Annotated in this window: 39 protein-coding genes and 4 pseudogenes (1 of these 43 cut by a window edge); 32 read left to right on the forward strand and 11 right to left on the reverse strand. The window is 44.8% G+C overall.

Annotated features, from left to right (window positions below; genetic code table 11):
• On the reverse strand, window positions 1-508 hold the 5' portion of the coding sequence (locus AACU94_RS23780) for a fimbrial protein (RefSeq protein ID WP_135488369.1). The gene continues 110 nt to the left of window position 1, outside the view; the window shows 508 of its 618 coding nt (coding positions 1-508); its start codon is at window positions 506-508; its stop codon lies off the left edge, out of view.
• Between the two features lie 1,099 nt (window positions 509-1,607).
• Here AACU94_RS23780 and AACU94_RS23785 point away from each other — a divergent pair.
• The 3 genes from AACU94_RS23785 to AACU94_RS23795 all read left to right on the forward strand — a co-directional run bounded on the left by AACU94_RS23785 (window position 1,608) and on the right by AACU94_RS23795 (window position 3,808).
• Window positions 1,608-1,979 carry a winged helix-turn-helix domain-containing protein gene (locus AACU94_RS23785; protein ID WP_135488370.1) on the forward strand — a complete coding sequence of 124 codons (372 nt, stop codon included), beginning with the start codon at window positions 1,608-1,610 and terminating at the stop codon, window positions 1,977-1,979.
• Between the two features lie 639 nt (window positions 1,980-2,618).
• Window positions 2,619-3,062: a hypothetical protein gene (locus AACU94_RS23790; RefSeq protein ID WP_135488371.1), complete on the forward strand. Its 444-nt coding sequence runs from the start codon at window positions 2,619-2,621 to the stop codon at window positions 3,060-3,062.
• Between the two features lie 518 nt (window positions 3,063-3,580).
• Window positions 3,581-3,808 carry a hypothetical protein gene (locus AACU94_RS23795; RefSeq protein ID WP_135488372.1) on the forward strand — a complete coding sequence of 76 codons (228 nt, stop codon included), beginning with the start codon at window positions 3,581-3,583 and terminating at the stop codon, window positions 3,806-3,808.
• A 551-nt stretch (window positions 3,809-4,359) separates the two neighbouring features.
• Here AACU94_RS23795 and AACU94_RS23800 read toward each other — a convergent pair.
• Window positions 4,360-5,571 (reverse strand): conjugal transfer protein TraF, encoded by a 1,212-nt coding sequence (locus AACU94_RS23800; protein ID WP_135488373.1) that lies wholly within the window; start codon window positions 5,569-5,571, stop codon window positions 4,360-4,362.
• A 1,026-nt stretch (window positions 5,572-6,597) separates the two neighbouring features.
• On the opposite strand from AACU94_RS23800, the gene AACU94_RS23805 reads away from it, so the two are divergent.
• Window positions 6,598-6,954, forward strand: coding sequence for a C40 family peptidase (locus tag AACU94_RS23805; RefSeq protein WP_167856165.1), 357 nt, complete (start codon window positions 6,598-6,600; stop codon window positions 6,952-6,954).
• Between the two features lie 99 nt (window positions 6,955-7,053).
• On the opposite strand, the gene AACU94_RS23810 is transcribed toward AACU94_RS23805, so the two are convergent.
• Entirely contained in the window at window positions 7,054-7,575 is a 522-nt protein-coding gene (locus tag AACU94_RS23810) for a bactofilin family protein (protein ID WP_167856166.1), read from the reverse strand.
• Between the two features lie 693 nt (window positions 7,576-8,268).
• Here AACU94_RS23810 and AACU94_RS23815 point away from each other — a divergent pair.
• Complete coding sequence (locus tag AACU94_RS23815) at window positions 8,269-9,309, forward strand: IS481 family transposase (RefSeq protein WP_135488376.1); 1,041 nt, start codon at window positions 8,269-8,271, stop codon at window positions 9,307-9,309.
• Between the two features lie 137 nt (window positions 9,310-9,446).
• On the opposite strand, the gene AACU94_RS23820 is transcribed toward AACU94_RS23815, so the two are convergent.
• A complete protein-coding gene (locus AACU94_RS23820; protein WP_135488377.1) occupies window positions 9,447-10,886 on the reverse strand; it encodes a hypothetical protein in 1,440 nt (479 codons plus the stop codon).
• A 2,314-nt stretch (window positions 10,887-13,200) separates the two neighbouring features.
• On the reverse strand, window positions 13,201-14,172 hold the full coding sequence (locus tag AACU94_RS23825; RefSeq protein WP_130224619.1) for a RepB family plasmid replication initiator protein: 972 nt from the start codon (window positions 14,170-14,172) through the stop codon (window positions 13,201-13,203).
• Between the two features lie 772 nt (window positions 14,173-14,944).
• Between AACU94_RS23825 and AACU94_RS23830 the strand changes: the two are divergent.
• Window positions 14,945-16,049, forward strand: a pseudogene (locus AACU94_RS23830) (IS3 family transposase).
• A gap of 160 nt (window positions 16,050-16,209) precedes the next feature.
• Here the strand turns inward: AACU94_RS23830 and AACU94_RS24835 are convergent.
• Window positions 16,210-17,326 (reverse strand): annotated as a pseudogene (locus tag AACU94_RS24835) (IS91 family transposase).
• Window positions 17,304-17,513 (reverse strand): hypothetical protein, encoded by a 210-nt coding sequence (locus tag AACU94_RS23850; RefSeq protein ID WP_240726354.1) that lies wholly within the window; start codon window positions 17,511-17,513, stop codon window positions 17,304-17,306. The pseudogene AACU94_RS24835 and the gene AACU94_RS23850 overlap by 23 nt, the downstream one beginning before the upstream one ends.
• Before the next feature lie 608 nt (window positions 17,514-18,121).
• Between AACU94_RS23850 and AACU94_RS23855 the strand changes: the two genes are divergently transcribed.
• Together AACU94_RS23855 and AACU94_RS23860 are read left to right on the forward strand one after the other, a co-directional pair.
• On the forward strand, window positions 18,122-19,417 hold the full coding sequence (locus AACU94_RS23855; protein ID WP_135488378.1) for a FliC/FljB family flagellin: 1,296 nt from the start codon (window positions 18,122-18,124) through the stop codon (window positions 19,415-19,417).
• A gap of 292 nt (window positions 19,418-19,709) precedes the next feature.
• On the forward strand, window positions 19,710-21,212 hold the full coding sequence (locus AACU94_RS23860; RefSeq protein ID WP_276606028.1) for a FliC/FljB family flagellin: 1,503 nt from the start codon (window positions 19,710-19,712) through the stop codon (window positions 21,210-21,212).
• Between the two features lie 240 nt (window positions 21,213-21,452).
• Here the strand turns inward: AACU94_RS23860 and AACU94_RS23865 are convergent.
• Window positions 21,453-22,665: pseudogene (locus AACU94_RS23865) on the reverse strand (IS91 family transposase).
• A gap of 786 nt (window positions 22,666-23,451) precedes the next feature.
• Between AACU94_RS23865 and AACU94_RS23870 the strand changes: the two are divergent.
• From AACU94_RS23870 to flhC, 3 genes are all read left to right on the forward strand, one after another.
• The gene (locus AACU94_RS23870; RefSeq protein WP_135487820.1) at window positions 23,452-24,084 is read left to right on the forward strand and encodes a LuxR C-terminal-related transcriptional regulator; all 633 of its coding nucleotides are present in this window, start codon (window positions 23,452-23,454) and stop codon (window positions 24,082-24,084) included.
• A gap of 1,144 nt (window positions 24,085-25,228) precedes the next feature.
• Window positions 25,229-25,576: a flagellar transcriptional regulator FlhD gene (flhD, locus tag AACU94_RS23875; protein ID WP_130209555.1), complete on the forward strand. Its 348-nt coding sequence runs from the start codon at window positions 25,229-25,231 to the stop codon at window positions 25,574-25,576.
• 10 nt (window positions 25,577-25,586) lie between these two features.
• Entirely contained in the window at window positions 25,587-26,138 is a 552-nt protein-coding gene (flhC, locus tag AACU94_RS23880) for a flagellar transcriptional regulator FlhC (RefSeq protein WP_135487821.1), read from the forward strand.
• A gap of 122 nt (window positions 26,139-26,260) precedes the next feature.
• On the opposite strand, the gene AACU94_RS23885 is transcribed toward flhC, so the two are convergent.
• From AACU94_RS23885 to flgA, 3 genes are all read right to left on the reverse strand, one after another.
• Entirely contained in the window at window positions 26,261-26,707 is a 447-nt protein-coding gene (locus AACU94_RS23885) for a flagella synthesis protein FlgN (protein WP_130224462.1), read from the reverse strand.
• Between the two features lie 15 nt (window positions 26,708-26,722).
• Window positions 26,723-27,016 (reverse strand): flagellar biosynthesis anti-sigma factor FlgM, encoded by a 294-nt coding sequence (gene flgM, locus AACU94_RS23890; protein ID WP_130224460.1) that lies wholly within the window; start codon window positions 27,014-27,016, stop codon window positions 26,723-26,725.
• Window positions 27,017-27,084: 68 nt separating this feature from the next.
• Window positions 27,085-27,783, reverse strand: coding sequence for a flagellar basal body P-ring formation chaperone FlgA (gene flgA / locus AACU94_RS23895; protein WP_135487822.1), 699 nt, complete (start codon window positions 27,781-27,783; stop codon window positions 27,085-27,087).
• A gap of 277 nt (window positions 27,784-28,060) precedes the next feature.
• Between flgA and flgB the strand changes: the two genes are divergently transcribed.
• The 21 genes and pseudogenes from flgB to cadA all read left to right on the forward strand — a co-directional run.
• On the forward strand, window positions 28,061-28,474 hold the full coding sequence (gene flgB / locus AACU94_RS23900; RefSeq protein WP_135487842.1) for a flagellar basal body rod protein FlgB: 414 nt from the start codon (window positions 28,061-28,063) through the stop codon (window positions 28,472-28,474).
• 8 nt (window positions 28,475-28,482) lie between these two features.
• A complete protein-coding gene (gene flgC / locus AACU94_RS23905; protein ID WP_130209545.1) occupies window positions 28,483-28,887 on the forward strand; it encodes a flagellar basal body rod protein FlgC in 405 nt (134 codons plus the stop codon).
• A 10-nt stretch (window positions 28,888-28,897) separates the two neighbouring features.
• Window positions 28,898-29,611, forward strand: a complete 714-nt coding sequence (locus AACU94_RS23910; protein WP_135487823.1) for a flagellar hook assembly protein FlgD — start codon at window positions 28,898-28,900, stop codon at window positions 29,609-29,611.
• A gap of 44 nt (window positions 29,612-29,655) precedes the next feature.
• Window positions 29,656-30,864, forward strand: coding sequence for a flagellar hook protein FlgE (flgE, locus tag AACU94_RS23915; RefSeq protein ID WP_135488380.1), 1,209 nt, complete (start codon window positions 29,656-29,658; stop codon window positions 30,862-30,864).
• An 11-nt stretch (window positions 30,865-30,875) separates the two neighbouring features.
• Window positions 30,876-31,613: a flagellar basal body rod protein FlgF gene (locus tag AACU94_RS23920; RefSeq protein WP_130209539.1), complete on the forward strand. Its 738-nt coding sequence runs from the start codon at window positions 30,876-30,878 to the stop codon at window positions 31,611-31,613.
• 23 nt (window positions 31,614-31,636) lie between these two features.
• Window positions 31,637-32,419 (forward strand): flagellar basal-body rod protein FlgG, encoded by a 783-nt coding sequence (gene flgG, locus AACU94_RS23925; RefSeq protein WP_130209537.1) that lies wholly within the window; start codon window positions 31,637-31,639, stop codon window positions 32,417-32,419.
• A 56-nt stretch (window positions 32,420-32,475) separates the two neighbouring features.
• Window positions 32,476-33,189 carry a flagellar basal body L-ring protein FlgH gene (locus tag AACU94_RS23930; protein ID WP_135488381.1) on the forward strand — a complete coding sequence of 238 codons (714 nt, stop codon included), beginning with the start codon at window positions 32,476-32,478 and terminating at the stop codon, window positions 33,187-33,189.
• Between the two features lie 65 nt (window positions 33,190-33,254).
• The gene (locus AACU94_RS23935; protein ID WP_276606029.1) at window positions 33,255-34,319 is read left to right on the forward strand and encodes a flagellar basal body P-ring protein FlgI; all 1,065 of its coding nucleotides are present in this window, start codon (window positions 33,255-33,257) and stop codon (window positions 34,317-34,319) included.
• Window positions 34,319-35,269: a flagellar assembly peptidoglycan hydrolase FlgJ gene (flgJ, locus tag AACU94_RS23940; protein ID WP_240726356.1), complete on the forward strand. Its 951-nt coding sequence runs from the start codon at window positions 34,319-34,321 to the stop codon at window positions 35,267-35,269. Before AACU94_RS23935 ends, flgJ begins: the two co-directional genes overlap by 1 nt.
• Before the next feature lie 98 nt (window positions 35,270-35,367).
• Window positions 35,368-37,002 (forward strand): flagellar hook-associated protein FlgK, encoded by a 1,635-nt coding sequence (flgK, locus tag AACU94_RS23945; protein WP_135488383.1) that lies wholly within the window; start codon window positions 35,368-35,370, stop codon window positions 37,000-37,002.
• A 36-nt stretch (window positions 37,003-37,038) separates the two neighbouring features.
• Window positions 37,039-37,974 (forward strand): flagellar hook-associated protein FlgL, encoded by a 936-nt coding sequence (flgL, locus tag AACU94_RS23950; RefSeq protein ID WP_135487829.1) that lies wholly within the window; start codon window positions 37,039-37,041, stop codon window positions 37,972-37,974.
• Between the two features lie 97 nt (window positions 37,975-38,071).
• Complete coding sequence (locus AACU94_RS23955) at window positions 38,072-39,724, forward strand: methyl-accepting chemotaxis protein (protein ID WP_135487830.1); 1,653 nt, start codon at window positions 38,072-38,074, stop codon at window positions 39,722-39,724.
• A gap of 175 nt (window positions 39,725-39,899) precedes the next feature.
• Window positions 39,900-40,637 carry an RNA polymerase sigma factor FliA gene (locus tag AACU94_RS23960; RefSeq protein WP_135487831.1) on the forward strand — a complete coding sequence of 246 codons (738 nt, stop codon included), beginning with the start codon at window positions 39,900-39,902 and terminating at the stop codon, window positions 40,635-40,637.
• Between the two features lie 237 nt (window positions 40,638-40,874).
• The gene (gene motA, locus AACU94_RS23965) at window positions 40,875-41,768 is read left to right on the forward strand and encodes a flagellar motor stator protein MotA (protein WP_130224440.1); all 894 of its coding nucleotides are present in this window, start codon (window positions 40,875-40,877) and stop codon (window positions 41,766-41,768) included.
• Complete coding sequence (gene motB, locus AACU94_RS23970; protein WP_135488384.1) at window positions 41,765-42,724, forward strand: flagellar motor protein MotB; 960 nt, start codon at window positions 41,765-41,767, stop codon at window positions 42,722-42,724. Before motA ends, motB begins: the two co-directional genes overlap by 4 nt.
• Window position 42,725: 1 nt before the next feature.
• Complete coding sequence (cheA, locus tag AACU94_RS23975) at window positions 42,726-44,744, forward strand: chemotaxis protein CheA (protein ID WP_135488385.1); 2,019 nt, start codon at window positions 42,726-42,728, stop codon at window positions 44,742-44,744.
• A 10-nt stretch (window positions 44,745-44,754) separates the two neighbouring features.
• On the forward strand, window positions 44,755-45,264 hold the full coding sequence (locus AACU94_RS23980; RefSeq protein ID WP_135487834.1) for a chemotaxis protein CheW: 510 nt from the start codon (window positions 44,755-44,757) through the stop codon (window positions 45,262-45,264).
• 44 nt (window positions 45,265-45,308) lie between these two features.
• A complete protein-coding gene (locus AACU94_RS23985) occupies window positions 45,309-46,829 on the forward strand; it encodes a methyl-accepting chemotaxis protein (protein WP_135487835.1) in 1,521 nt (506 codons plus the stop codon).
• A gap of 334 nt (window positions 46,830-47,163) precedes the next feature.
• Window positions 47,164-48,693 (forward strand): lysine decarboxylation/transport transcriptional activator CadC, encoded by a 1,530-nt coding sequence (gene cadC / locus AACU94_RS23990; protein WP_135487836.1) that lies wholly within the window; start codon window positions 47,164-47,166, stop codon window positions 48,691-48,693.
• Window positions 48,694-49,055: 362 nt separating this feature from the next.
• Complete coding sequence (gene cadB, locus AACU94_RS23995; RefSeq protein ID WP_135487837.1) at window positions 49,056-50,387, forward strand: cadaverine/lysine antiporter; 1,332 nt, start codon at window positions 49,056-49,058, stop codon at window positions 50,385-50,387.
• Between the two features lie 77 nt (window positions 50,388-50,464).
• Window positions 50,465-51,720: pseudogene (gene cadA / locus AACU94_RS24000) on the forward strand (lysine decarboxylase CadA); the annotation flags it as partial.

Here is a 51,720-nt window from a genome sequence, read left to right on the forward strand (position 1 = left end):
TTGTACTTACTTTTGTTCCTGCAGGGACATCTGCTAACTGAATATAATCATTGTTTTTAATTTCTGCAGCAGTTGGTGTTTTTGTAGCAAAGTCATACACATTGCCTCTAAGAACGACACCTACATCATTCTTCCCTGTGTTACTCCATAATGTTGTTTCACCGGGAATAGCCATTCCTGGACTAAATAAAACTTCTGCATAAACACCGCCTGCACTATTGGTTGCCCCCGTAGGACTACCAGACTCGGCACAATTAGAGGCACTCAAGGAAAAAGATTTTGCGCCAACATCCGTTTTCGCGGTTGCAAAATCTTTTGCAGAGAAAGTGCCTAATATTATGTTCTCATCTGATACATTTATATCACATGTTGTTTCCGAAATTTCTGCATAAACGTCAATATGCGCTGGCTTGCCGATTGCAACAGCATTATTCCACACACCCATAGTAGCTATAGCCATCAGAATATTAACTGAATACCAATATTTCACAATAATTACCTTACTCATTATTCACAACGATATCTAAATTCTCCTGCCATTCCAGAATCCAGTTACAAAACTAAACTCATTTTCAGGAAAATATATCGTTCACAAGCAAAAAATCTTGTAATTGAGTATATACAGCTCTGTAAATCAGAAATAGTATCGGAAACAAGATAAAAAAAAGAAAAAAAGAAGATATATATCAAAACAATAATTGTGTCTTTTATCTAAATTCCTGGAATAAAATTATTCACTAAAAAAAACAAAATACTGTACCTGTACTCATTGGAGCTATTTGATTTTATCATTTCTGCGGATCATGCTACGCAACATGAAGTTTTCATCATCCATCAACGATAAGTCGAGCCTGGAACACCTGAACATCAGGAGGTGTGTCCAATGTGCTAGCGATTGTATTGACGACTTCTGAACGATGAAGCTCCATTATGATTGCCCAGGCTCAGCGCCAGATCAAACCACCGCTGATTGGTCACCTTATCCACGAGTTGATGAATTCCGGCTGTAAATGGTGGTTCTGCCGTAGATTCGGTTATGGCGAGGGACGAACTCTGAAGCATCCAGAACAGCGGGTCATTTGTTGGTATGCACCATCAATGTGTTTCGTATCCCTGCTTTATCAATGAGGTAAAAAAGATCTGACTGACATTATCAATATCAGACCATGTCTTATCACTGTACAGTCTTCACCTGAATCCGATACGGTGAATATGGAAATTAATGAATGGGCATACTTGCAACAATCTGCATTTTGCCAGTGTGCAAGAATTCAGGGATTCGATGTCGTTTTTTACCCCCTTTCTGGAAATAGCGATGCTGATAGCATCCAGAATTATTGCTAATTTTAAAATAGTGAAAAAATTACCTTAGGTTCTTTGTGTATACTTCATTTCGTCAAGTAACTTTTATCTTGCTTATTAAACTTTTGATTTACATAAGTGCCTGCCAAAATTCACAAAAAAATCACCAGGGACATAAAAATAATTATGACAGTATCAGAATTCTGTTATCAGGTGGTTATTAATTATTTTGTTTTAACCAGTTTCACGTATTGATAATAGATTAATGTTTATATGGTAATACATATTTGGCAAGGAGATATAATATGAACACTGAATTGAATTTTGATGATGAAACCGGTGTACTTATGTTTGGTAAAAAGTCGACCCGATTAAGCCCAAAAGAAGCGGCATTGTTTTCGTCGCTGATGCACAAGCAGCAGTCAGATAGTATTCTACCACGAAATGAACTTGCTCAATCTGTTTGGGGAGAACGATGGGAGGTAATCAGTAATAATAACATTCAACAGCTTATTCTTCAGCTTCGTAGAAAAATTGATGCTGTAGGTGGACCAGTGATAATCGAAAATATTTACAAGCGAGGTTATAAAATGACCATTCATGCACAAGGAGCTGGAAATGCGATAAGACGTAATTTAATTACTCGCTTTGTTTCACTAATATTAAATTTTATTTGAGTTCAATCCACACACCCTATACCTATAATTATTTATTTAGCCTAATAGTTTAGGCCCTTATTAATGATATTCAAACAATTAAATTTCAATATTACGCAATACTTCAGCTATTGTTCCTCTGTGCATTCGGATGGCAGGGGAATATTTTTATTAGCACTACAATATAGCAACCACAGTATCATTCCTGACAAAACATTTACAGGCAATATAATTAACACGTAAATTATTTTCTAACTAATTTCTTAGCAGAAAATGCAACTCTATTGCATCTTTCATCTTCTTTAATGGCAAGGTTGTATCACGACCTTACCTTTGACTGTTAACAAGTTCGGGTTACTGACGAGGCGCACCTTGCATGATTCCTCAGTTCCTCCGGTATCTTTGGTTACGTCCAGAGTTACATGGTGAATTTTAAACATGTTCCTTGATATCGTTTGTCTCCGATCATAATGTGCATTTCATTACGTTATAACCAAAACAATATTCCCCAGCAACTTGTTATTCTTCATTGATGTAATCAAATGACAGGTAATGCCAGATTTCATAATTATCATCAAGATTTTATTATTTTTCGTGTAAAAATGAATGTATCTGGTAGTTCAATAATTATGGATTATATTGTTTTTAATGGAGAATTACATGATAACAGCTAGATTGCTTTTTACCGGTGCACTAATTCTTCCCACAATTTCCTTTTCTTCAGTTCTTACTACACAGCAAAAAAATTATCTTGAAGAAATCATGACAACACAAATCAGTAATGAACAAGATAGAACGGTGATCAAGAACGAGTGGACTGAAGCACATCAAATAGCAGAATTCTTATGCCGCCCCGTTGCAACGACTGTTATACAAAGACAGGAATCTCTCGTCGAGAAAGTCATTCTCAGTGACGGGGAACAAAACACTTTAATATTACATAGTCCTATCAGACTAACTGGCAATGGCCAATACCTTATTTCCGGGGAGAAATGGATTCCATTTTATTTCCGCTGCGATTTATCTTCTATAACCGGTAAAGTTACCCGTTTTGTTATTGATCACCATACCCCATTTCCTCATAGAAATGCCGTTTTACAATAAAGCTAACCCGCCAGCTTAACATTTATCATTGATAATGCATTCCTGTCACCAGACGGGAATGACTATTACTGCTGTTCTTCACTAAGAAGATATCCTTATTTTTGTTACGGTAACTTCATGCTTCCCGCATCCACGATTTTCCGCCGTATATGCCCCTGTTGTTTCTCTTATTTTTCTATGACCATTCCATACTCAACCATAACTGAGTTTACGTTCTGAACTATCGTATCCTGGTTTTCGTCATCATTTCGTAACAAGGGTGATAACAACTGTCTGATGCCAGTTAGCGTCTAAGCACCTGAGGATTATGACATATCTAACCACCTTCAATGATCACAGACATAAGTAATCAACTGTATTGAATATCTGATACAAATCTTCTATTTTTATATTTTTCCATTATTTTTATTACACAGATCAATAATATAATTTTCGCTTCGACGATACTGTTCAGTTAGACAAACGTAGTGTGTGTGATATAAGAAGTCGATACTCAAACAGAACATAAGGAACATGATATGAAAAAAATACACTTACTACTACTATTCTCATTCATATTATCAGGATGTACAACAGAATGGCAACGCACTCGCTATGATGCCCAGGATCTTTCAACTGCACAATATGAATGCGGAACATTGGCTGAAGAGAAATATCCCGTTAAGAATAGAGTAGCGGAAAGAACAGTTTATGAAACACACGTCGAAAAAATGTCGCAACAACAAGCACTGCAAAAAAAAGTATGAAAGTTCACCAGCCTTACGAAGTTATGTGATTGATGTAAATGAACATACTCGTTATGAGTGGATGGAACTTTGTATGCAACAAAGGGGATGGATATCCAAAGTCAAAGTACTTATGTAAGGTAAGTGATAAGAATAATTATCAAAATAAAACTTTGTCAGGCAATGGCCCTATATACACAATTTTTAATCCTGTTAATAATGATTCTTGTGTGAGGTAACTCCTGCTACAACCGTCCTACTCATTGTTCGATTTCCCCACCATGTATCATGGTGGGTATTTTTTATCTTAAAATAACATCATCTAAATATGATTACGTTCGATTATCTTTATCGTTAGAATTTTAGTCAGTGCGCTTTTTGTATTCTTCCATATATCCCTGTTCATTACCGGTACATGATTGTATTGCTATATAGCTTCCCCTACTGACATCATACATCGACAGCTTGCCACAAAACTACGGGCATACGCTTCACTATATTTTTCACAGCGCCGCTATATGCCCAAACTAAAACAGCAATATGTTACTGTAAGCCCCGGATTCTGGTTTCTGTCAGAAAGTCTCGCTCAACTGGGCCACTGCACCGTACGTCCGATCAGCACCAATCAGACCAGCCAGATCAAGATGCACCACATTGAATGGAGAAATGCCGATACCGGCAGTCAATGCGTTGCCCTCTGAAGAGGCAATATTCTGACGATACCCCGCACGTAATTGCACCCAATTCCAGGCATTAAATTCAGCCCCCAGACCCGCAAACTGACGCTTTTTATCACGGATAAAACCACTGGCCGGCGTCAGATCTATATCCAGCGCAGTCGTCACGATTCCGTTATGCCATGAGCCCCCGGCAGTCACCTGCGGGCGAATTCTGAAGGTTTCTTTCAGCCCATTAACCTCTTTCGTATCAATGCTGCGGGGAACAATATTTTGTCCAGCCAGCCCCAGCATCCAGTGTTCATTCAGTTCTGTGGTAAAACCAATGTCGGCATTAGCCCCGCCAGTCGTGTTACGGTATTCACGGCTGCGGAAATCGTGGCTGTCGTAATGTTGTACCGTGGTATTGTAATTAAACAAATCTACACGCTGATATTTTGGTGTCACACCAAGGGAATATCTGAATCCGTTAGTCTCAAATGCCCTGGCAAAGGCAATTCCGACATCACTTACCGCCGCCGCTCGACCGTAAGCCCTCGATGTCAACGTATCAGGGTCATCCGCTGTTGGAATAATTTTACCCTTAGTCACATCATCCAGATATTGCAGATCATGATTGCTGACTTTTCCCTCTACCGTTGCTGTCCCCCATGACTTCATCATCAGGGCAAAAGGCAATTGACTGTTAGGGACAGCCGCGACCATGCCCACACTGGCCTGTACATTCACCTGTGTATTTTTAAATTTCTCCAGTTGATGTTGCAGATCGGTCGCTGCCTCCAGAGGTGTCCCAGTAGCAGACAGTTCTGCCTCATAGCGATCCCATGCATCTTTCACACCATCCACACCATCCTGCAAATGGTCAGGATCCGATACCTGTACTCCGACTGACGGCAGAATCATGCTGAAATCATCGGAAGCAGTGGCATTTGTCATCAGTGCCGGGTTAGCGAGTCCTGCCGCACAATAATGCGACGATGCAACCCCCGTTCCCCCCATAGCATCATTACTGGCTTCCATATAGGTCGTAGCCGCCTGAGTATTACCAGACAGCGCAATAAAAAAAGCACAGGTCAGCAGAGAATACTGACTTAGCGTAAATTTCATTTTTATTTTCCCGGCTAAAAGAATAGATTGTTTTTAATAAATATCCCATCGAAGCTATATACAGGTGTCGTCCATCAAAAAAGGCATGCAGTTTTCTCGACGAAAGACACTTATATTTAATCGATGCCAAAATAGCTTGTTTTCAATAACTCAAGACACCTAACCAACCGGTAAGTTCACAGATATTAATCGCAGTAACTAACAATATTTTTTAATACTCCGAAGCTGATGCATCACCACCACAGCCGCAATCTCACAAGCTTAATTGTTGATTTTATTGAGTATAAATTACGTGAGCAGCAATCTGTGTTTAATTCACTACTTACAAGCACGTCATTCCTGTGTTAACTAGGACGTGCATGTCTTGCGTATTTTACAAGTAATTTGATTTATATTTATTTAATTTCATTCAGTTACTACTGTTTTATAAAATATCTAAATCCAAACTTAAATAAAATAGAATCACTATCAGGCGTACAATTCATTAACAAATAAATCACTGGTGATATATCTAAATGGCCACGCCAATGAGTAGATTACTTTAAGGAAACACAGCCCGGATTCCACGTTCTCACCATCACCGAATAGCAAAGTAGATTCATTGTAACAAGTCCTGCTTTATGATTTCTCATCAGAATTTCATCACGACACCATCAGGATATTCCAGTCACCCCTTGCAATGATAGACGTACAAAATCCGATCTTTTCTACCCGTTCAAAAGTCGGTCCAGCGTTAACGGTTTTACACATCGTGCCAATTCTCGGGTTCAAAGAAATCTTAAAGAAATCATCGGATGAATTTACAGCATCGGAATTTCTACAAATTAACGAGAGGTCTACATTATGTATCGACATCATCGTTCTTTATTGTTTTTACTGATGTTAGGTTACCATGCCTCAACACTGGCATCGCCGGTCCACCACGTCAGACACACTCCTGTCGTTAACCATCACCGCAAAACAAAAACATCCCACTCAACAAAACAGCATAAATTGTCGCCCAATACAGTCTTCATTAATACGCTGATGGCACAGCTGGGTAAACCCTATCGCTGGGGAGGCGCTTCTCCTGAAACCGGATTTGATTGCAGTGGTCTTATCTGGTACGCGTGGCGTAAGAATTTTCACATTACCCTTCCCAGGACCGCCGCCGGAATGTATTCCATGCCACAGGCACACCATGTGCCTTATATGCTTCTACAACCCGGCGACATGGTATTTTTCTCAATGCATGGGGAACAAGTCGATCATGTCGGTGTTTATGTGGGAAATGGTCATTTCATAGAAGCGCCGCATACGGGGCAAAATGTCAAAATTGTCAGCCTGGAAAAAGATTTTTACCGCCGTCATTATCTGGGAGCCAGGCGTCTGATAATTGCCTGAGGCGTTCAGTCCCTGTGTGCTAAATTGGGAGGACTTCAGGACATCCGATGCGTGAATGGACTGGAGATCTCCCCAGAAAAATATAGATAGCTCAGTTTATCACTTTCCACGTACTGCAGGTTGCTCTGGAACAGCAATGACCTTCTCACTCTTTAGATCGACAATTTTTTGCTTTGCAGGACTCGACGTTAGTACTTCAGCCTTACCAGTCAAAACACCACCTTTTTTAATAGATAAAGAAACATAAACTAACGTACCATCCAGTCGTCCGTTTTCATAAATATCGACAGAATCAGACTGACAGTGCCCTTTTATAACGCCATCAATAATTAATTCCCGACTGGTAATATTGCCTTCCACCACGCCATTACGCATTATTTTTACCAGTCCATCCTTAGCAAGGACATTCCCATTCACACAACCATAGATATATATTTGTTTATTAGAATTTATGTTTCCATCAAAAACGACATCACTGGCAATAACCGTACTATCTGTTCCACTCTCATTAGTTAAATTTCTGTTTTCAATTTTCTTTAAGGAACTGCTGGTGTCTGCACTTTCCTTTTCTGACACTATTTCTAACTTATCTTTTGCTGCTTTAGATTTATTAAACATCATGAGTATCCTTTTCTTTAAAAAATGAGTGGAGAAAGAGCAAATTATGAAGAAAAATAATATGGATGAGATAAACAGTTTTCCTGAATACCAGAAAATTAATGCCAGGGTCCAGAACATTATTCCCGCGTTGAGAAACCGATAGTCAGGTCTGTAATCATGAGCCAGAGATTTCATTGGTAAATTCATCAGTAAACGATATCTTCGGGAAACACCGGCCGCCAGATGATATTAAGGCCATATATCCTTCCCAGGAATAGCGCCTTCATCATCGCTATTGTGCTCGCTGCATTTTCTCTGAATAACGGCGATGTGTTGCTTTTCATCTCAACATACTGACTCTGATTTTCGATAATCATGGTTCGGGACATAACATACTCTTCTTCTGTGGGTATACGCATAAAGCCAGACTGCAATGTTGCCGTCACGAACATTGACTTACTGTACAAATCGGCACAAAGGGAAAAATTCTAAAGAGTAAAAGTCACGAGCTTAAGCGGAAAGCGCCAGGAAGGCTGTTCTCAGGGGTATAAATAGTTGATGGAGGCTTTTGTATCGAGGATGAACCGATACAAAGTCGTTGAAATGCTTATGTGTATTAGTCGCGACTTGATCTGACACTGAGCCTTGAAAGGTTGAGAGTTACCGGTTTTGATATGGGTGTCGAATCCTTATACAAAACACGAGGTAACTCTCATGCTTCATACTACCAATCCCGTTATCAAACACAAAGCCGGTTTGCTCAATCTGGCTGAAGAACTCAGCAACGTATCAAAAGCCTGTAAAATCATGGGCGTTTCGCGTGATACGTTTTATCGTTACCGCGAACTGGCCGATGAAGGCGGTGTGGATGCGCTGATTAATCGTAGTCGCCGCGCTCCTAACCTTAAGAACCGTACCGATGAGGCAACTGAACAGGCTGTTGTTGATTACGCCGTCGCTTTCCCGGCACACGGTCAGCACCGGACCAGCAACGAGCTGCGTAAACAGGGCGTTTTTATCTCCGGCAGTGGTGTCCGTTCTGTCTGGTTACGCCATAACCTTGAGAATTTCAAAAAACGTCTGAAAGCACTGGAAGAAAAAGTAGCCCGTGATGGCATTGAGCTAACTGACAGCCAGATCGCAGCACTGGAGCGTAAAGCCAGTGATGACGAGGCCTGTGGCGAAATCGAAACGGCTCATCCGGGATATCTGGGTTCGCAGGACACGTTCTATGTAGGCAACCTGAAAGGTGTCGGGCGTATTTATCAGCAGACGTTCGTTTATACGTACTCGAAAGTGGCTCACTGTAAGCTTTACGTCACCAAAACACCGATTACCGCGGCTGACTTACTGAATGATCGTGTACTGCCGTTTTATGCGTCTCAGGGCCTGCCGATGCTGAGAATACTGACCGACAGAGGCACGGAGTACTGTGGCAAAGTAGAGCAGCATGATTATCAGCTTTATCTGGCAATAAACGATATAGAACACACGAAAACAAAGGCGATGTCCCCGCAGACCAACGGCATCTGCGAGCGGTTCCATAAAACAATCCTGAACGAATTTTATCAGGTAACGTTCCGTAAAAAACTGTACGGCGATCTTGATACATTACAGTCGGATCTTGATGAATGGCTGGCTCACTATAATAATGAGCGAACCCATCAGGGAAAAATGTGCAATGGGCGGACGCCAATGGAAACGTTACTTGATGGAAAGCGCATCTGGGTCGAGAAAAATTTAAGCCAGATGTAATCTGACAGATACCTGTATAAATAACCGGTAACTGTCAGATCAGGTCTGAGCTAATACAGCTTATGTGAAAAATATCTGAGGAATGCTCTGAGCAGGTAATCCCAGGCTCAGGGATAGTGAGTCACACGCCGTTGTAACTAACCTAACCCTTCAATGAAAATGGCAGCGCCACGCTTTATAAGTTCATTACCGCTATTCTTATAATAAATTACTTGCTCAATGATTTGTTTAACTTCGAACTCAAGAGAAGAGTCAACGGCAGGGACAATATCATGACTCTGACATATAAATTCAGTTTTCTCACAGCTTAAATAGCAACGTTCAGCCTCAGCAAGAATCGCTATTTCTGAACCAGATTCAAAATTGTAATCTGCCAATTTCCCATTTATTAAGATGGAAGGAATGCTAAATTTTGCTTTAATTTTACCATGACTATCCATGTTAAAGCCTTTTGAACCAAGATACCTGCTGGCAACAACAGCATAGTCATCACCTAAAGCATTTAGCCCGGCAGCAATCTCCAAAACAGCACTTATATAGTTCTGTATGGTCAGTGTGTTATCTAAGAATCTTTTTGCATAATCTATGTACTGTAATGACCACTTTTGCCATTTTTTATATTCTTCATTTCTATTCTCATGTTCTTTTTTTACAACATCTATATAGTGATAAATCCAGTTAAAATTCGCCTCTATGTCATTCAGCTCAAATACGCCAGAAATACATTGCGTTATATCGTGCGATAAGTTCGTAATTGATTCATTAAGCTTATTATTAGCTTTCTGGTAACGTTCTGCCCCGATTAAAGCTCGCAGACGTGCTTTATCTAATTTTTCTGCTATTTGTGCGATACCGACAAAATCACCTTCAATGGTGCATTCATGAGGATCTGGATAATAATATTTTTTGATAAATGACAGCACGTAAGTTTTTTTACTTACATCTTCTACCTGAATGGGAAACTGGACAGATGTTGGTATGTCACTACTATCGTGTGATGAAGTCTCATTACGAAAAACTAATGTCCCGTAAATCCCTGTTTTTTTTGCCTCCTTATCATCAACACCATGCATAAAGAAGTTGATATCTGTGAGCTGAAACGTCTGCAGCAACTTCTGTTGATAATCAGCGTTTTTTGCAATATCAAGCAATCGGTTTAATAGTCGATGATTGATGCGATCAGCTTTATCATTTACGGATACAAATAACGTTAAACTGACATGCTTCTGAGAGACTAAGTAACGCAATGTTCCAGCATAGTTTTTTTGAGCACGTTGTTTTTCTACGCTTTCAGGCATCTTTGTTATTTGCGACGATACCATGAATAACCCCGTAATGACCTGCGCTTCTCTTTTTTGACCCTTGCCAAAATTTTGGTTAATGACATGCATGATGATGTTAGAGGGGGCATGAATTACATAATCGGCAATAGTATTAACGCTGCCACAATCTACATTTGCCGCAGCAATTTCCATCCCGCATTTAGTCGAATACGCATCTGTTCCATTCAATGGAACGGTGTCTGAATAACTCATCACACATACAGAAGAGCATCTCTGGCCATCTTTTTCTGACATATGCGATATCCTCCTTTCAACAGGATCAGCACACTGAACTTTAGATGTCTGCACAACTACTCAACAAGCACAGAACACATCATCAGTGGCTCCCATGGCGCCAAATCCTTTCAGCCTTTTATTCAAACTTACCAATAGTCATAAAGGCGCCACCGGTTCAAACATCCGATAGCGCAATACCATTTACAGGCAAACAGTTCAGTAATTATCTGTACGCTTCTTCTCTCTTTCCTGAAAAGTCACATGCGGAACTCGTGGTATACAATAGCCATTACATTCTGAAATAAGCATCTTTTCTATCAGGTTATCGCCTTACGATAATCTATCTTTTAGCAATGCAGTTTTACCCTCAGAAAAATTATGCGCTTACTGCACCATTCTTTGTCGTGAACGTTCAGGATCTTTCGCCAATCTTAAATGTGAGCAATCCATTGATTTACTACATTTTTTCAAAAAATTTCAGGTTGAAATCGTCAAATGCAGCGTAATGCGGGCTCAGGATACTTTTGTCAGCCCTTTAACATGCGTCGAATCAGCTCTTACTTCGGGTACCTCATCACATTTATGACAACATTAAATATGAATAACCTTTTAAGCGTGCACGATTTAAACCAACTCATTGTCTCTTATTTTTACCAGGTCATTCATTGGCTATTCAGTTAACCGGCTCATTGATCTACTGTGTAGTTCACAAATTTGACGTAAGAATTTCGCCTTCAGTTCCGGATTCAATGCACAGGTAATAAAAATCTGGCTAGTTGTGCTAAAAATCACAAAGTGACAGGCTACCGCATCATCTGTTGTCTCTGACGATTTCGCCATAGAAAAACCATCAATAACATATTGATTTATATTGTTTTTACACATCAATTTCACGGTGAAATCGGCACAGTTACACTCAGCTAAAACAATTAGTTGATGTTTGTTCGTCGACAACACGTATCGAGCGAAGAAAAGGTTGATTATGGTTACTAATAATTGAAAGTAGCATATGAAGTGAAAAATAATGCCATAGTTCCACAAAGTGGCGAACTAAACTAATGGCAAAAGCTTAGGAAAGAATACAGATGCTATTATCTTCACTTCAGACAACAGACTATGAGGTATCAGAAACGAACTAAAAATCGAAAGCAAAAAAGATTAACTCCCATACAAAAATTAGTACTATAAAAGTGGTTTAACTACAGACAGGTACAAGCAAATGAGGAAAACCATCCTGCTAATAACTGATTGAAAGGAAAAAAGACATTGGAAACTGTTAGTACGTTGTAGTGATCCGTATTAATACCTGAATCGATTATTTATACGCTTACTGATGATAATAAAGAATTCTGCATCTTATTATAAACTATAGACAGAACACATCTGTTCAGGATGATAAGCTACAGTGAGTAACACGCCAACATTGACATATGAGGGTCGTAGAAATTTACATAATCACTAGCTATCCAAACCAGTTATGCAAAAAGATAGTTATCACTATGAATTATTTACGGTTTATTAATAAACTCATTTAGAATGATACAAAGATGAGTCGGCTCAAACGAAGCTGGAGATAAGCATATTATTACAATCTAAACTATATCGAGCAGCATAAACTATAGAGAGTAGATATTATGTTATGGAAACCATCAGAGCGACCTTTCATTTTTTGTAATAACGAGCAGCCACAAAAATATGCATGATAAATCATACAGATATAACAGATACCTTAGTTAATCACCCCGTGAATATGTCACAATTCAATGTAACAGCACTCTATAAGCTCTTTATCAGTTATCGCTCACTCTTTACCTGATAACCACGCCGCGAACCTTCACTTCTGAGCTCTGTTATCCAATACCTTTTCTCTATCAGCTTTTTCCGGGATATCAGTACGTTAGTTTCACCTAAATAAACTATAGGCAGCAATATAAGCTATAGACAGTAACATAAGCTATAGAGAGGATGCAGGGTCGATATTTATAAGATAAATATAAGCTATAGTCAGTATTAATACTGACGCTCAAACCTGATACATTTCCCATTACTTATTGATTTAAATGATTTTTATTGCTTATCGCATATAAAGCAGTACTGCTTAACTCGTCGATGCAAACACAATTGAGAAGAGCAGACTATGCATAACGTAGTTTAAAAGACATCAACAGCAATACAGGCCAGTACCACTGATGATGTAAGAAAGTGAAGAATAAAATATAAATTTCAATAAGTTATATGAGACATAAAGATGCCAGTTTTGTGAATCTGAGAAACACTATCCCATTGAATATAAGCTATAGTGAGCATCCATGAGTATGTTACTGACTACAGCTTATGTTTTACGGAGATTCAGAAGTGCTTCCAAATCTTTGAGATCAATTCCCAGCTTTTCAAGTAGCTTAACTTTTTCAATCAGCGAAGAGTCAACCGAATCATTTATATGCTCAGGTTGCTCATAAGCATCGCTATCCGAGCGGGGCGCTTTTAACTTAGGCCGACGGTAATGCACGTTAAAATACACGCTACGCCCACGTTGCAGCTCCGTGTAATCGAGGTATCCAATCTCTTTCAACTGCTCCATAGCTCTGCGAACCGTCTGATTTTGCGAAAAAACAGGCGATTTCAGATTTAGTCGGGCGCGCAAACGCGCTATTGAGATAGGCGCAGGATTTTTGGGCAGGCTTTCGATATAGGTGTAAAGCGCCTGTGCAGACTCCCGTCTCTTCAGCGCGTTTATCGCTTTCAGTTGCAAAAGTACTTTCCGATCAAACTGATAAAGTTCAAATAACCGGGGATCAGCCTGAAGTATGACAATATCTTTAGCGGTGTCGTAGTACGCGGATTGAACCAGATGAGTCGTATACTCTTTAGTCTGGCTGGTAAAAGAAATGACGGTCCCGGCAATTCGTTTTAATGAAGGGCTGATGCGTTCACGAAGCTTTTTAGAGGATCTGCTTGAGGGGATCCCGCAAAGCTTTACAAATTCAACAAAAGAGAGTTGAACCTTATCACCTATAACCTTATGTTTTGCAAAGGAATGAATGATTCCAACCCAGGTTTTAAAATCATTATCCATATCCAGTCGCGGACCAATGATTTCCACTTTGTCAAAGCCTTCAGCCTTAGCAAGTGAGAGCCTGGTCAGCTCTTCAGTGGCATCTGTCGTCGAGAGTGTATTTTTTTTACTGTTTTTGAGCGATTTGAGGGTAGGCACAAATACCCCCAGACGCATCAGAGCAACAGGTTGTACTGTGTTATTTGCATTTGGAGTAAGAGAAACGACTTCTCCTGTTCGTTTATCCACCTCGTAAAAAAAGCTTTTAATATCAATATCTTTTTCCAAAATCAGCTCCAAGTTTGGGCACCCAGTCCATATAACCGAGCTAATAGCACAAAAAAATGCGCTATTGATACGCTGTGCATAACCTGTTGATACTATTGTATAACGTTATCTTGCTGTATGTATCTCATTATAAAATAAGGAAAAAATTCATTATATCTATCGCTTCATTTTATAGTGAATGCACACTATAGCTTATATAGATAGCAAACTACAGCCTGGGTTTATCTCACTACAACTTATATATGTGCATACTATAGTTTATATTTTACAAACTATAGCTTATCGATATCGTCTGAAAGGCAGAGTGGGCGCAGGCTACAGCGATCGGGGATCTATTTAGGATCTTAAATGGATCTATTTAGGATCAACTTTTATGATCTAACCGAACAAAACAATTACCCGCAACTCCTTACGACGTGAGTAAACTCTGAACCAGAGGTGACTCCACATAACAGAACAGTATCAACCAACAGGATACCCCGTAACAGCACTTACCCTGATTTCGCAACAGCGCGCAGATGTTGCTGTTACAGCCATGAACTCGGTCCTGACCTATCCACACCACGACAGCAGTTTATGGTTAGGAAAATGAATCATCGTTTTAAAAATCTCCTGACCATGAACAGCAGTGTCAACAATGCAGTAATGATGTGCTGATCTCCTCCCTGAAAACAGTACCAGTCTAAACTGAAGTCTCCGGTCTTTCTTCCTGCTAACAGAGAGGCTTATTACCATGAAAAAGACCCGTTATACCGAAGAACAGATTGCGTTTGCGCTGAAACAGGCCGAAACCGGCACCCGCGTCGGGGAAGTCTGCAGAAAGATGGGTATTTCTGAGGCCACCTTTTACAACTGGAAGAAGAAATTTGCCGGTCTGGGCGTGACGGAACTGCGGCGTCTGCGGCAACTGGAGGATGAAAATCAGCGGCTGAAGAAACTGGTGGCCGATCTGAGTCTGGATAAGGAGATGTTGCAGGAGGTACTGAAACAAAAGTTCTGAGGCCGGCTCAGAAGCGCCAGGCGGTGCATTTCCTGCAGGAAGCATACCGCATCAGTGTCCGCCGGGGATGCGGGTTGCTGATGCAGAGCAGAACAGAACTGTCTACCACTGGCAGAGCCGGCGTGACGATCGGGCGATAACCCTGCGTATCCGGGAGATCGCGGAAACCCGGATACGGTATGGTTGTCCGCGTATTCATATCCAGCTGCGGTGGGAGGGCTGGCTTGTTAACCATAAGAAAACACACCGGATTTACTGTCTGGAAGGTCTCAACCTGCGCAGAAAGCGCCCCCGCAGACATGTCAGTGCAGTACATCGCCAGCAACGTCCGGTCCTGACGCATATCGATCAGTGCTGGAGTATGGATTTCGTGTCGGATAATCTGTTTAACGGACGGCGTTTCCGGGCGCTGACTGTAGTCGATAATTTTAGTCGGGAGTGTCTGGCGATCCATGCCGGAAAGTCGCTGAAAGGCGAGGATGTGGTCGGTGTGATGGAAGGGTTGCGGGTGCTGGGTAAGCGCCTGCCGGTACGTATTCAGACAGATAACGGCAGCGAGTTTATCTCAAAAAGTCTGGATAAATGGGCGTATGAACACGGCGTGACCATGGACTTCTCGCGCCCCGGAAAGCCGACAGATAACCCGTTCATTGAATCATTTAACGGCAGTCTGCGGGATGAATGCCTGAACATTCACTGGTTCCTGTCACTGGAAGATGCGCAGGACAAACTCGACAGCTGGCGCAGGGAATATAATCATGAAAGGACACATTCATCATTAAATGACATGACTCCGGCTGAATTCATCCGAAGTCTCCGGAAAGACGAAGATCTCTGATTTAGCACTGCACTGATTTTGGGCCAGGGTCATTTGGCCGGGTTCTCAAAAAATGCATGGAACTAAAACGGGTCTATTTACAATAAAATGCCGTTTTCGGCGTATTTTTAACCTGAAAACTGTTTTTCAGACGCACTTATCCTGCAGCCTGTGCCAGAAGCTATCGTTTCCGATCAATGTTATGCAGTCTTTCTGCCACTAATTCGGTCGCATGTCTCCCTGCCTGTGCACTGCTGAAGCGCAGCCGGTTACCGCACAGAAGGCATTTCTGCGCCTCCATCTGCAGGGCTTCATACACTTTGGGCAGCAACTCTCCCCGTTTACGGCTGGACAAAAAACCGTAGTAACGTACCATCTTAAAATGCTTCTCCGGGATATGACTGATATAGCGTCCGATCATCTCTTCCTGGGTCAGCGTCTGCTGGCGGTATTGCTGCGTGCGGTGGTCGTAATAATGGTGCACCACGGCACCGCCGCTGTAGTGCCTGAGCTTCGCCGCCTACACAGGTGGTCGCTTCAGGTACCGGCCCAGGTATTTGACGCTTCGCCTGGCCCCCCGGGTTTTCTTTGCGAAGTGCACTTTTCAGTAGCGTCCGTACTGTGCATCCAGATAACGGCGCCACTGTTTCTCATCCCGGATGATGACCATAGCCCGGCAGACTGGCGGGCTTAATCTGTTCATAGTTGTCCCGCAATAACTCAGTGACAGCAGTGCGCCAGATTTCTTCCCCCTGTCTTTTTTAAAGAATATATCTTTCCAGATGCAGTGCTTCACACAGAGTCCACCGCGGGTGACGGAGACGTGAATGTGCGGATGCTGGTTGAGCTGGCGACCGTAGGTATGCAGGGCGCAGAAGATACCGACCTCAACGGGCCCACCTGAGCATGGCCCGGGTAGCGGCACGGAACAGGGCATTGAGGAGTGGCCAGTTATTGTTGAAAAAGGGCCACAGCAGGTGGGGCATGGTAAAGGTGATATGCTGCCAGTCGCAGTCGGGGAGGATATGGCTCTGCTGCGAACCCACTGCTCTGTGGCTTTGAAGCCGCAGGCGCTATAGGCCTTTGACTTGCAGCTCTGACAGAAAAAGCGGGAATGGGTGCAACCGGGTGACGAACAGCAGAAGCGGCGAACGCCCATCTCAGATGGTCCCGCAGGCGAGCATGCGCTCAACGCAGAGGCGGGTCCAGGGGCTGACGCTGTCGCCATTCGAAGCGAGGTACCTGTTCCAGCCGTCATCGACGGTGAAAAGGAGTTTAGCCGGGCGCGGGATATACATCCGGAGTATTACACACGGGTATCTTGCCGGTGAAGCGAAAATCAACATACTGCCCGCAGTCGCAGTCGGGTTTTTCGGGCCAGTCAGCCCAGTTGTCGGTGGGTTTGTCCCATGGGTCGAAGGAGACCGGCATTATCCCCAGTTCTGTACAGGTCATGAACTGGTCCACGGGCATGCTTTCTGTCATTGCGCTATCGGTACAGTCATATCCGGCCCTCTCTGCATCACCGGGGTGTTGCTCAAAACCGCGGATAACCGTGACCAGAGGCGGATAGCCCAGTGTGTCGAGAAAAAACTGAGGCCATGGTGGACGCAGTGCTGTATGACTTCTTCGGCGCTGTCATAAAAGAACTCATGCGGGCTCTCATGACCGTGCTCAGGCGGAGCGGATATTATGAAGCGTTTGGGGTAGCGTCGGTACGGGATACGCCCGTCAGCAGGAGACCTGCCGGGTTTTCCGGGTTTGTGTTGTTTACGTTTTTTCGGAGATTTGTTGCGCGGCATACAGAGGATATCCTGGGGGAATTAACATACCGCAGAGCATAAAGCTGTGTGCAGGTCATGAACACCACCGGAACGCTCGCCCTGAAAGGGCGCTACGTTCATAAAAAACACCGTAACGCTCCATTAATGTTTCAATCTTTAGTCGTTTTATTTCCATGCCGATATTACATATGCCTCAGTCCTCAGTCGCTTTGTCATAAGCCGTACTGCTAAACAGTAAACATAATTACATGTTTTATTTGAATTAAATATCAACAATCCACTCCGTCTAACTTACAGGAACGATATACTATGTCACAGGTTATTAATACTAATGCTCTCAGCCTTGTAGCACAGAACAACCTCAATAAGTCCCAGTCAACACTGGGTACAGCTATTCAGCGCCTGTCTTCTGGTCTGCGTATTAACAGCGCAAAAGACGATGCTGCTGGTCAGGCTATCAGCAACCGTTTCACCGCCAGCATCTCTGGTCTGACTCAGGCTTCCCGCAACGCTAACGACGGTATCTCTATCGCTCAGACCACTGAAGGTGCGCTGAACGAAGTGAACGATAACCTGCAGAATATCCGTCGTCTGACTGTTCAGGCGCAGAACGGTACTAACTCTGATTCTGACCGCCAGTCCATTCAGGACGAAATCGATGCCCGTCTGTCTGAAATCAACCGTATCTCCGATCAGACTGAATTTAACGGCGTTAAAGTTCTCAGCCAGGATCAATCTTTGTCTATCCAGGTGGGGTCTAACGATAAAGAAACTATCGATATCGATTTGAATAAAATGGATGCTGGCACCCTCGGCATGACAGATTTTACTGTGTCAGAAAATATCAATGGGTTGCCAATTACTGCAGTGGAAACCGACGGCGGTTGGTGTGGCGCCGAGTTAACTTATGCGGTGGCTAATCTGGAAAATGAAGGTGACCAAAATATTCACGCGCAGGATATTGTACAGGAAAATGGAACGGGTAAGCTTTATGCTCAATGCGACGATGGGAATTTCTATTTACTTGAGGATTACGGTTCCGTGTTTGAGTTTAATACTAAGACCCCAGTTGCAGTGGATCCCAAAAATGTGAGTTCAGTGGTTGGTCAGAAATATAGCGGTTACATCCAAGTTAATGAAAATTCGGTAGCTGCTCTGGGGGGAAAGACATTGAAATCTGACGAAGAGGGAAATTTTTATGTAGACGATGGTAAAGGCCACATCACCAAGGCAGACTACACAGAGAAAAAAGAAGGTAAAGGTCACGATATACATATTGAATGCGAATTCACCGATACCGGTGTTGCGGTTAAGGGCGCTAATACCGTTACGCCTGATGCGCTGAAAACCATCGATGCTGCACTGGCTCAGGTCGATAAACTACGCTCTGCCCTCGGTGCCGCGCAAAACCGTTTCGATTCTGTGATCAGCAATCTGAACAACACTGTTAATAACTTGTCTGAATCTCGTTCACGCATTCTGGACGCTGACTTTGCCTCTGAAGTGTCTGAAATGAGTCGCGCTAACATCCTGCAGTCTGCGGGAACGTCTGTTCTGGCACAGGCTAACCAGGTTCCGCAGAACGTTCTGCAGCTTCTGCGGTAATTGGCATTCTGTCGGCAGAATGATTCTGCCGACAATCCCTATATTTATCCTGTTCTGCAATCCCACTAAATTTGGCGGACATCCGCTTAAAACCTCAAATGTCTTCTGTTCTGGTCAATTTAAACAGGACACTTTTTTCTCAGCCTGTTGTTCATAGCGCACGGGAGACTCTCCCCCGTTGGCCGTATGATTTCGCTCAAGGTTGTAGTGGCGGATATACGGTATGAACCGCCCCGGTTGTAAGCGTCTCAATTAGACCGTCTGTGCAGCAGACCCCGGTTCCGGGAAAATAGTGTCCATCATTTTTAATGGACACTATCGCGTGAAACACCGGACATGGCTCCTTGGTAAAAACAGACTGGTACGTGAAATTATTCTGTCGGGCAACGACCTTCAGGATCTGCTTAACCATTTTCGTGTGGATGAGCTGATGCTCAGGAGAGTGTGGCACGGGATAACCTCCGGCGATGGGGTTCAGAATGACGCTATTCTGCCACACATCGATTTGCAGCCGCCAGGCTGCTTCGTTCTAGCACAGAACAACCTCAATAAGTCCCAGACAACACTGGGTACAGCTATTCAGCGCCTGTCTTCTGGTCTGCGCATTAATAGCGCAAAAGACGATGCTGCTGGCCAGGCTATCAGCAACCGTTTCACCGCCAGCATTTCTGGTCTGACTCAGGCTTCCCGCAATGCTAATGACGGTATCTCCATCGCTCAAACCACTGAAGGTGCGCTGAACGAAGTGAACGATAACCTGCAGAATATCCGCCGTCTGACTGTTCAGGCGCAGAATGGAACTAACTCAGCTTCTGACCGTGAATCCATTCAGGATGAAATTAACGCCCGTCTGTCGGAAATCAACCGCATCTCCGATCAGACTGAATTTAACGGTGTTAAAGTTCTCAGTCGGGATCAATCTTTGTCTATCCAGGTGGGGTCTAACGATAAAGAAACAATCGGTATCGATTTGAATAAAATGGATGCTGACACCCTCGGCATGACAGATTTTACCGTGTCAGAAAATATCGCAGGGTTGCCAATTACCACAGTGATTCCCGATGGTATGTTTTATAACGCCGAGATAACTTATACGGTAGCTGATCTGGACAATCGAGGTGATCAAAACATTCATGCGCAGGATCTCGTACAAGACAAGGCAACGGGCGATCTTTATGCGAAATGCGACGATGGGAATTACTATTCCGCTCAAGTCATTGATAACAGCGTGGTTAGTTTTAAGACTAATACCCCAGTGACAGTGGATCCCAAAAATGTGAGTTCAGTGGTTGGTCAGAAATATAGCGGTGATGTCACCATTAGTGATAATTCAGTGGCAACTCTGGGGGGAAAGACATTGAAAACTGACGACCTGGGAAATTTTTATGTGGACGATGGTAAAGGCCACGTCACCAAGGCTGACTACACACAGAAAAAAGTAATAACTAAAAATGGTATTGTAAGTATTGAAGGCGAATTCACCGACACCGGTGTTGCGGTTAAGGGCGCTAATACCGTTACGCCTGATCCGCTGAAAACCATCGATGCTGCACTGTCTCAGGTCGATAAACTACGCTCTGGTCTCGGTGCCGTGCAAAACCGTTTCGATTCTGTGATTAGCAATCTGAACAACACCGTTAATAACCTGTCTGAGTCTCGTTCACGCATTCTGGACGCTGACTTTGCCTCTGAAGTGTCTGAAATGAGTCGAGCTAACATCCTGCAGTCTGCGGGAACGTCTGTTCTGGCACAGGCTAACCAGGTTCCGCAAAACATTCTGCAACTTCTGCGGTAATTGGCATTCTGTCGGCAGAATGATTCTGCCGACAATCCCTATTTTTATCCTGTTCTGCAATCCCACTAAATTTGGCGGACATCCGCTTGATGGTTAGGATTTTGGAAAAGCGTTTCAAAAATATCATGACCATGAAAACCGCTATCAGAAACGCAGTGATGACGTGAGGTCGGGTGAGTTAGGGTAATAAAATGCTGTTTACGTCGAAGATTTAACCTGAAACCCGTTTTTCAGGCGCACTTATCCTGCTGCCCGGGCCAGAAGCCATCGTTTCCGGTCGATTTTATGCAGCCTTTCTGCCACTAACGCCGTGGCGTGTCTGCCGGTCTCTGCGCCGCTGAAGCGCAGCCGGTTGCCGCACAGAATGCATTTGTAGGGATCGGTATGCAGAAACGCCTTCATCAGCGCGGCGAAGCCCGGCTGCTCCGTTTTTTCCGCGCCTCCATCTGCAGGGCTTCATACACCTTCGGTAGCCGCTCTCCCCGTTTCCGGTTAGACAAAAAGCCGTAGTAACGTACCATTTTAAAATGCTTCGCCGGCACGTGGCTGATATAGCGACCGATCATCTCCTCCGGGTCAGCTTCTGCTGACGGTACTGCTGCGTCCGGTGATCATAGTCGTTGTGCACCACGGCACTACCGCTGTAGTGCCTGAGCTTTGCCGCCGATACCGGCGGGCGCTTCAGGTAGCGGCCCAGGTATTTGACGCTCCGCCAGGCGCCACGGGTCTTCTTCGCGAAGTGGACCTTCCAGCGGCGCCCGTACTGCGCCTGCAGATAACGCTGCCACTGCTTTCTGTCGTGGATATGCCCCAGTCCCGGCAGGCTGCCGGGGTTAATCAGGTCGTAACTGAGGCGCAGCAGCCGGATGACCGCCCCGCGCCAGATTTCCTCCACGGGCTGCTTCTTAAAGAAGAGGTCGCGCCAGACGCCGTGTTTTATATCGAGGCCGCCGCGGGTGACGGACAGGTGAATGTGCGGATGCTGGTTGAGCTGGCGGCCGTAGGTGTGCAGGGCGCAGAAGATGCCGACCTCCACGCCCTGCCTGCGGGCCCGGCGGAGCATGGCGCGGGTGGCGGCGCGGAACAGGGCGTTGAGGAGAGGCCAGTTGTTGTTAAAAAACGGCCACAGCAGGTGGGGCATGGTAAAGGTGATGTGCTGCCAGTCGCAGTCGGGGAGAATGTGGCTCTGCTGCGTCACCCACTGCTCGGTGGCTTTGAAGCCGCAGGAGCTGCAGGCCTTAGACTTGCAGCTCTGGCAGAAGAAGCGGGAGTGGGTACAGTCTGCCGATGCGCAGCAGTAGCGTCGAACGCCCATGCTGGCGGTGCCGCAGGCGAGCTTGCGCTCAACGCAGAGGCGGGTCCAGGGACTGACGCTGTCTCCGTTCGAAGCGGGGTAACGGAGACAGCCGTCATCGACGGTGAAGAGCAGTTTTGCGGGGCGTGGAATATACATGCCGCAGAGTATAAAACGGTGCTCAGGACATGCAAACCATCGGAACCGCGAAGCGGTGACGCTCGCCCTGAAAGGGCGCTACTGTTCCGTTAGTACTACAACACCGTTATGTGCAATGTTCTCCGTCAGGCAACACAACCCGATGGTATAAAGAGTTCAGGCACGAGAAAACCGCGCCAGAAACAGCCTGGTTAGCTACTGTAAGCATCGTCTGGCAGTAATGGAGAACTTGCTAAAACAGAACGTCATCACATGATTACGTACAGGTGAAGACTAAGTGCACCTGTTGGAGGTAAACGACTTTTGGCCGTGCTGAGGCATCCACTGATGGATATCATCGTGGATGATGGTGTTACTGTCCTGTAATGCTCTGCAAATGACGCAGTGGAGGCAAGCCCGAAACTGACTATATGGTCAGCGGATTATCAGGTGCTGCGGAAGGGACGTAATCTATATAACGGTATGCAAGTGGTAGGTTACTGGACGATGATATTTATGAAATAAATCACTATCTAATGGTGTAAACAACAAGGTAACTCTGTTAATAGCGAGTCCAACAGCATTGAGAAATTATCAGGGTAGATAGTTGTTCTGATAAACGACTAACGCTTATTAAATTAATTATATTTTTATGAGCGGATGTTTACACAGGATTATAACAGTTATTATGAAATACAAATCATATTCTCATCATGACTATATAATTTGTTTTTTTTACAATCAATAGGGTTAATCACCTAAAATTTATAGGGTGATCCAGGGATTCGCCAGAAAAGGAAGAAAACAATGAAGAAAATTAGTGTGGTGGTAGCTGATAAATATCCACTGATGTTAAATGGAATTGTAACATTCTTATCAAAGTATCCATCTCTTTATGATGTATCATCTACCTTCACTGATGCTCTGAGTGCAGCTGAGTATTGTTCACAATATCAACCGGATGTATTGATTCTTGGTGAGTTCTCTGATGGTCTGGAGGGCATTGAACTGATACGCTGGATAGGCTCTATGAGAGTAAAATCAAAATTAATATCATATATGGAAAAAAAACCGTATATAGATGCAAACAAATTCATTGATGCCGGTGCTATGGGAGTTGTCTGGAAGACCAGCCCTCCTGAAAATTTAAACCATGCGATTGAAAATATTTATAATAATACTCATTATTTTGATGATGGTTTACTTCAGACATCGCCCATCACAAGAAAACCCGTCCCTTGTAATTTTCTCACTATGCGTGAAAGACAAATTCTGCAACTTATTGCAGATGGGCAAACAAACAAACATATCGCAAAGATTTTGGACGTCAGTAATAAAACTGTTGAAACACACCGCTTAAATCTGATGAAAAAAATGGATGTGCATAGTGGCATTGAACTGTTAAAAGTAGGTCTGAGAATGGGAGTCTGTACCATATAGTGTAGAAGGGAAGGGTATAGCGCCTGGTAGTCAGAATAAAATTTGCGTGTTTAGGGCGTTTTTAGCTCCATAAGAGTACGAACCATTCCGGGGAGTGCTGTCAGAACACTGTCACTGTAGTGGTCATATAATAAATATTGACCACTATTTTACGGCAATAGCAATGACGGCTCTCTGATCCTTCACGCGCTAGTCCATCGTTGGAAAAGAGAGAGCCAGCACTATAGTCGTCGTTCACTACATAACCGCTGTTTTACTGTCAGACCTTGTCTTTAGTGGCTTAACCATTTACTGGTCCCCATTTTGTTTTCAGACCTCTGAAGAGCATTTCACGGCGCTTTTCATCCTGCTATTTTCCTGCTGACCGGTGATGCTAAAGGCATAGTACTCCTGACGTTTTCGTCTGAGATGGCGTAGCTATGCTCCAGTCGACGTTTTTCACTTCACTACCTTTCCTGTTTGAATAACCTGATATCAACGAAAAGCAGCAATGTATACAAAAATAAGTATTTGTCTGATAACTCAATTGAAAGGTGGATGACAGCTTTTAAGAATGAAATCTCTCGAAGCCAGTTGAATTTACTGTAAAGTATCATTTCTCAGTACAAGATACTTAATTATAACTTAAACATCATTAGGAATGTTTTTATGTTACGCATGTAACGTGTTGTTTTTATTTAAATAACATTTTATCATGAAATGATTCCTAAGGTCTTTTGATAGCGAGATCATTTGTTTAAAATCTAACTCATGAAATAACTCAACGGCATTTTGCTTTTCTGGAAATAACCCATAGTTATCACCATTCGTAAGAGTTATGACCTTTTATGTAAAATTGAAATCATCCTCACAGCGTTGTGATGCCATATCGACATTTATGGTGACTACCATAAGAGTGGCATGTCTGCATATACAGTATAAATTTTTCTTTTAAAATAATATGTTAGATGGTTTTTTTGCATTTAATAGCAAAAAACATAGTTTTCCCAACGCCAGAATATTATTTTGAAGCAGTCATCTTTAAATATTTATCAGTAAGCCAACCTGATGTGTTTAGTAGAATCAGGTGATAATATAATGTTTTATTTTGTGTCTAAATATTAATAAACGAACTCGATAAGAGTCTGTCTGGAGAAATAACGTAATGAATGCGATTGAACTTTCTGAACAATCACAAGCAATCCATGATTTGAATCTGACTTACCTTTTATTGGCACAACGATTAATTTTGGAGGACAAAATATCTGCCGGGTTCAGACTGGGACTAAATGAAGCGACAATGGAATCTCTGGTAGGTTTATCTCTTCCCCAGTTGATTAAACTGTCATCTACCGGACAATTAATTTGTCGTTTACGTATAGACAGTGAAATGATACTTAATTGTTTAACCAGAGATTCAAGGATTGATGCTCTGCAACGTATTCACACTGGAATTATTCTTTCCACAGAATTACTGGATTCCTTGTCCGAACAGAAAAACATTGCCATTTGAGGGTACGATTATGAGTGATAAAAGCATTATTAATGAAGTTAAGGATGCTCAAATTGCAATGGAACTGATTAATCTTGGCGCCAGAATGCAGGTTCTTGAAAGTGAAACTAACCTTAGTCGTCGGTGGTTATTAAGACTTTACAAGGAAATTAAAGGGTGTTCACCTGCAAAAGGTATGCTGCCATTTTCTGCTGACTGGTATATGTCATGGGAACAGAACATTCATTCTTCGATTTTCTATAACATCTATCGCTTTTTGCAAAAGAAAAACTTTGGCCGTCCAGTCGAAGTCATGCTCAAAGCTTACCGACTGTATCTGGACCAGATCCAGAAGGAATCCGGTGAAAAGTCTATCCTGAGCTTAACCAGAGCCTGGACGCTGTTACGCTTTATTGACTGCGGAATGGTTGAATTGACGCGTTGTTGCGGTTGCGGTGGCAGTTTTGTCACAACACCAGGATACAGTTTACACACCTTTACCTGTAGCCTTTGTTTTCCACCTTCTCGCGCAAGCAAGAAAATAAAAGAACAATCACTTGAACATGTAAACAATGAGATTTAATGAAAACTAATACGCATATCTTCCTGCCATCTGTGGATTTTAAATGCACAGAATGGCAGGGATGGTGGCGATTATAAAGGCGCGGAGTGACGGATGTTTTCTGGCTGCTATCATCGCCAGATTCATACAGAAATCCGGTAACTATTTCCAACATGATGATAAGAATGATCGCCGTCTTCTCCATAAAGTGATGGCATACTTCCAGTTTGTACTATTAATTTTCTCAGCGTGGTTACTCTTTCCATATGGATTTCGAGTAATTGATTGCTCTTTTGATTCAAATCACTTGCACGACGTAGCACCAACGTAATTCCTTCCCAACGAGTGGCAAGTCTGGCATTATTTTTATAAGGAATATAAAGCTGTGCATTTTTTTCTGCATGCTTACGTTCTTCATCATAAAAATTAATTGCAGCCAACAAACGACTTTTATTGTCAGAGATAACCTGAAGCGAGACTGGATTTATTCTCGCGCGGCTGAGCTGGGAAACTTCTTCCAACAAGGTCCCCTCCAGCTCATCAAGAAGTGTTTGTAATTTAATAAGGTTTTTTTCTAACTGATCTTTCACTTTGTTGCTCCTGGTTTATGAAAATCGAATAATCTCATCAACCAACCGGGCGGCGATATGATCACTGTCCAGGGTTAATTCTCCGGCTGCTATTTGCGCAGAGATTTTGGCGAGGCGGGCGTGGTCTACATCGTTGGAATCATCTGAAGTAAACATGTCAGACAGATGACTTAATTCAACATGCACACTGGCATCTTGATCGTCGGATCGCAGTGATCCATCCTGCGGTTGAGGCTGACGTGAATCCGTTGATTGTCGGATATCAGCTCCCTGTACAGGAGAGGTCTGGCAAATACGCTCGATACTCATAGTTATCCTGATTCGAAATAATAATGAATGGTTACTATGGATATCGGCGTACAGGGAAATAACTGAAGTCAGTCGTTCTGGCTGATAAATGCCTTACCGTTACCTACGGCTGTCGCCAGCAGGGTTTGCCCGGAGTGCATTTGTACACGAAATGACTCTCTGAGGGTTGCATTGTCTAATGCTTTTCCGATGGTATGAATCTCATAATCATCGCCTTTGGTCATAACATCAACTTTTTCACCTGTGTGGATCACCCATTGCTGGCGTAGTTCGCTGAAAGTCAGAGGATGATTTGGTTGTATCCATCGGGTTGGTGTCGCACCAATAATCTTCTGTGGGTCGAGGATGAGATCGGCTGGAAGATGGTCAATATTCCCTCGCTGTGACTGGATATCATTCTGACTTACCGTTTGCCCTGGCGTGAGTTCATGTGCTGCCAGCCAGTATGTCGCGGTGGCGCTTACAGAAACCTGGATAAATTTCAGATGTGTTCCACAAGAGGCAATAACGCTGTGATTACCGCTTAGTTTTGTTGCATGGCCAGGCAAACGCAATGCCGGATTCTCACACAATGATGCCAGCTGAGTGGCAGGCGTCAGGATCGTAACCTGTAATTGTGGCATTCCCTGACTATAGGGGGCCAGCAGCAATGCGATACGTGACGGCAGCGACTGATTGGTTGACTGTGAGGCATGAGCCAGAATTGTCAGATTAAGATAAACGATCAGGAAAAGTAATAAAACCAGGGGTAAACGTTTAAATAACATTTGTTATCGACCTTTCGTCAGAAAAGCTTTCGACTTAAGAAATGCACAATAATATATCCTGATAAACAAAATTTTTACTCGCTAATGTGATGGCATAAAAGCGCTTGTTTGCCGGATAGACATTTCAAAATATATCAAAGTGTTTTTTGTATGCGATTTTGAGGAACAATCTGGTTAATTGACGTCATTGCTGTCGCATATTTGCGTTATGGTTTTTTCGACCTCTCACCATAAAATGCACCGCAATATTGTTAATAAACAAGAAAGGTTTTATCTCATGCTGGATAAACTCGACAGTGAATTCCGGTTTCAGCAGCATGCGTTGAGTCTGCTGACGCAACGCCAGGGCATCCTTGCTTCTAATATCGCGAATGCTGATACACCAGGATATCTCGCACGGGATATCGATTTTTCGCAACAGTTAAAGGACGCCGTTAACCGCAGTCAGGCGGCTGACAATAATATGAGTCTGACGGTCACCTCTGAAAGACATATTGCTGACAGTACGCATTTAATGAGTGATCCGCGACCTCTTTATCGTATACCCGATCAACCCAGCGCTGATGGTAATACCGTAGATATGGATCGCGAGCGTGTTAATTTTGCAGATAACTCAGTGAAATATCAGTCCAGTTTAACGTTTCTGACATCACAGATTAAAAACATGATGACTGTTGTTAGTCAGGGATAAATAAAATTATGTCACTTCTAAGTATTTTTGATATTTCCGGTTCAGCGATGGCTGCTCAGTCTCAGCGTCTGAACGTCAGCGCCAGTAATATGGCCAATGCCGACAGTATCGCGGGGCCGGACGGTAAACCGTATAAAGCCAAACAGGTCATTTTTAGCGTTGATCATGCTGCGGATCAGGAGATCGGCGGAGTGAAAGTCAGTGATGTGGTGGAAAGCGATGCGCCGGATCGTCTGGTCTATGACCCTGACAACCCTCAGTCAGATAACAAAGGCTATCTCCATATGCCGAATGTCGATGTGGTGGGCGAAATGGTTAATACCATCTCAGCTTCCCGCAGTTATCAGGCCAATGTCGACGTAATGAACACCGCCAAAACCATGATGCTCAAAACACTGACTTTGGGTCAGTAAGGAAATAGTAATGTCGGTTTTACCCGTCATGACACAACGCAGTTCTGCCGCAGCAAATAAAGCCAGTGAAGCAGCAACCAGTAATAGCGCGGCCTCCGCCACCAATGGCAGCAGCGCCGAAGATATTATGAATAACTTTATGCAGTTGCTGGTTGCGCAAATGCAGAATCAGGACCCCACCAATCCGATGGATAACAACCAGCTTACGACTCAGCTGGCGCAGTTTAATACGGCGGCGGGTGTGCAGCAGTTGAACGGCACAGTGAATAGCGTCGGAATGCTGGTTACCAGTATGCAGCAGATGAATGCTGCCGAATGGGTAGGGCGCCAGGTATTGGTAGAAGGTGATACCACTGTTTCTACCGCACAGGGTGGCAATAATCAGTTTGCGCTCTCGGTCAATCAGGATGCAAGCGACGTCACTGTCACGCTGACTGATGATGCAGGAAATGCTTACACCGGAAAATTGAAAGATGTTAAAGCCGGCGTGCATGAATATACCCTGGACGATCTCAGTGATTTCGAGCCTTCCGATCCGCGCACAGTAAGCGATACGAATTTTACCGTTTCGTATTCCGCGACCAACCCGGACGGCAGTACTCCTGACATCGTGTCGCTGAAAAAATCAAAAGTAGACAGTGTTTCTTTCACCCAGACAGGGGCTGTTCTGCAGTTAGGTAATGATGAGACGGCCACGCTGGCCAATGTCTACCTCATTGAATAATCAATTTCACACAACTTTTACTACGTTGTTTTTCGGGAAATAAAATGAGTTTTTCACAAGGTCTTAGCGGGTTAAACGCCGCATCACAGGCGCTGGACGTCGTCGGCAACAATATTGCCAACTCGCAAACTGTCGGGTTTAAGTCCGGCTCTATTTCATTTGCCGATGTGTTTGCAGGTTCGCAAATCGGTATGGGCGTTCAGGTCGCTGGCGTTGATCAGAATTTCAGCGATGGTGTTCTTGGCGCTGGCGCCAGCCCGCTGGATATGGGTATTCAGGGCAATGGCTTCTTCCGTATGGAAACCGAAGCGGGAAAAATATTTTATAGCCGTAACGGTCAGTTTAAGACCGATGCCAATGGCTATATCGTGAACAGCCAGGGGATGCGTCTGAGCGGTTATATGGCCATTGGCACACCGCCAACTATCCAGGCCGGTTCACCGGTTGGAGCTCTGCAGATCCCAACGGGCGCGATGCAGGCAAAAGCATCAGATGCAGGTAGCCTGAGTGGTAACCTGGATTCCGGCAATACAAATATTGATACGAAAAATCATCCTTTCAGCACTACCGATGGCGATTCCTATAACTATTCCACCCAGGTAAATGCGTATGACAGCCAGGGTAATGAGCATGCAATCAATGTGTATTTTGTCAAAACGGCTGATAACACATGGATCGTCCACTCTGTCGACTCTACTGCTCCGGACACGAAAGATCATACATTGGATATAACATTTTCACCTGACGGAAAGCTCCAAACGTCCCCCGCTAACCTGGCCGTCGCGGGTGATTCATACCACGGTGCCACAGCACTTGGCTTCAATCTCGATTTATCCAAACTGTCGCAGCAAGCTTCCGAGAACTCGATGGATAGCCCGGAAACTACGGGTTATGCGCCGGGTACGATGACCGGTTACGTCGTTGGTGATAACGGTCAGATTGTGGCTTCTTACAGCAACGGGCAGCAGCAGTTACTGGGCCAGGTTGTTCTGGCCAATTTCACCAACCCTGGTGGGTTACAGGCCGAAGGAAATAACTGCTGGTCTGCGAGCCCGGAATCCGGTCAGCCGGTCGTTGGGATCTCCGATACCGGCAACCTCGGCACGCTGCGCGGTAACGTACTGGAAGCTTCAAACGTGGATTTGAGTAAAGAGATGGTCAACATGATCGTCTATCAACGCAACTATCAGTCCAACTCTCAGACCATCAAAACACAGTCTGAAGTCCTGCAAACGCTGGTTAACCTGGGTTAATGGCTTAAAACATGGATCACGCGATATATACCGCTATGGGGGCCGCAACGGCGGCCCTCGATCGCCAGGCCGTGGTGTCTGATAACCTGGCTAATGCCTCGACGCCGGGGTTTCGCGCACAGATTGCCGCTTATCGTGCCGTTCCGGTAGACGGCCCGTCAATGGCGACCCGCACGCTAGTGACCGAATCGACGCCTGGTAGTGACTACTCCTCGGGAACAGTCGAAAAAACCGACCGCACGCTGGATGTAGCGCTGCCGAAAGAAGGATGGCTTGCAGTACAACTGCCCGATGGCACCGAAGGTTACACCAAAAACGGCAATATCCAGATGACGGCGGACGGGCAACTGCAAGTCCGTGGTCTGCCACTGATGGGCGATGGCGGTCCGCTGACCGTACCTACTCAGGCAAAGTTAACTATCGCGCCAGACGGCACTATTTCTGCGTTGGGTGCCGGTGAAGAACCGTCAGCCGTAGCGCAAACCGGGCGCATCAAGATTGTCAATGCGCTACCAGGCGAACTACAGCACGGCGATGACGGTGTATTCCATACCCGTGATGCCAGTTCGCTGGCGGCGGATACGAGTCTGCAGCTTATGCCGGGGATGCTGGAAGGCAGCAATGTTAGCCCCGTCAATTCAATGGTGAACATGATCACCACCGCGCGCAGCTTTGAAATGAATATGAAGGTCATCACAACCGTTGATGACAATGAACGTAACGCTAATCAGTTATTGAGCGCCAGCTAATCACTGGTAAGGAGTAATAACGCATGATCCGTTCCCTGTGGATTGCCAAAACGGGCCTGGAAGCACAACAGACCAATATGGATGTTATATCCAACAACCTGGCTAACGTAAGTACCAATGGTTTTAAACGTCAGCGAGCTGTATTTGAAGATCTGTTGTACCAGACACTACGCCAGCCGGGCGCTCAGTCATCTGAACAAACCACTATTCCTTCCGGTTTACAGTTAGGAACAGGGGTAAGACCGGTGGCCACTGAGCGAATTCATAGCCAGGGCAGCCTGGCCCAGACCAACAACTCGAAAGATGTGGCTATTGAAGGGGATGGATTCCTGCAAGTGATGATGCCGGATGGCACCACAGCGTATACCCGTGATGGTTCGTTCCAGCTTGACCAGAACGGTCAACTGGTGACTTCCAGCGGTTATCCGGTTCAGCCGGCGATAAACGTACCGCAGGATGCGAAGTCTATCACCATCGGCAACGACGGTATTGTCAGCGTCACCATTGCCGGGCAGGCGCAGCCACAACAGGTTGGGCAGCTTACCCTGAGTACTTTTATCAATGATACCGGTCTGGAAAGCATTGGTGAAAACCTGTACCGGGAGACGCAATCTTCCGGTGCACCGAATGAAACAACGCCTGGTCAGAATGGCGCAGGTACGCTGCGACAGGGCTACGTGGAAACGTCTAACGTCAACGTGGCCGAGGAACTGGTCAACATGATTCAGACTCAGCGTGCCTATGAGATTAACAGCAAAGCTGTCTCTACTTCGGACCAGATGCTGCAGCGTTTAACGCAGCTTTGATTTGTGCCTTTAAGCCGCAGGTTGTTTAGCGGCTTTTTTTTCTTACTGTGATCGTTATGACCTATCCGAATGATTCAGGCCGCTTACAGCGGCGTCTGTTAACGCATGTTGCCCTGGTCGCGCTTCTTTCCGGATGCGCGTATATCCCTCATAAACCGTTGGTCGAAGGTGCAACATCTGCGTCGCCGCAGATCCCGTATCAGCCTGCTAATAATGGTGCGATTTTTCAGCCTGGTGGCGCGATGAACTATGGCTTTCAGCCGATGTTTGAAGATCGTCGTCCAAGAAATGTGGGCGATACATTGACCATCGTGTTGCAGGAAAATGTCAGCGCCAGCAAAAGTTCGTCTGCCAATGCTTCTCATGGCGGTTCGACGGGGCTTTCGTTCAAGACAATCCCGCACTTTATAGAAGGATTGTTCGGTGGCGATCGGGCTAATGCAGATATCAGCGGCAAGAATGAATTTTCGGGTAAAGGCGGGGCGGCTGCGCGTAATACCTTCAGCGGTACGCTCACCGTCACGGTCAGCGATGTTCTCGCCAACGGCAACCTGCGCGTGGTCGGAGAAAAGCAAATTGCGATAAACCAGGGGACTGAGTTTATTCGTTTCACCGGCGTGGTTAACCCACGCACGATCAGCGGCAGTAATACGGTGGTTTCCACGCAGGTTGCTGATGCACGTATCGAATATGTTGGTAACGGTTATATCAACGAAGCCGAACAAATGGGCTGGTTACAGCGTCTGTTCCTGAATCTTTCTCCGTTCTAAAGGTGTCGGTGATGAATCGTTCTTTTTGGCATAAATTTACCCGTCTGACCGGCCTGTTATTGTTAATGATGCTCTCTCTGTCGGTCAGGGCAGAGCGTATCCGCGATTTGGCTTCGTTGTCAGGTGTGCGCGGTAACTCTCTGATGGGGTACGGGCTGGTCGTTGGTCTGGATGGTACTGGCGACCAGACCATGCAAACACCGTTTACGACGCAGACGCTGAACAACATGCTTTCGCAACTGGGGATCACCGTCCCGCCTGGGTCGAGTATGCAGTTGAAAAACGTTGCTGCAGTAATGGTGACCGCAGAACTGCCTCCTTTTGCCCGTGCCGGTGAAAAATTTGATGTGGTTGTCTCGTCTATGGGTAACGCCAAAAGTTTGCGTGGCGGCACATTGCTGATGACACCGCTGAAAGGCGCGGATAATCAGATCTATGCGCTGGCACAGGGCAACTTGCTGGTTTCCGGTGCCGGTGCGCAGAGCCGGGGAAGCAGCGTACAGGTAAATCAGCTTAACGGCGCACGCATTACCGACGGAGCCACCGTTGAACGCGAAGTGCCGATGGATTATGCCAGTCAGAGTCCGTTAAAACTGCTGCTTAACGAGAGTGATTTCTCCGTTGCCCAGAAGATCAGCGACACCATTAATCGACGCTTCTATTCCGCTGCGGTAGCTGAAGATGCGCGGACGGTAAAACTGTATGCACCAAATGGCGCGGCTGCCAGAGTCCGTTTTCTGGCCGCGGTGATGGATTTGTCACTGAAGGCGGGTTCCGGAGATGCTCGCGTCATTATTAACTCGCGCACCGGATCGGTGGTGATTAACCGCCATGTCACGCTGGATACCTGTGCTGTGGCTCAGGGCGATCTGAGTGTGGATATCTCCCATTCCAATCAGGTGAGTCAACCGGACACGCCATTGGCTGGCGGACAGACGGTGGTTGTGCCGCAAACTCAAGTCTCTGTTCGTGAACAGGGCGGTTCTTTGCAACGCGTCAGCACCAGTGCCGATTTAAGTCATGTAGTACGGGCGCTGAACAGTCTCGGTGCGACGCCGAATGATTTGATGGCGATCCTGCAAGCGATGAATGACGCCGGTTGCCTGCACGCACGCCTGGAGATCAATTAATGAACAGCCTGTCAATGATATCTAATGGTGCCGCATTTGATGAACACAGCCTTGACGGGCTTAAGCGGGACGTAAAAAGTAATTCGGCAAACGGTCTGAGAGTCGCGGCACAACAGCTCGAAGGGTTGTTTGTACAGATGATGCTGAAAAGTATGCGCGATGCCTCGCTGGGAAGCGGGGCGATGGATTCACAACAGTCCTCGATGTTTACTTCGATGTTCGATCAGCAAATTTCGCAGAACATCGCGCAAACGGGGAAACTGGGCTTTGCGGATCAGATGGTCGCCCAGATGGGCGGTGGTGTTCATCCGCATACCGCCACTTCTCAGCCGTATGTCCCGTCGACGTCGCATTTTAATGCGGCGCTGCCTCATTCACCGGCGCACCCTTTCTCGCTATCGCAATTAGTGCCTCGTTCTGTTCGGGAGCTACCCGAAACGGCACTACGGGAAGGGGGCGGTTTTATTTCACGCCTGCTGCAACCTGCTCTGGCCGTTGCCCGCAAAAGTGGGATCCCGCATCAGCTTATTATTGCGCAGGCCGCGCTTGAATCAGGCTGGGGAAATCGTGAAATCCCAACACAAAGCGGCAAACCCAGCCATAACCTGTTTGGCATAAAAGCCGCATCTGACTGGCACGGTGAAACGACGGAAATCACCACTACCGAATATAAACATGGGGTGGCGAATAAGACCAAAGCGCGATTTAAGGTTTATCCCTCTTATACAGCGGCGCTGGAGGATTACGCGTCATTACTGGTTAATAACCCGCGTTACCGACATGTCTGCAATGCCGTAAAACCAGAGGCGGCGGCAAAAGCGCTTCAGTCAGCCGGTTATGCTACCGATCCTGCATACGCACATAAATTAATTAGCATTATTCAACAAGTTAAAGGTCGGGCTGAACATGCTGTGAATGCCTATAACACGGACCTTTCATCAATATTTTAAATACAGCCTTTAGGGAATTTCACTCAGGCCGATTTATTAGTAAAGCAGAGTTTTTATAACTTAAAGATTTCAATCAGCGTCGACATGGCGGGTACTTTATGAATTTATTATATCTGGCTCAGAATGGATTAAGCGCGGCGCAGTGTGCCCTTAACGTCGTCGGAAACAACCTGACGAATGCCGTAACGGCAGGGTATAGCCGTCAAAACATTCTGCTTGGAGAAGCGGGCGGCCAGTCTACTAATTATGGTTTTTTTGGTTATGGTGTCGCCGTGGATGACGTTCAGCGCATGTATGACGGATTCCTGAATAATCAGGTACGTGGTGCAACAACAGAATTTACCACCATGCAGGGCCGCTACCAGCAGGTCAGCCAGATTGATGACATGTTAGGGGATGATACCAATAACATCTCCACGACACTTGGCAATATGTTTACGGCAATGGAAGGGGTCAGTAAAAACCCGACAGATCCAGCCGCACGTCAGGGCGTATTGTCGCAATTTGAAGCGCTGGCGAATCAGTTTCGTACCGACAGCAAGACCCTGAATGGCCTTGATAAAAATACCAATACGCAAATCAGTCAAAGCGTTGAGGATATCAACTCCTGTACCACTCAGTTAGCAAAACTGAATGCGGAGATCGAAAAAATTCATGGTCAGACGGGCTCAATGCCTTCCGATCTGCTCGATAAACGCGATCAACTGTTAAATAAACTGAGTACGCAGATCGGCATTAAAGTCACGGAAAATAAAGAAACGGGCAGTGTGAATGTCTCAATGCAAAACGGCATGTCACTGGTCAATGGCAGCAAGTCTTACAATTTAAAAGCCACTCCGTCAGATAAAAATTCGTCGCAGATGCAAGTTGCTTACATTGATGCCACCGGTAATCCCCAGTTGCTGGATGAAGATGCCACGACAGGTAATCTCGGCGGTTTGTTTAAGTTCCGTAATACCGATCTGGTCGATGCCCGTAATCAGCTTAATCAGTTAGCGCTGAAAATGGCGTCGAAATTTAATGAGGTTAACCACGGGGGCTTTGATAGTAACGGTCAGGCCGGTGGCGATATTTTCAGTCTCGATGCTCCGCAGGCAACAGGCTATAACTCCAATAGCGGCAGCGCTTCCCTGGGGGTGAAAATAGATACTCCCTCAGCGGTTAATGCCGAAGATTATACCATCACCTGGAATGGCACATCTAAAGCCTGGGAAGTGAAAAACAGCGAGGGTAAAGCCATTACGCCAACCGTTACTGGTGGGTCACTCTCATTTGACGGCATCACCGTGACGCCGACAGGAACACCTAATGATGGTGACAGTTTTACGCTGAATCCTGCTTCCGGCGCGGCAGATAGCATTAAAGTGGCGATTACCGATGGCGATGGAATTGCTGCCTCCAGTTCGGCTGATACGACAGACGTGAACAACAACGAAAATATTAAGAACCTGATAGCCCTTAAGGATGAAAACATTGTCGGTGATATGACCCTGACAGGCGCTTATGCCAACCTGGTTAGCTCTGTGGGCTCGACGGTCAGCACCCTTCAGGCTGAACAGGATACCGCCGGAAAAGCCTGTGACCAGTGGGCAATGCAACAGCAAGCGGTTTCAGGGGTGGATATGAATGAGGAATACGTCAACTTACAGATGTTTTCTCAATATTATCAGGCCAATGCCGAAGTGCTTAAAACAGCTAACAGTCTTTTTGACACGTTGTTAAGCCTTAAATAATACGTCACTGACAATATTCTATTTGAGATAATCGCTATGCGCCTTAGCACCAGTTTTATGTATCAGCGTCAGTTAGACAGTATGTCTAAAGCCATGACCAATTATAACGATCTCTCCGTGCGCCTTTCTGCCGGTCAGACACTATTGAAGCCGTCTGACGATCCGGGGCAGGCATCGCAGGCGGTAATGTATCAAAATGCGCTTTCACGTCTGGGCGAGTTTGATACCGCAAGAAAATATGCTCAGGATGCCCTCGGACAAGAAGATAACACGCTGACGTCTATATCCGGCTTACTGACCGAAGACCTTTCCGGCAAAATTGTTCAGGCGGGATCTGAAACGTACAGCAAAGCGGATCGCGAAGCACTGGCAACAGAGTTATCCGGGATCCGCAGCCGTTTGCTCGATCTGGCGAACAGCAAAAACAGTGATGGACAGTGCATTTTTGCGGGCTATAAAACAGGTGCTGCGCCGTTTAAAGCCGATGGTAGCTACGTTGGCGGTACGACGGCAATGACGCAGAATGTGTCCGACAGTACGGAAATGCAGGTTGGTACGACAGGTGATGCGCTTTTCCCGACTGATGCGGGAACGGGGGATAATATCCTGCAATCCTTACAGAAAAGCATTGATGCGTTAAATAATCTGCCGGAAAACCCGACCGACGCTGAACGAAAAGCGTTTGAAGCAACCATTGGGCAAACCAATACTGATGTACATAAAGCAATTGATAACCTGGGAAAAGTTCAGGCGCGTGTAGGTTCAAGCCTGCAACAACTGGAGACGCTGGGAAGCAGTGCTGATACGCAGGCGATTACCGTACAGAGCCGACTTCAGGAATCAACCGGTTCTGACTGGGACACCATGATCAGCGTATTATCTGAATCGAAAATGTCTGAGTTTGCTTTAAATTCATCTATGAGCGTTTTTCAGGCAATGCAGCAACTTTCTATCTTCAAAACGCTTGGGTAAATATTTAACCCTGACCTGATCGGGGAAGGGTAAATATAGCTGTTATTACGGGTAATTATTTACCAGTAGGGATATTTTTTACTTTGGCTAAGAAATCATGTTAAAACATTTTAATATTTCGACCTGGATGAATATCCTGCTGGGTGTATTCATCTTATTTCTCGTGCTGATATCCGGTTTGAGTTATGTGAACTCAAATAACGCATCAAGGAATTTTGACAGGGCTATCTTATCTCTGGATAAAAATGAATCCCTGATGATGGCGGCTATCTATACTCTTGATAGTTTCAGCGGAATTAATTCGCTGATGATGCACAATATTACGAAACAAGAAATTACGCAGGATGAAATAGATACTTATCGTGATGTGTTAAGTAAGTCACGTAAGTTAATCAGCCAGTTTATGGATAAGCCGTTCACCACCGAGGAAGAACATAACCGTGCGCTGGCGGTCAAGAAAAGCTTTGATGATGCTCTGGACAGAGAAACCAATAAAATGGGGTTCATCACTCATCCGGAAGATTATCCAGGTAATATCGTTGCTGACGATATGGATGTGCAACATGCGCTACGTACCAGCATTGACGCTTATCTGGACGAAGCCGCTCGTGTTACCAACAAATTTAATGTCGAGTCAGACAGAGAAACGCAAAGAATAACCACCATCTCAGTGATTACACTGCTGCTGGGTCTTATTATCTTTTTTGTGTCACGTATCTGGTTGAAACGTAACCTTTTCCAGCGCCTTGATATGGCAAAAGAAGCATTCAGAAAAATCGCCAGCGGCGACCTGAGTCATGAAACAAAAATTGGCAATCTGAATGAAATCGGCTTTATGCTGGCTGAAGTGGAAAAAATGCGATTATCGTTGACGGAAACCGTTAATGGCATCCGTGCCGGCGTGAAGCAGATTTACCACAATGCCCATGAAATTGCTAATAGCAACAATGACTTGTCATCACGTACAGAAGAGCAGGCTTCTGCACTCCAGCAAACTGCTGCCAGTATGGAAGAGCTAAAAATCACCGTTCGTCAGAACGCCGATAACGCGCACAGCGCCAGACAACTCGCGGAAAGCGCCAGCATTAGCGCACGTAATGGCGGTGATGTGATGAACAATCTTGACGGTATTATGCGTGAAATATCAGACAGTTCCCGTCAAATTGCTGACATTAACGGCGTTATCGACAGCATTGCTAATCAGACCAATATTCTGGCGTTGAACGCGGCAGTAGAAGCGGCGCGTGCAGGTGAACAGGGGCGCGGATTTGCCGTTGTTGCCGGTGAAGTTCGCAACCTGGCTAAACGTAGCGCAGATGCAGCAAAAGAGATTCGTTTGCTGATCAATACTTGTGTCGCCAACATGAATACCGGTTCTCAGGAAATGGTTGTCGCCGGGGAATCGATGAAAGAGATCGTCAAATCTGTTATTCAGGTTACCGATATCATGGCAGAAATTACCTCAGCCTCTGATGAGCAAAGTATCGGCATAAGCCAGATTGCGCAGGCAATCAATGAAATGGATCTGGTTACGCAACAAAATGCGGCGATGGTAGAGCAGGCTGCTAAAACTACCAGTGATGTCGAAACGAATGCCGGTGAACTGGATAATATGGTTTCTTCTTTCGTTGTCGAAGAAGAAAAAGATAAACGTTCCTGGAATGTCAAAAAACAGGCCAGAAAACATTTATTACCTGATGTATCGAAAAAAACACCAATTCAGTCAGATGATGAGTGGGAATCGTTCTAAATTAAAATAATAGCAAGATACATATCAGGATAATTATTAGGTGTATAAAAAATGAATTTACCTTTGATTATTGAAGTCTTGATATGTTTCACTTTAATCGCTTTTATCAGGCTATATGATTTCCTGATAATGTCGAATAATAAACCTTCATTGTAATAATGCGGAATATGATAAAGTGAAGGGGTTATATAATCTGGCAGTAACATATAATAAGGGAGATTTATGGGCGCAATTTGGCGGATTGGTACGCCATGAAGCACTTAAATTGCAAGCCCGACTCCCTGCGGGTGTTGAACTGGATGACCTGATGCAGGCCGGTGCAATAGCTGTAATGAACGCCGTCGATCAGTTTGATCCCAGTATGGGGGTGAAACTGAAAGTTTTTCTGGCGCAGCGTGTTCGCTGGGCATTCATTGATGAACTGCGTGAGAATGACTGGGCGCCGCGCCGCATACGGCGAAAATCGCGTGAAGTTAGCGCCGCGATTGCCCGTGTGGAGCAGCGAACCGGGAATGCTGCGACAGAACAGGAAATCGCGGCGGAACTGGAAATGTCGCTGCAGGATTACCAGACCGTTTTACAGGAAACAAACTCAAGCCTGATTTGTTCGCTTGATGAGTTGATGGAAGATGGGGGTGAAGGATTTGAACTTTCCGAATTTCAAACGGACGAGGAAAATCCTCTGAATGATATTCTGCGCAAAGATCTTATGCAGAAAATTAGCGAAGAAATTCAGCTGTTACCCGAGCGTGAGCAGTTTCTATTAAACCTGTATTATCAGCAGGATCTTAATATGAAAGAGATTGGCCTCTTGTTATCTGTGACAGAAACACGCATCAGCCAATTACACAGTCAGACAATCAAAAGATTAAGAGCAAGGCTTGAAATGCATGCAGATATTAATCTGCAATAACTCGATGTCCTGAGGTTGGTCATTCAGTTACAGATATTATTATCTAATATGTGATTGTCGTACCTCCTGTACAGATATGCAACCGTGAGCATTCGCCCTCGTGATTTTATTACCACGAGAGAGATTTCTCATTGTCGTTGCTTACGCTGCCGTCGGGATGTTCGGTAGTTTTTCATCGTAGTGAACATCTCTGTCAGCCTTTTTCATACCAGGCATGACCGATGGTAAGGAGCGAACATGCTTGTTTTATTAGGATATTTTGTAGTTTTTGTGACTGTGTTTGGTGGTTATGTCCTCGCCGGAGGATATCTGATGTCATTATATCAGCCTACCGAATTTTTGATTATCGCAGGTGCTGGTCTGGGTGCATTTATCGTTGGTAATAATGGCAAGGCTATTCGTTCAACTATAAAAACATTTCCTGTCTTATTCCGGGCTAAGGCACTTTATTCAAAAGAAATGTACATGGATTTACTGGCTATGATGTTTTTACTGCTAAGTAAAGGACGTCAAAAAGGGCTAATGTCACTGGAAAATGATATTGAAGATCCTGAAAGCAGTGATATTTTTTCCTCTTATCCCCGCTTATTGAAAGATAAAAGCGTGATGAATTTTATGGTTGATTACCTGCGGCTGATGATCAGTGGCAGTATGAACGCCTTTGAAATGGAATCTTTAATGGATGAGGAAATTGAAACCTGCGAAATGGAATATGAAACAACGGTTCACAGTTTGCAAACTGCAGGTGATGCTTTACCGGCATTCGGTATTGTGGCAGCCGTGATGGGGGTCGTAAACGCCCTGAGCGCAGTAGACAAACCCGCCGGTGAACTTGGTGCTTTGATAGCCCATGCGATGGTGGGAACCTTTTTAGGGATCCTGCTGGCCTATGGTTTGGTGCTTCCGCTGGCGTCTCTGTTACGACAGAAAAGTGCCGAGCAAATAAAAATGCTTCAGTGTATTAAAACCACGTTGCTGTCATGTATTCATGGTTCTGCGCCGCAAATTGCGGTTGAGTTCGGTCGAAAAACCCTCTTTACCAGCGAACGTCCGGGCTTTGCCGAGCTTGAGGAACATGTTCGCCAGGCGAAATATTCGGCCAATAATTCTTCCACAGGTGAGGCCCCATGAAGAACAACGGGACCGGCAACATTGTTGTTGTAAGACGCTCAGGTAATAAAAAAGAAGGTTTACATGGTGGTTCGTGGAAAATCGCTTATGCCGATTTTATGACTGCCATGATGTCCTTTTTTCTGGTTATGTGGCTGGTTTCTTCCTCCACGCCAGAGCAGCGTCATCAGCTTGCAGAGTATTTCAAAATCCCCATCGGCGTACCTATGGCCGAACATGGTGACAAAGATACTCAGAGCCAAAGTATTATTCCTGGCGGTGGCGAGGATGTTGTTCATCAGGATGGGGAAGTTCAGAAAGCTGTTTTGCAAAAGCAGGAAGATCATTTCTATTCGGGAAATAAAACGCTGAAGCATGCAGAGTCAAAGCTGCAAGGCATCATGAAGACGGACACCCGTCTGAACAAATTCCGTTCAAATTTACACTTATCGTTGACCCCGGATGGACTGTTGATACAGATAACGGACAGCCAGGAACGCCCGATGTTTAAAGTCGGTAGCTGGACACCGGAAACCTATATGGTCGGAATTCTGGAGGCATTAGTGCCTGTTCTGAACCAATTACCGAATCACATAATGGTAACCGGACATACTGATTCGTTGCCTTATGCTGGCGGTGAAGCTGGCTATAGCAACTGGGAACTTTCCGTTGATCGTGCTAACGCGGCGAGAAGGATTCTTATTAATCATGGTCTGGAAGTCGGCAAATTCTTACAGGTTATCGGTGATGCTGACAGTATGAATCAGGTCGGTACAGCGAAAGACGATCCCGCCAACCGTCGCATCAGTATCCTCGTGCTGAGTGAAGAGAAAGAACAAGAAATTATGAACGAGGATAAGTTGCTTAACAGTGATGTGACAGGAGAAAAACTCTCTGTGCCACCTAGTAAACCTGACATCGATAATCCGCCGTTAAACCCCACGTCCGAAAAACCGGTTCAGGAGAAGACGAAATAAGATGGATATCAGCGATTTTTATCAGACTTTCTTTGATGAAGCCGATGAGCTATTGGCCGATATGGAAGGGCATTTGCTCGAGCTTAATCCGCGAACACCTGATAAGGAAAGCCTGAACGCTATCTTCCGGGCCGCTCATTCGATTAAAGGCGGCGCGGGGACATTTGGTTTTACTGTATTACAGGAAACGACACATATTCTGGAAAATATTCTGGATGATGCTCGTAGTGGAAAACTCCAGCTCAATGAAGGCATCATTAATCTTTTTTTGGAAAGTAAGGATATTATGCAGGATCAACTTGATGCATATAAATCTTCCCGCACGCCGGATGAGGACAGCTACCGATATATTTGTGAGGCGCTGAGACAGTTAGCCCTGGAATCCAAAGAGGGCTCTGTAAACAATAGTCATCAGGCCGAGCTGATAAAAGAAAGTAAAAAAGATACGGGAACGGGAGAAGATGTTTTAAAGATTACCCTCAAGGATCTAGGCGAAAAGGATTTCGAACCTCTTGTTGAGGAACTTAAGAATCTTGGCATGTTGCAGGATCTTAAAATTGAAAAAAGCAGCCTGCAGGCTCGTATGCTCACCACTACCGCTGCGGATGATATTCTGGCGGTATTATGTTTTATTCTGGAACCAGAACAAATCACGATTGATGTTTGTGATGACGATTTTGTAGAAAATACCTGTCTGGATGCAGACGGTGTTGCGCAAGAAACAAACGATAATGGTTTTTCTGCGACAAGCAGTTCCCCGATTGGCGCTGCGCCATCAAGAAAACTGCGTAGTGCCAGCGAATCCCGTAAACAAAGCACTGAATCCGGTAGTATTCGTGTCGCCGTAGAAAAAGTAGACCAGATAATTAACCAGGTCGGTGAACTCATTATTACCCAGACCATGTTGACACAGTTATCTGCGGGGCTGGATCCTGCTCAGTATGACTCGTTGATTAATAGTATTGCGCAACTCGAACGTAATGCCCGGGATTTACAGGCATCGGTGATGTCGATCCGTATGATGCCAATGGAATATGTCTTCAGCCGTTTTCCCCGTTTAGTTCATGACCTTGCTAATAAATTAAATAAAAAGGTAGAGCTGACGTTGTGGGGCGGTTCTGCGGAACTGGATAAAAGTTTAATCGAGCGAATTATCGACCCGCTGACTCATCTGGTACGCAATAGTCTGGATCACGGTATTGAGCCGATTGATGTCAGGCTAGCTAATGGTAAACCTGCTACCGGTAGCCTGACGCTATCGGCAGAGCACCACGGCGGTAATATTGTTATCGAAGTCGTAGATGATGGCGCCGGCCTCAACAGAGAAAAAATCCTTAATCGCGCTCATGTGCAGGGCGTCGCTATTAGTGAAAACCCCAGCGATGAAGAAGTCTGGATGCTCATTTTTGCAGCGGGTTTCTCCACCGCAGAGAAAGTCACAGATGTCTCCGGTCGTGGCGTTGGTATGGATGTGGTGAGACGAAACATTCAGGATATGGGCGGTCATGTGACAATCCATTCAGAACAGGGGCGTGGAACCACTATCCGAATAATATTACCTCTGACGCTGGCAATTCTGGACGGCATGTCTGTACGCGTTGGGGCTGAAATTTATGTTCTCCCACTTGGCGCGGTGATGGAATCACTGATGTTGCTGGAAATGCCGCTAAACAGAATGTCCGGCGGTGAGTTGGTATTGAAGGTCAGAGAGGAATATCTGGCCCTCATCGAGCTGAATCGTCTTTTCGGTATCCAGAGTGATTTACAGAGTGTAAATGAAGGTATTGCGGTCGTCGTGCAAAGTGCAGGTATTCGCTATGCGCTACTGGTGGATCAACTGATTGGCCAGCATCAGGTCGTCGTTAAAAATCTCGAACAAAACTATCGTAAGGTGCCGGGAATTGCTGCCGCCACTATTCTGGGGGACGGCAGCGTAGCTATGATCCTGGATGTTGCTGCGCTTTATTCCAGAACAGCAATGACGCCTGCAATAGTGGATTCCGGCAAGGTTCTCAATTAAGGGAAACATTATGAAACTCACAGATAACGATAAACAATCGGCAAAAGAAAATGTCGGTAATGAATATTTGATTTTTACTCTTGGGCAAGAAGAGTACGGAATAGAAATATTAAAAGTACAGGAAATTCGCGGCTACGAGCGAGTTACGCGCATTGCGAATACCCCAGATTTTATTGCCGGTGTGACAAACCTTCGCGGTGTTATTGTGCCTGTAGTTGACTTTCGCGTTAAATTTCATCTGGATACAATTTCATTTGATGAAAACACGGTCGTTATCGTGCTAAGTTTTTCTAACAAAATCGTTGGGATAGTGGTTGATGGTGTCTCTGATGTGCTCTCTTTGTCACCTGAACAAATTCGTCCGGCACCTGAATTTAGCGGCGCAAAATTAGCGACAGATTACTTGCTTGGCTTAGGTACGCTTGATTCCAGAATGCTTATTCTTGTCGATATTGAAAAATTGCTTAACAGCGAAGAAATGCAATTGGTTGAACGTACAGCAGAAGTATCAGTTGACTGAAAATGAGGCTTTAGTGGTTTTCATGCTTACAGGTCAGGTGCATAATGATTTTTTCCTTAAAAAACAGCAAAAGGCTCAGGATCTTACCTGAGTCATTATCTTTAAAAACAACGTTTATTGTTGCTGTTTCTTTTGTTGTACTGGTTTTTACCATGTCAAATATCATAACGTTATATCACTTTATTGAGATTAAAAATAATGTTTTCAGACTAACGTCAGGTTTAGATCAGATCAATACGTTATCAAAGACGCGGCGAGCACTTGAGCTTGTCTTTGAAGAATGGGATTATCGCGATAATAGTAAATCATTGTATGACATGGAGTCGGCTAAAAATCATTTTCATGACTATATGGACATTATTTCCGATGATGCTAAAAATAGTGTGAAACAAACTCAGTCAATCAGAGATGCTTTTAAAAATGTTGAAGAAGCGGTTCGATCAGGGCGACTGAGTGAAGTAGAGAAAAAAGTAGATAAATTTATCTCTCAAGAGAATTATTTGGATGATTATGTCTATAAATATGATGAGCCTGAAGCTAAGGGTATTATTAATTGTCTGATAGCTGATTCTTATTTTGTTGGGGTGATCTCTTTTTGTTTTTGGATAATACTCGCAGTCGCAGGCTGGTTATGGTTAAAAAACAATGTATTCTCACGATTTGAGTACATCAAAGAATGCTTTTCTTTAATTTCTAATGGCGAACTTAATCATACATTAGCCATCGGTCAGAAAAACGAAATTGGTGAAGTTATTGAACAACTGGACACGATGCGGCTAAATTTAAGCGATATCATTACAACGTTTAAAAGTTCAATTGAACTAATTAGCGACAGCACTGATGAAATGACGCATGGTAATAGCGATCTGTCGACCCGTACAGAGGAGCAGGCGGGCGCATTACAGCTAACTGCTGCCAATATGGAAGAGATCAGTACGACGGTTGCGCATAATGCTGACAACGCCAAAAGAGCGAATGAATTTGCCAGCGCGGCAAATACGACGGCACAAGAAGGGCTGACGGCGGCGCAGGCAGTTACGGAAACTATTCGTACTATTGAACAAAGTGTTAAAAAGATATCGGAAATTAACAAAGTTGTGGATGACATCGCTCGCCAAACATATATCCTGGCGCTTAACGCTGCCGTTGAAGCAGCAAGAGCCGGAGATCATGGGCGTGGGTTTGCTGTTGTTGCCAGTGAAGTACGGCATCTGGCTCAAAACAGTGCCAGCGCGGCTAAAGAAATCAATGAATTAATAACTTCAGCCGTTGAACATGTCAATACAGGTAATGCGCTTGCCACCAATGCAGGTAAGACGATAAATGAAATGGTGAATGCCATTTATGATGTCAACAGCATTATGAATGATATCTCCCAGGCGTCTGAAGAGCAGAGCAAAGGGATTCAGCAGGTTGCGTATGCGCTGACTGAAATGGATACTGTGACGCAGCGTAATAACTCATTGGTAAGTGAATCTGAAACCATCGCGCTGAGTCTACACGACCAGGTCAGACAGTTACAGGAAATGATCGCCTTCTTTAAGTTACCAATTAATCATTCTTGATTACCCACTATGACTTTCAGATATAGCATTCTGCCTGGATGCTATATCTCCATTTTTGTCGATAACTCTGAATTCTATTCCTGTTCCTCTGGCTACCACTCCAGGTCTGCGTCGGTTAATCTTTAGCCTCGGGCTAATCTATTACATAGGATTAATATAAATGCCTTTATATTAGCCAGGGTAAACGCCCGAGTTAAACTAATTAAATATCTTAAGTTAGTTTCTTTTTGCTACAGATTTAACTTATTTTATGGTTAATAATATGGAAACAGATGCAACAATTGAAGAGGGTGTTAATATCTGCATATAACAAGCTGTTTTTGGAGTTAATTTTATGCAGAAACCTGTCGTTCGAGTGGGCGAATGGCTAGTCAGCCCTGATGTTAATCAAATCAGCCGCAATAGACGGCGAATAACACTCGAACCGCGATTAATTGATCTTCTGGTTTTTTTGGCTCATCACCCCGGTGAAGTGCTTACACGCGATGAGTTGATTGACCATGTATGGAAGCGAAATATAGTCACCAGCCACGTTGTGACGCAAACTATTTCTGAGTTGCGTAAGTCATTAAAAAATGACGATGATGATGAGAATAATGAATATATCATTACTATCCCTAAACGTGGATATAAACTCACCGCGCCGGTAACATGGTGCGCTGAAGAAGGGGAGGTGACGGCATCCTTATCCCCTGAACAGCCCGACATTGTGTCAGATACGCCGCTACCGACCAATACTCCCATCATTACCGCGCCTCGATTATCTGACAATCAACTGCGTAAATATCATCATCTCCGTGTTTTTATCGTTTGGGCTATCTTTTTACTGGCTGTGCTTAGTTGTGTATTTATGGTTGCAAAAACAGCAATTAAATCTAATTTAACGACGACCAATACTCAGGTTCTTCTGAACCCACTTGATATAGACATCCACCTTGTTAACGGAAATGCATGTAATAACTGGAATTTGCAGCTTTTTTATGCTGTTGGCTTAGGAAGCCTGGTGACATCTACGCTTAACACATATTCTAATTATATGGTGCATGACAAAATAAACTACAGTGGCCATGTTTCGGGAAATTCAGGAAAAACGTTAACGCTGGAGTTTCTCAATCAACGTCACTACCGAGCACAGCAATGTTTTATGTCTGTCCGCCTGGTCGATCATGCGAACGGCGAGGTTATGCTGGATAAACGTTACTTCATTACGGGGTCTAATGAGGTAGCGATCCAGAATGATTTACTGAGCAATTTATCATCGGCGCTTTCGCTATCCTGGTCAGACAAAATGACGGAAATGATGAGCCATTATCAACCCATTAAAAGTCAGTCTCTGGCACATTTTTTTGAAGCACATCAGTTGTTAATGCAGGGGGATGCTGCATCGCTAAACAAAGCCAGTGAAATCCTCGAAGACGTGGCGAAACAGTCCCCGGAATTTACCTATGTTAATGCTGAAAAAGCATTGATCGATATTTTTCGCCATACGCAGCAGTTGCTTGATGACAAGCAGCTTAAAACGTTATATGCCTCGATGGAGAAAATTCGTAACAGCCCAGGGCTCAAGGATTCAGCGATTTACTATCAGATTAAAACTGTCGATTTGTTAGATCGTGGCAACGTGGAGGAGGCGTATCAGGCAATTAATCTCGGTATCAGAAATGAACTCTCCTGGCTAAACTATATCCTGCTGGGAAAAGTCTACGAAATGAAAGGCGAAAACCGTCTTGCCGCTGATGCCTATATTACCGCATTTAATTTGCGTCCTGGAGAAAACACGCTGTACTGGATTAAAAATGGTATATTCCAGACATCGCTAAACCGCATCGTACCCTACCTTGAAAATTATTCTTCAGCAGAATAAATGAAGCCTTATCATATTTTTTCTTAAATAATATGATAAGGCATTTTTTCATGTCATCAGTCACCGTATTTATATTTTACGCAATCCATCATAAATCAGAAAAACTACGGTTTTACTCTTAAGGAAATCGCTTTAATTGATTGATAATCAACAAAATTTATCTTTTCATGATAACCGTAGATAATCCAGATAACCTTTATGATTCTCTAAAAAACATCATTTATATATCGTTTATTGTTTATTCATTTTATCTTTAGGACTTCATTCTCCTGAATTAGTACCCTTTTCTATAGTCGGTCAGTCTGCAGCGTTGTTTACATGTTGACTTGTGCCTTGAATATTAAATCCAGGAGATTGAAAATATGAGTTCTGCCAAACAGATCGGGCTATTTGCCTGTACTGGCGTGGTAGCCGGTAATATGATGGGAAGCGGGATTGCATTATTACCCGCGAATCTTGCCAGCATTGGTGGTATTGCCATCTGGGGATGGGTTATCTCTATTATTGGTGCGATGTCGCTGGCTTATGTTTATGCCCGCCTGGCGACAAAAAACCCGCAACAAGGTGGCCCAATTGCTTATGCGGGGGAAATCTCTCCGGCATTCGGATTCCAGACGGGTGTTCTTTATTATCACGCTAACTGGATTGGTAACCTCGCAATTGGTATTACCGCGGTTTCTTATCTTTCTACCTTCTTCCCTGTATTAAATAGCCCAATTCCAGCCGGTATTGCCTGTATTGCTATTGTCTGGATCTTTACCTTCATCAACATGCTTGGCGGTGCCTGGGTTAGCCGTTTGACAACTATTGGCCTGATGCTGGTACTGATTCCTGTCGCGCTGACTGCTGTTATTGGCTGGCACTGGTTTGATCTGGCGACTTACCAGGCAAACTGGAATACCTCCGGTACGACTGACAGCCGCGCTGTGATTAACAGTATTCTGCTCTGCCTGTGGGCTTTCGTTGGTGTTGAATCTGCTGCGGTGAGCAGCGGTATGGTGAAAAATCCAAAACGCACCGTTCCGCTGGCAACCATGCTGGGCACGGCAATGGCCGGTATCGTTTATATTGCCGCAACCCAGGTGCTTTCCGGTATGTTCCCTGCCGACCGTATGGCTGCTTCTGGTGCTCCGTTCGCCGTTAGCGCCGCGACGATGTTTGGCGGCTGGGCCGCACCGGTGGTTTCTGCTTTTACCGCTTTCGCCTGTCTGACTTCCCTCGGTTCCTGGATGATGCTGGTTGGCCAGGCGGGTGTCCGTGCGGCAAACGACGGCAACTTCCCGAAAGTTTATGGTGATGTTGACAGTAACAACATCCCTAAAAAAGGCCTGTTGCTTGCAGCGGTGAAAATGACCGTCCTGATGGTGCTGATAACCGTGATGAACTCTACCGGTGGTAAAGCTTCTGACCTGTTTGGCGTGCTTACCGGGATCGCAGTGCTGTTGACCATGCTCCCTTACTTCTACTCCTGTGTTGATCTGATTCGTTTCGAAGGCGTCAACCTGCGCAACGGCGCCAGCCTGGTTTGTTCAGTGCTGGGTTGTGTCTTCTGCTTCATCGCTCTGTCAGGCGCTACGTCCTTCGAGCTGACCGGGACATTTATCGTCAGTCTGATAATCCTGATGTTTTACGGCCGTAAATTGCATCAGCGCGAACATGCTGCTGACGACGTTAGCAGCGTAGACACCCACTAATTCCCTTCGTTTCTCTGCGCTCCTCTCGTTCTCCCACAACGAGACGGGAGGAGCCAGCTCTATCAGGAGATATAAATATGAACGTTATCGCGATAATGAATCAGATGGGGGTTTACTTTAAAGAAGAGCCTATCCGTGAGTTGCATTGCGCCCTCGAAAAACGGGGCTTCCACGTTGTCTATCCAAACGACCGCGAAGACCTGCTGAAGCTGATTGAAAATAATGCTCAACTTTGCGGCGTGATCTTTGACTGGGATAAGTACAATCTTGCGCTGTGCGAAGAAATCAGCGCTATGAATGAGTACATGCCACTGTATGCGTTTGCAAATACTCACTCTACGCTGGATGTCAGCCTGAACGAGCTGCGTATGCAGGTGCGTTTCTTCGAATACGCGCTGGGCGCGGCGGAAGATATCGCCTTAAAAATCAAACAAAATACTGACGAATATATCGATACCATTCTGCCGCCACTGACCAAAGCCCTGTTCAAATATGTTCGTGAAGGTAAGTACACATTCTGTACCCCTGGCCATATGAGCGGTACGGCATTCCTGAAAAGCCCGGTCGGTAGCATTTTCTATGACTTCTTTGGTGCAAACACCATGAAGTCAGATATCTCCATCTCGGTATCTGAGCTGGGATCTCTGCTGGATCACTCTGGTCCGCACAAAGAAGCGGAAGAGTATATTGCTCGCGTGTTCAACGCTGAACGCAGCTATATGGTTACCAACGGTACGTCAACCGCTAACAAAATCGTCGGCATGTATTCCGCTCCGGCGGGCAGTACAGTGCTGATTGACCGTAACTGCCACAAATCGCTGACCCATCTGATGATGATGAGCGATATTACGCCGATCTACTTCCGCCCGACCCGTAATGCTTACGGTATTTTAGGCGGTATTCCGCAGAGCGAATTTCAGCATGAAACCATCGCCAAACGCGTGAAAGAAACGCCGAATGCCACCTGGCCTGTACATGCTGTTATTACCAACTCGACTTATGACGGCCTGCTGTACAACACCGACTACATCAAGAAAACGCTGGACGTAAAATCCATCCACTTTGATTCCGCCTGGGTGCCTTACACCAATTTCTCGCCAATTTACAAAGGTAAATGCGGGATGAGCGGTGGTCGTGTTGAAGGTAAAGTGATTTACGAAACTCAGTCTACGCATAAATTGCTCGCGGCGTTTTCTCAGGCATCCATGATCCATGTGAAAGGGGATGTTAACGAAGAGACGTTCAGCGAAGCCTATATGATGCACACCACGACTTCACCGCACTACGGTATTGTCGCATCGATGGAAACTGCTGCGGCAATGATGAAAGGAAA

The sequence above is a fragment of the Escherichia sp. E4702 genome, assembly GCF_963883545.1.
GTDB lineage: Bacteria > Pseudomonadota > Gammaproteobacteria > Enterobacterales > Enterobacteriaceae > Escherichia.

Bases quoted from the DNA above. Each gene is read 5' to 3' on its own strand.
- flgE (WP_135488380.1), top strand. From the start codon at position 29,656: ATGAGTTTTTCACAAGGTCTTAGCGGGTTAAACGCCGCATCACAGGCG.
- cadB (WP_135487837.1), top strand. From the start codon at position 49,056: ATGAGTTCTGCCAAACAGATCGGGCTATTTGCCTGTACTGGCGTGGTA.
- AACU94_RS23910 (WP_135487823.1), top strand. From the start codon at position 28,898: ATGTCGGTTTTACCCGTCATGACACAACGCAGTTCTGCCGCAGCAAAT.
- cheA (WP_135488385.1), top strand. From the start codon at position 42,726: ATGGATATCAGCGATTTTTATCAGACTTTCTTTGATGAAGCCGATGAG.
- AACU94_RS23855 (WP_135488378.1), top strand. From the start codon at position 18,122: ATGTCACAGGTTATTAATACTAATGCTCTCAGCCTTGTAGCACAGAAC.
- AACU94_RS23980 (WP_135487834.1), top strand. From the start codon at position 44,755: ATGAAACTCACAGATAACGATAAACAATCGGCAAAAGAAAATGTCGGT.
- motB (WP_135488384.1), top strand. From the start codon at position 41,765: ATGAAGAACAACGGGACCGGCAACATTGTTGTTGTAAGACGCTCAGGT.
- flgB (WP_135487842.1), top strand. From the start codon at position 28,061: ATGCTGGATAAACTCGACAGTGAATTCCGGTTTCAGCAGCATGCGTTG.
- AACU94_RS23935 (WP_276606029.1), top strand. From the start codon at position 33,255: ATGATGCTCTCTCTGTCGGTCAGGGCAGAGCGTATCCGCGATTTGGCT.
- AACU94_RS23920 (WP_130209539.1), top strand. From the start codon at position 30,876: ATGGATCACGCGATATATACCGCTATGGGGGCCGCAACGGCGGCCCTC.
- AACU94_RS23985 (WP_135487835.1), top strand. From the start codon at position 45,309: ATGATTTTTTCCTTAAAAAACAGCAAAAGGCTCAGGATCTTACCTGAG.
- AACU94_RS23930 (WP_135488381.1), top strand. From the start codon at position 32,476: ATGACCTATCCGAATGATTCAGGCCGCTTACAGCGGCGTCTGTTAACG.
- AACU94_RS23800 (WP_135488373.1), bottom strand. From the start codon at position 5,571: ATGAAATTTACGCTAAGTCAGTATTCTCTGCTGACCTGTGCTTTTTTT.
- flgM (WP_130224460.1), bottom strand. From the start codon at position 27,016: ATGAGTATCGAGCGTATTTGCCAGACCTCTCCTGTACAGGGAGCTGAT.
- motA (WP_130224440.1), top strand. From the start codon at position 40,875: ATGCTTGTTTTATTAGGATATTTTGTAGTTTTTGTGACTGTGTTTGGT.
- flgL (WP_135487829.1), top strand. From the start codon at position 37,039: ATGCGCCTTAGCACCAGTTTTATGTATCAGCGTCAGTTAGACAGTATG.
- AACU94_RS23805 (WP_167856165.1), top strand. From the start codon at position 6,598: ATGGCACAGCTGGGTAAACCCTATCGCTGGGGAGGCGCTTCTCCTGAA.
- flgA (WP_135487822.1), bottom strand. From the start codon at position 27,783: ATGTTATTTAAACGTTTACCCCTGGTTTTATTACTTTTCCTGATCGTT.
- AACU94_RS23815 (WP_135488376.1), top strand. From the start codon at position 8,269: ATGCTTCATACTACCAATCCCGTTATCAAACACAAAGCCGGTTTGCTC.
- AACU94_RS23850 (WP_240726354.1), bottom strand. From the start codon at position 17,513: ATGACAGAAAGCATGCCCGTGGACCAGTTCATGACCTGTACAGAACTG.
- flgJ (WP_240726356.1), top strand. From the start codon at position 34,319: ATGAACAGCCTGTCAATGATATCTAATGGTGCCGCATTTGATGAACAC.
- AACU94_RS23795 (WP_135488372.1), top strand. From the start codon at position 3,581: ATGAAAAAAATACACTTACTACTACTATTCTCATTCATATTATCAGGA.
- AACU94_RS23955 (WP_135487830.1), top strand. From the start codon at position 38,072: ATGTTAAAACATTTTAATATTTCGACCTGGATGAATATCCTGCTGGGT.
- flhC (WP_135487821.1), top strand. From the start codon at position 25,587: ATGAGTGATAAAAGCATTATTAATGAAGTTAAGGATGCTCAAATTGCA.
- flgK (WP_135488383.1), top strand. From the start codon at position 35,368: ATGAATTTATTATATCTGGCTCAGAATGGATTAAGCGCGGCGCAGTGT.
- flgC (WP_130209545.1), top strand. From the start codon at position 28,483: ATGTCACTTCTAAGTATTTTTGATATTTCCGGTTCAGCGATGGCTGCT.
- cadC (WP_135487836.1), top strand. From the start codon at position 47,164: ATGCAGAAACCTGTCGTTCGAGTGGGCGAATGGCTAGTCAGCCCTGAT.
- AACU94_RS23870 (WP_135487820.1), top strand. From the start codon at position 23,452: ATGAAGAAAATTAGTGTGGTGGTAGCTGATAAATATCCACTGATGTTA.
- flhD (WP_130209555.1), top strand. From the start codon at position 25,229: ATGAATGCGATTGAACTTTCTGAACAATCACAAGCAATCCATGATTTG.
- AACU94_RS23785 (WP_135488370.1), top strand. From the start codon at position 1,608: ATGAACACTGAATTGAATTTTGATGATGAAACCGGTGTACTTATGTTT.
- AACU94_RS23790 (WP_135488371.1), top strand. From the start codon at position 2,619: ATGATAACAGCTAGATTGCTTTTTACCGGTGCACTAATTCTTCCCACA.
- AACU94_RS23810 (WP_167856166.1), bottom strand. From the start codon at position 7,575: ATGATGTTTAATAAATCTAAAGCAGCAAAAGATAAGTTAGAAATAGTG.
- AACU94_RS23820 (WP_135488377.1), bottom strand. From the start codon at position 10,886: ATGTCAGAAAAAGATGGCCAGAGATGCTCTTCTGTATGTGTGATGAGT.
- flgG (WP_130209537.1), top strand. From the start codon at position 31,637: ATGATCCGTTCCCTGTGGATTGCCAAAACGGGCCTGGAAGCACAACAG.